The sequence below is a fragment of the Neisseriales bacterium genome (genome assembly GCA_016699915.1).
Taxonomy (GTDB): Bacteria; Pseudomonadota; Gammaproteobacteria; order Burkholderiales; family Q3-R57-64; genus Q3-R57-64.
In genome coordinates, this window is record CP064990.1 from 576,715 (window position 1) to 634,385 (window position 57,671).

The 57,671-nt window shown below is 39.8% G+C and carries 54 protein-coding genes, 2 tRNA genes and 1 pseudogene (2 of these 57 only partly in view); 24 read left to right on the forward strand and 33 right to left on the reverse strand.

Annotated elements, in window-relative coordinates; translation table 11 throughout:
- The 11 genes from IPK86_02730 to fdx form a co-directional block, all read left to right on the forward strand.
- A protein-coding gene (locus IPK86_02730; GenBank protein QQS16362.1) for a 2,3-bisphosphoglycerate-independent phosphoglycerate mutase crosses the window boundary here: on the forward strand, nucleotides 1–999 show its 3' portion. It extends 528 nt beyond the left edge of the window; only the last 999 of its 1,527 coding nucleotides appear in the window; its start codon lies beyond the left edge, outside the window; its stop codon occupies nucleotides 997–999.
- Nucleotides 990–2,201, forward strand: a complete 1,212-nt coding sequence (locus IPK86_02735) for a peptidoglycan DD-metalloendopeptidase family protein (GenBank protein QQS16363.1) — start codon at nucleotides 990–992, stop codon at nucleotides 2,199–2,201. The genes IPK86_02730 and IPK86_02735 overlap by 10 nt, the downstream gene beginning before the upstream one ends.
- 34 nt (nucleotides 2,202–2,235) lie before the next feature.
- Nucleotides 2,236–3,441, forward strand: coding sequence for a S41 family peptidase (locus tag IPK86_02740; protein QQS16364.1), 1,206 nt, complete (start codon nucleotides 2,236–2,238; stop codon nucleotides 3,439–3,441).
- Between the two features lie 202 nt (nucleotides 3,442–3,643).
- On the forward strand, nucleotides 3,644–3,886 hold the full coding sequence (locus IPK86_02745) for an oxidative damage protection protein (protein ID QQS16365.1): 243 nt from the start codon (nucleotides 3,644–3,646) through the stop codon (nucleotides 3,884–3,886).
- 196 nt (nucleotides 3,887–4,082) lie between these two features.
- Entirely contained in the window at nucleotides 4,083–4,541 is a 459-nt protein-coding gene (locus IPK86_02750; GenBank protein ID QQS16366.1) for an Rrf2 family transcriptional regulator, read from the forward strand.
- Nucleotides 4,542–4,599: 58 nt separating this feature from the next.
- On the forward strand, nucleotides 4,600–5,820 hold the full coding sequence (locus tag IPK86_02755) for an IscS subfamily cysteine desulfurase (protein ID QQS16367.1): 1,221 nt from the start codon (nucleotides 4,600–4,602) through the stop codon (nucleotides 5,818–5,820).
- Between the two features lie 19 nt (nucleotides 5,821–5,839).
- Complete coding sequence (iscU, locus tag IPK86_02760) at nucleotides 5,840–6,244, forward strand: Fe-S cluster assembly scaffold IscU (protein ID QQS16368.1); 405 nt, start codon at nucleotides 5,840–5,842, stop codon at nucleotides 6,242–6,244.
- Between the two features lie 37 nt (nucleotides 6,245–6,281).
- Entirely contained in the window at nucleotides 6,282–6,605 is a 324-nt protein-coding gene (gene iscA / locus IPK86_02765) for an iron-sulfur cluster assembly protein IscA (protein QQS16369.1), read from the forward strand.
- Entirely contained in the window at nucleotides 6,598–7,149 is a 552-nt protein-coding gene (gene hscB, locus IPK86_02770) for a Fe-S protein assembly co-chaperone HscB (GenBank protein QQS16370.1), read from the forward strand. Before iscA ends, hscB begins: the two co-directional genes overlap by 8 nt.
- Before the next feature lie 39 nt (nucleotides 7,150–7,188).
- On the forward strand, nucleotides 7,189–9,063 hold the full coding sequence (gene hscA, locus IPK86_02775; protein ID QQS16371.1) for a Fe-S protein assembly chaperone HscA: 1,875 nt from the start codon (nucleotides 7,189–7,191) through the stop codon (nucleotides 9,061–9,063).
- A complete protein-coding gene (gene fdx / locus IPK86_02780; protein QQS16372.1) occupies nucleotides 9,060–9,398 on the forward strand; it encodes an ISC system 2Fe-2S type ferredoxin in 339 nt (112 codons plus the stop codon). The genes hscA and fdx overlap by 4 nt, the downstream gene beginning before the upstream one ends.
- Nucleotides 9,399–9,467: 69 nt before the next feature.
- On the opposite strand, the gene IPK86_02785 is transcribed toward fdx, so the two are convergent.
- The 3 genes from IPK86_02785 to IPK86_02795 form a co-directional block, all read right to left on the reverse strand.
- Nucleotides 9,468–9,557, reverse strand: a tRNA-Ser gene (locus IPK86_02785).
- Between the two features lie 175 nt (nucleotides 9,558–9,732).
- Nucleotides 9,733–10,509, reverse strand: coding sequence for a ferredoxin--NADP reductase (locus IPK86_02790; GenBank protein ID QQS17057.1), 777 nt, complete (start codon nucleotides 10,507–10,509; stop codon nucleotides 9,733–9,735).
- 40 nt (nucleotides 10,510–10,549) lie between these two features.
- Nucleotides 10,550–11,464 carry a mechanosensitive ion channel family protein gene (locus IPK86_02795; GenBank protein ID QQS16373.1) on the reverse strand — a complete coding sequence of 305 codons (915 nt, stop codon included), beginning with the start codon at nucleotides 11,462–11,464 and terminating at the stop codon, nucleotides 10,550–10,552.
- A gap of 179 nt (nucleotides 11,465–11,643) precedes the next feature.
- Between IPK86_02795 and proC the strand changes: the two genes are divergently transcribed.
- From proC to IPK86_02810, 3 genes are all read left to right on the forward strand, one after another.
- Nucleotides 11,644–12,450 carry a pyrroline-5-carboxylate reductase gene (gene proC / locus IPK86_02800; protein QQS16374.1) on the forward strand — a complete coding sequence of 269 codons (807 nt, stop codon included), beginning with the start codon at nucleotides 11,644–11,646 and terminating at the stop codon, nucleotides 12,448–12,450.
- An 81-nt stretch (nucleotides 12,451–12,531) separates the two neighbouring features.
- A complete protein-coding gene (locus IPK86_02805; GenBank protein QQS16375.1) occupies nucleotides 12,532–13,281 on the forward strand; it encodes a class I SAM-dependent methyltransferase in 750 nt (249 codons plus the stop codon).
- Between the two features lie 67 nt (nucleotides 13,282–13,348).
- On the forward strand, nucleotides 13,349–14,863 hold the full coding sequence (locus tag IPK86_02810; GenBank protein QQS16376.1) for an amino acid permease: 1,515 nt from the start codon (nucleotides 13,349–13,351) through the stop codon (nucleotides 14,861–14,863).
- A gap of 3 nt (nucleotides 14,864–14,866) precedes the next feature.
- Here IPK86_02810 and pmbA read toward each other — a convergent pair whose 3' ends face one another.
- Nucleotides 14,867–16,210, reverse strand: coding sequence for a metalloprotease PmbA (pmbA, locus tag IPK86_02815; protein ID QQS16377.1), 1,344 nt, complete (start codon nucleotides 16,208–16,210; stop codon nucleotides 14,867–14,869).
- A 164-nt stretch (nucleotides 16,211–16,374) separates the two neighbouring features.
- On the opposite strand from pmbA, the gene guaA reads away from it, so the two are divergent.
- The 4 genes from guaA to IPK86_02835 all read left to right on the forward strand — a co-directional run bounded on the left by guaA (nucleotide 16,375) and on the right by IPK86_02835 (nucleotide 23,082).
- The gene (gene guaA, locus IPK86_02820; protein ID QQS16378.1) at nucleotides 16,375–17,967 is read left to right on the forward strand and encodes a glutamine-hydrolyzing GMP synthase; all 1,593 of its coding nucleotides are present in this window, start codon (nucleotides 16,375–16,377) and stop codon (nucleotides 17,965–17,967) included.
- Between the two features lie 81 nt (nucleotides 17,968–18,048).
- Nucleotides 18,049–19,029 (forward strand): Fic family protein, encoded by a 981-nt coding sequence (locus IPK86_02825; protein ID QQS16379.1) that lies wholly within the window; start codon nucleotides 18,049–18,051, stop codon nucleotides 19,027–19,029.
- Nucleotides 19,030–19,951: 922 nt separating this feature from the next.
- Entirely contained in the window at nucleotides 19,952–22,840 is a 2,889-nt protein-coding gene (locus IPK86_02830) for a tetratricopeptide repeat protein (GenBank protein ID QQS16380.1), read from the forward strand.
- The gene (locus tag IPK86_02835; GenBank protein ID QQS16381.1) at nucleotides 22,840–23,082 is read left to right on the forward strand and encodes a hypothetical protein; all 243 of its coding nucleotides are present in this window, start codon (nucleotides 22,840–22,842) and stop codon (nucleotides 23,080–23,082) included. The genes IPK86_02830 and IPK86_02835 overlap by 1 nt, the downstream gene beginning before the upstream one ends.
- A gap of 234 nt (nucleotides 23,083–23,316) precedes the next feature.
- Here the strand turns inward: IPK86_02835 and IPK86_02840 are convergent, their stop codons facing one another.
- From IPK86_02840 to IPK86_02855, 4 genes are all read right to left on the reverse strand, one after another.
- On the reverse strand, nucleotides 23,317–23,679 hold the full coding sequence (locus tag IPK86_02840) for a hypothetical protein (protein QQS16382.1): 363 nt from the start codon (nucleotides 23,677–23,679) through the stop codon (nucleotides 23,317–23,319).
- A gap of 65 nt (nucleotides 23,680–23,744) precedes the next feature.
- Nucleotides 23,745–24,302, reverse strand: coding sequence for a hypoxanthine-guanine phosphoribosyltransferase (locus IPK86_02845; GenBank protein QQS16383.1), 558 nt, complete (start codon nucleotides 24,300–24,302; stop codon nucleotides 23,745–23,747).
- A 94-nt stretch (nucleotides 24,303–24,396) separates the two neighbouring features.
- On the reverse strand, nucleotides 24,397–26,514 hold the full coding sequence (ligA, locus tag IPK86_02850) for an NAD-dependent DNA ligase LigA (protein ID QQS16384.1): 2,118 nt from the start codon (nucleotides 26,512–26,514) through the stop codon (nucleotides 24,397–24,399).
- An 18-nt stretch (nucleotides 26,515–26,532) separates the two neighbouring features.
- Entirely contained in the window at nucleotides 26,533–27,798 is a 1,266-nt protein-coding gene (locus IPK86_02855) for a hypothetical protein (GenBank protein QQS16385.1), read from the reverse strand.
- A 180-nt stretch (nucleotides 27,799–27,978) separates the two neighbouring features.
- Between IPK86_02855 and coq7 the strand changes: the two genes are divergently transcribed.
- Nucleotides 27,979–28,599 carry a 2-polyprenyl-3-methyl-6-methoxy-1,4-benzoquinone monooxygenase gene (gene coq7 / locus IPK86_02860; protein ID QQS16386.1) on the forward strand — a complete coding sequence of 207 codons (621 nt, stop codon included), beginning with the start codon at nucleotides 27,979–27,981 and terminating at the stop codon, nucleotides 28,597–28,599.
- Nucleotides 28,600–28,605: 6 nt separating this feature from the next.
- Here the strand turns inward: coq7 and IPK86_02865 are convergent, their stop codons facing one another.
- From IPK86_02865 to pcnB, 11 genes are all read right to left on the reverse strand, one after another.
- Nucleotides 28,606–29,400, reverse strand: coding sequence for a 1-acyl-sn-glycerol-3-phosphate acyltransferase (locus IPK86_02865; protein QQS16387.1), 795 nt, complete (start codon nucleotides 29,398–29,400; stop codon nucleotides 28,606–28,608).
- Nucleotides 29,384–31,456: a glycine--tRNA ligase subunit beta gene (locus tag IPK86_02870; protein QQS16388.1), complete on the reverse strand. Its 2,073-nt coding sequence runs from the start codon at nucleotides 31,454–31,456 to the stop codon at nucleotides 29,384–29,386. Before IPK86_02870 ends, IPK86_02865 begins: the two co-directional genes overlap by 17 nt.
- Nucleotides 31,453–32,367: a glycine--tRNA ligase subunit alpha gene (glyQ, locus tag IPK86_02875; GenBank protein ID QQS16389.1), complete on the reverse strand. Its 915-nt coding sequence runs from the start codon at nucleotides 32,365–32,367 to the stop codon at nucleotides 31,453–31,455. Before glyQ ends, IPK86_02870 begins: the two co-directional genes overlap by 4 nt.
- Before the next feature lie 25 nt (nucleotides 32,368–32,392).
- Nucleotides 32,393–33,697, reverse strand: coding sequence for an AAA-associated domain-containing protein (locus IPK86_02880; protein ID QQS16390.1), 1,305 nt, complete (start codon nucleotides 33,695–33,697; stop codon nucleotides 32,393–32,395).
- A gap of 47 nt (nucleotides 33,698–33,744) precedes the next feature.
- Nucleotides 33,745–35,475 (reverse strand): ABC transporter permease subunit, encoded by a 1,731-nt coding sequence (locus IPK86_02885; protein QQS16391.1) that lies wholly within the window; start codon nucleotides 35,473–35,475, stop codon nucleotides 33,745–33,747.
- A 107-nt stretch (nucleotides 35,476–35,582) separates the two neighbouring features.
- A complete protein-coding gene (gene pnp / locus IPK86_02890) occupies nucleotides 35,583–37,676 on the reverse strand; it encodes a polyribonucleotide nucleotidyltransferase (GenBank protein ID QQS16392.1) in 2,094 nt (697 codons plus the stop codon).
- Between the two features lie 101 nt (nucleotides 37,677–37,777).
- The gene (gene rpsO, locus IPK86_02895; GenBank protein ID QQS16393.1) at nucleotides 37,778–38,047 is read right to left on the reverse strand and encodes a 30S ribosomal protein S15; all 270 of its coding nucleotides are present in this window, start codon (nucleotides 38,045–38,047) and stop codon (nucleotides 37,778–37,780) included.
- Between the two features lie 61 nt (nucleotides 38,048–38,108).
- Nucleotides 38,109–39,017 (reverse strand): tRNA pseudouridine(55) synthase TruB, encoded by a 909-nt coding sequence (truB, locus tag IPK86_02900; protein QQS16394.1) that lies wholly within the window; start codon nucleotides 39,015–39,017, stop codon nucleotides 38,109–38,111.
- Between the two features lie 6 nt (nucleotides 39,018–39,023).
- On the reverse strand, nucleotides 39,024–39,674 hold the full coding sequence (locus IPK86_02905; GenBank protein QQS16395.1) for a deoxynucleoside kinase: 651 nt from the start codon (nucleotides 39,672–39,674) through the stop codon (nucleotides 39,024–39,026).
- 28 nt (nucleotides 39,675–39,702) lie between these two features.
- Entirely contained in the window at nucleotides 39,703–40,218 is a 516-nt protein-coding gene (gene folK / locus IPK86_02910) for a 2-amino-4-hydroxy-6-hydroxymethyldihydropteridine diphosphokinase (GenBank protein QQS16396.1), read from the reverse strand.
- Nucleotides 40,200–41,450, reverse strand: a complete 1,251-nt coding sequence (pcnB, locus tag IPK86_02915; protein ID QQS16397.1) for a polynucleotide adenylyltransferase PcnB — start codon at nucleotides 41,448–41,450, stop codon at nucleotides 40,200–40,202. Before pcnB ends, folK begins: the two co-directional genes overlap by 19 nt.
- 47 nt (nucleotides 41,451–41,497) lie before the next feature.
- Here pcnB and IPK86_02920 point away from each other — a divergent pair, with 47 nt between their 5' ends.
- The gene (locus tag IPK86_02920) at nucleotides 41,498–42,694 is read left to right on the forward strand and encodes a pyridoxal phosphate-dependent aminotransferase (GenBank protein QQS16398.1); all 1,197 of its coding nucleotides are present in this window, start codon (nucleotides 41,498–41,500) and stop codon (nucleotides 42,692–42,694) included.
- On the opposite strand, the gene IPK86_02925 is transcribed toward IPK86_02920, so the two are convergent.
- From IPK86_02925 to rpmF, 3 genes are read right to left on the reverse strand one after another with little or no spacing between them, the layout of a single operon-like run.
- Nucleotides 42,695–43,657: a ketoacyl-ACP synthase III gene (locus IPK86_02925; protein QQS16399.1), complete on the reverse strand. Its 963-nt coding sequence runs from the start codon at nucleotides 43,655–43,657 to the stop codon at nucleotides 42,695–42,697. It lies immediately after the preceding gene.
- A gap of 21 nt (nucleotides 43,658–43,678) precedes the next feature.
- Nucleotides 43,679–44,689, reverse strand: coding sequence for a phosphate acyltransferase PlsX (gene plsX, locus IPK86_02930; protein QQS16400.1), 1,011 nt, complete (start codon nucleotides 44,687–44,689; stop codon nucleotides 43,679–43,681).
- Nucleotides 44,690–44,724: 35 nt separating this feature from the next.
- Complete coding sequence (gene rpmF / locus IPK86_02935; protein QQS16401.1) at nucleotides 44,725–44,916, reverse strand: 50S ribosomal protein L32; 192 nt, start codon at nucleotides 44,914–44,916, stop codon at nucleotides 44,725–44,727.
- A 103-nt stretch (nucleotides 44,917–45,019) separates the two neighbouring features.
- Here rpmF and maf point away from each other — a divergent pair, with 103 nt between their 5' ends.
- Entirely contained in the window at nucleotides 45,020–45,607 is a 588-nt protein-coding gene (gene maf / locus IPK86_02940; protein ID QQS16402.1) for a septum formation protein Maf, read from the forward strand.
- 10 nt (nucleotides 45,608–45,617) lie between these two features.
- The gene (locus tag IPK86_02945) at nucleotides 45,618–46,319 is read left to right on the forward strand and encodes an SAM-dependent methyltransferase (protein ID QQS16403.1); all 702 of its coding nucleotides are present in this window, start codon (nucleotides 45,618–45,620) and stop codon (nucleotides 46,317–46,319) included.
- Here the strand turns inward: IPK86_02945 and mutT are convergent.
- Both mutT and IPK86_02955 read right to left on the reverse strand, forming a co-directional pair.
- Entirely contained in the window at nucleotides 46,300–46,719 is a 420-nt protein-coding gene (gene mutT, locus IPK86_02950) for an 8-oxo-dGTP diphosphatase MutT (GenBank protein ID QQS16404.1), read from the reverse strand. The genes IPK86_02945 and mutT overlap by 20 nt on opposite strands.
- 23 nt (nucleotides 46,720–46,742) lie before the next feature.
- A complete protein-coding gene (locus tag IPK86_02955) occupies nucleotides 46,743–47,609 on the reverse strand; it encodes a YicC family protein (protein QQS16405.1) in 867 nt (288 codons plus the stop codon).
- A gap of 87 nt (nucleotides 47,610–47,696) precedes the next feature.
- On the opposite strand from IPK86_02955, the gene dusA reads away from it, so the two are divergent.
- The gene (dusA, locus tag IPK86_02960) at nucleotides 47,697–48,692 is read left to right on the forward strand and encodes a tRNA dihydrouridine(20/20a) synthase DusA (GenBank protein ID QQS16406.1); all 996 of its coding nucleotides are present in this window, start codon (nucleotides 47,697–47,699) and stop codon (nucleotides 48,690–48,692) included.
- Here the strand turns inward: dusA and IPK86_02965 are convergent.
- Together IPK86_02965 and glmS are read right to left on the reverse strand one after the other, a co-directional pair.
- Nucleotides 48,674–49,699, reverse strand: coding sequence for a D-alanine--D-alanine ligase (locus IPK86_02965; protein ID QQS17058.1), 1,026 nt, complete (start codon nucleotides 49,697–49,699; stop codon nucleotides 48,674–48,676). The two genes, dusA and IPK86_02965, sit on opposite strands and share 19 nt — an antisense overlap.
- Nucleotides 49,700–49,729: 30 nt before the next feature.
- A complete protein-coding gene (glmS, locus tag IPK86_02970; GenBank protein QQS16407.1) occupies nucleotides 49,730–51,556 on the reverse strand; it encodes a glutamine--fructose-6-phosphate transaminase (isomerizing) in 1,827 nt (608 codons plus the stop codon).
- A 264-nt stretch (nucleotides 51,557–51,820) separates the two neighbouring features.
- On the opposite strand from glmS, the pseudogene IPK86_02975 reads away from it, so the two are divergent.
- A pseudogene (locus tag IPK86_02975) lies at nucleotides 51,821–52,752 on the forward strand (HrgA protein).
- Between the two features lie 124 nt (nucleotides 52,753–52,876).
- Here the strand turns inward: IPK86_02975 and IPK86_02980 are convergent.
- The 7 genes from IPK86_02980 to minC all read right to left on the reverse strand — a co-directional run.
- Nucleotides 52,877–53,455 carry a topoisomerase DNA-binding C4 zinc finger domain-containing protein gene (locus IPK86_02980; GenBank protein ID QQS16408.1) on the reverse strand — a complete coding sequence of 193 codons (579 nt, stop codon included), beginning with the start codon at nucleotides 53,453–53,455 and terminating at the stop codon, nucleotides 52,877–52,879.
- Nucleotides 53,456–53,723: 268 nt separating this feature from the next.
- Complete coding sequence (locus IPK86_02985) at nucleotides 53,724–54,338, reverse strand: UvrD-helicase domain-containing protein (GenBank protein ID QQS16409.1); 615 nt, start codon at nucleotides 54,336–54,338, stop codon at nucleotides 53,724–53,726.
- A 281-nt stretch (nucleotides 54,339–54,619) separates the two neighbouring features.
- Nucleotides 54,620–55,807 carry a UvrD-helicase domain-containing protein gene (locus tag IPK86_02990; protein QQS16410.1) on the reverse strand — a complete coding sequence of 396 codons (1,188 nt, stop codon included), beginning with the start codon at nucleotides 55,805–55,807 and terminating at the stop codon, nucleotides 54,620–54,622.
- A gap of 176 nt (nucleotides 55,808–55,983) precedes the next feature.
- A tRNA-Phe gene (locus tag IPK86_02995) sits at nucleotides 55,984–56,059 on the reverse strand.
- 91 nt (nucleotides 56,060–56,150) lie between these two features.
- Nucleotides 56,151–56,447 (reverse strand): cell division topological specificity factor MinE, encoded by a 297-nt coding sequence (gene minE, locus IPK86_03000; GenBank protein QQS16411.1) that lies wholly within the window; start codon nucleotides 56,445–56,447, stop codon nucleotides 56,151–56,153.
- A gap of 3 nt (nucleotides 56,448–56,450) precedes the next feature.
- Nucleotides 56,451–57,263, reverse strand: a complete 813-nt coding sequence (gene minD / locus IPK86_03005; GenBank protein QQS16412.1) for a septum site-determining protein MinD — start codon at nucleotides 57,261–57,263, stop codon at nucleotides 56,451–56,453.
- Nucleotides 57,264–57,291: 28 nt separating this feature from the next.
- A protein-coding gene (gene minC, locus IPK86_03010) for a septum site-determining protein MinC (GenBank protein QQS16413.1) crosses the window boundary here: on the reverse strand, nucleotides 57,292–57,671 show its 3' portion. 310 nt of this gene lie beyond the right edge of the window; the window shows 380 of its 690 coding nt (coding positions 311–690); its start codon lies off the right edge, out of view; it ends in the stop codon at nucleotides 57,292–57,294.

The following is a 57,671-nucleotide window of genomic DNA, read 5'->3' on the forward strand; positions in this document are numbered from 1 at the left end:
AACACACGTATTGCTACGTTATGTGGGCGCTACTGGGCGATGGATCGAGATCAGCGTTGGGATCGGATTGAACGAGCCTACCGACTCATTGTTGAAGCACAAACCTCTTACCATTACGATACAGCAGAAGAGGCCATTCAATCTGCTTATCAAAGAGGAGAAAATGATGAATTTATTGCCCCGAGCTTGATCGGGAAACCTTGCCCAATCAATTCTGGCGACGCGGTACTTTTTATGAATTTTCGTGCCGATCGAGCTCGAGCCATAACCGAAGCTATCAGTCTGCCAATCTTCAACGCTTTTCCAGTTAATCAACCAAAATTAGCTTACTTTGCAACACTGACCACTTACAGCAAACAAATTAATTTGCCTTGTGCTTACCCGGCTCAAGCAATACGATGCAGCTTGGGAGAATATATCGCTTCACTTGGTTTACACCAATTGCGTATTGCTGAAACTGAAAAATTTGCGCATGTCACGTATTTTTTTAATGGAGGGCAAGAAGAAAAATATCCTCACGAGGTACGCATTTTAGTGCCTTCTCCACAAGTAGCAACTTATGATTTACAGCCGCAAATGAGCGCTTTTGCTGTAACTGATCAATTGATTCAAGCAATTGCCAGTCAGCAATTTGCATTCATTGTTTGCAATTTTGCTAACGGTGATATGGTCGGTCATAGTGGTTCGCTTGATGCAGCAGTTATCGCTGTTGAAACACTTGATCAATGTTTGGCGCGTTGTGTTACCACTATGCGATCAGTGGGAGGGGAAGTCATCATTTGTGCTGATCATGGAAATTGCGAACAAATGTATGATGAAGTTTATCAACAGCCGCATACACAGCATACTACCAATCCATCGCCATTTTATTACATAGGACGCTTGGCTACAATCAGGCAAGGCGGTGCATTACAAGACGTTGCGCCATCCGTTCTTGCTATAATGGGGCTACCAGTTCCAAAAGAAATGACAGGAAGGTCTTTAATCGTATGGCCATAAAAAATCATTGGCAGCAAGTTATATGGAGCATAATAGTTGGGTTATGCTTGGTATTAAGTTCGCCATGCTTAACAGACAATACGCAAAAACAATTGCAACATGTCAAACAGCAGATCCATCTTTTACAAAAAGAAATTTCTCAGCAAGAAAAAGCAAAGCAGGCGGCTAAGCACTCAATTAAAGCTTCTCAGAAAGCCCTAAAAAAAACACGTGCACTTGTTAACGCCCTAATCGCTGAACACCATACTTCTCAGAAAAAGCTATCCAGCTTATACCAAAATTTGCACGCTATTCAAAAAAGGATTGATCAAATCAGCGCTACAATTACAGGCATTTTACAAAAACAGTATGTACGCTATCGGCAATTTGCCACAACACAACTTTCAACAGCACATGAGGTAACACAACAAACTAGATTACAAAGTTATTATCAATATATTGCTAAAGCACAACAGCAGCTGATTCTCCAGCTCCAAGCGCAACAGGCGCAATTGGCTAATTTATCAAGTGAAGTAAAACGTGAATTACATCGTCTAGATCAAGCAGCAACCCAAAAAAAAATAGAAAAAAATAAGCTAGAAGCTAAAAAAAACCAGAGCTACTTACAAGAAAAAAAGTTAGCAAAAAATATTCAGTACAAAAAACAGTATTTAGCGAAATTGTTAGCAAGCGAAAAAAAGCTAAGCGCCTTAATTGCAACATTACAACGCCAAACTAGTGCAAAAACTAAAATACCAGCCTCACAAAAATCGGGTACACAAAACGCAGAACAAGTCAAAGCGGTTGCCGATGCGAGTGCGTCAGGCAAAAAATTTCTTGCACTTAAAGGAAAAATGAAACTCCCAATGGCTGGTACCATTACTGGTAAATTTGGAAAAGCAAGGAGCGCTGAAGGGGGTACATGGAAAGGTCTCTTCATCAGTACGAACACCAAGCAAAGCATTCATGCGGTAGCGGATGGTACAATCGCTCATACAGGATATATAACTGGTCTTGGTCAGGTAAGTATTGTTGAGCACGGTAAACAATATTTCACGGTTTATGCTGGACTTTCTTCAGTGAGTTTACCGCAAGGCCAAAAAGTCAAAGCGGGCAGCGTGCTGGGTCAATCCGGCGTTTTAGGTAGCGGTGAAGTCGGTTTATATTTTGAGATTCGCCATATGGGTCAACCTATTAACCCATTAAATTGGATAGTGCATTAGTCCAAGTTTTGTAGGTTTATTATGAAAGTGATGCATGATGATCAAACGGTATTTTTCTAAACTGATTGTAGTTGGTTTGAGTATGCTAGCGGGCGCCTTGTTAGCACTGGGTATCCAATCGGCACGTGGCATGGCAATGGAGAGCACTTTACCGCTCAAAGCACTTCGTACTTATGCTGAAGTATTAGAATTAATTAAGGAAGGTTACGTTGAACCAGTAGAAGACGAAAAGCTTATTGAATCTTCCATACGCGGTATGCTCTCCAACCTTGATCCGCACTCGGATTATTATGATGTGAATGCCTATAAATCCTTAATGGAAGATGCGCAAGGCGCATTTTGTGGCATTGGTATTGAAATTGCTATTGATCCGAAAAATAAGGTTGTGCATATTATTGCCCCCATTGATCATATGCCAGCTCAAAAAGCAGGGATTAAAAGTGGAGACCGTATTATTAAAGTTGGTAATAAAGCAACCACAGACATGACAGCAGATGAAGTGGTTCGATCCATTAGAGGTAAGATAGGCACCAATGTTGCCATAACGGTTATGCGTCAAAATACACCGCATCCACTTACTTTTATTGTTAAGCGTGCATTAATCAGCGAAGAGAGCGTGCGTTTTGAAAGGTTGGAACCAGACTATGGCTATATACGTATTGCAAAATTCCAAGAAAAAACCCATCAACATTTGGTCAATGCCATCAATACATTATTTAAAGAAAATAAACGGCCATTGAAGGGTTTAGTTGTTGATTTACGCAATAACCCAGGTGGTTTACTGGCCTCTGCTATTGGTGTGAGCGCTGTATTTTTGCCCCAAAACAGTCTCATTGTCCACACCAAAGGACGCATGTCAGGTACAATTGAGCGGTATTATGCAACACCAGCTCACTATCTTACCGCTTCCCACCTAACAGACCCGAATCAGTCTTTGCCTGATGGTATCAAAACGATACCAGTTGTCATATTGATTAATAGTGGCTCAGCTTCGGCCTCAGAAATTGTTGCGGGCGCCTTACAAGACTATCAACGTGCCCACATTATGGGTATTCGATCATTTGGCAAAGGATCCGTGCAATCGGTAGTCCCACTTGCAAGCGGTGGTGGTATCAAACTGACAACTGCCTACTATTTTACGCCGAACAACCGATCGATCCAAGCAAAAGGAATCACCCCAGATAGGGTCATTGAAGATCGCTCCAATACTTTTTGGTTGAAATCAGAGAATCAAATCTAAAAGGACATTTAGAAAACCCCGAAACTGGATCAACTAACACGGAAAGTCAAACCTCTCAACCCGATGCTAATGGCACATTGGTAATAACACCTAAAGCAAGTGATACATCACCGAGCACACAGCCAGACCAAAAAGACTACCAATTAGACCAAGCTCTCCTTTACTTAAAACAGCATAACTTATAAATGGGATACCCCTTATCATGACTCGCTATGTTCAATGTATCAAATTAGGTCATCAAGCAGAAGGCTTAACATCAGCACCTTTACCCACTGCATTAGGTCAGTATATCTATGAAAATGTTTCAAAAGAAGCTTGGCAGGGCTGGTTGCGCTATCAAACAATGCTGATTAATGAAAACCGCTTAAATCTTACTGACCCTAAAGCCCGAGAATACTTAACGCAACAACTTACGTTATATTTCAAAACTAAAACCGAAGCTTAAAGTAATTTGCTCCTCTCTTAGTTACGCGAATCTAAGGAGAGGCGCCATGTCTTAATGGAAACCTCCTTCATCCAGTAAGCCTGAATAATCATTGGACAAAATATGAGTAGATATTGAGTATTTATAGTTGACTAAAATACTATGATATAGTATGTTTTGACTATAAATGGGATTTGATGTTGATAAAAGGTTGATTATGCGTTTGACAACAAAGGGACGTTTTGCTGTCACAGCTATGCTGGATCTTGCTTTGCAAGTTGATCGGCACCCTATTGCTTTGAGTGACATTAGCCAGCGACAACATATTTCGTTGTCCTATTTAGAGCAGTTATTTAGCAAATTGAGACAAGCAGGTTTAGTAACCAGCACGCGCGGAGCACATGGTGGTTATATTCTTTCTAAAGAGACAAAAGATATTTCAGTAGCATCGATTATCGAAGCGGTTGATGAATATATGGACAACACAAAGTGTTTGGGTCGTAAAAACTGTCGCGGACCGAATCGTTGTTGTATCACCCATGATCTGTGGGTTTCTGTTAATCAGGTCATCAACCATCATTTTGAGCATATCTACTTAGCAGATTTGGTTGATAATCATCAAAAAAATGGGGTAGAGCTGAATCAAGAATGTACTCAAATATTTGGCTATACTTAATGAAAATTACCAACAGGAGATGGTTTTTTTCAATAATCAATCTAGAAAGTATTGCGTCATGAATAAGTCATTAACTTTACCGATCTATATGGATTATGCCGCTACGACACCAGTAGATCCTCGCGTTGCTGAAGCCATGATGCCATACCTTACTAAGCAATTTGGTAACCCAGCCAGTCGTAGCCATGTTTTTGGCTGGCGTGCTGAAGAAGCAGTAGAAAAAGCGCGTAGCCAAGTAGCTACCCTGCTCAATTGTGATCATAAAGAGATTATTTGGACTTCTGGTGCCACCGAATCTGATAATTTAGCGATAAAGGGTGCTGCATACTTTAATCGATCAAAGGGCAACCATATTATTACCGTTAAAACGGAACATAAAGCTGTTTTAGATACAGTTAGATCGCTTGAAAAATCAGGTTTTTGTGTCACACTTTTATCAGTACTACCAAATGGCTTAATTGATCTAGATAGCCTAGAAGCAGCGATTCAATCCAATACGACTTTGATTTCTGTGATGTTCGTTAATAATGAAATTGGCGTTATTCAGGATATTGAAGCTATTGGCAGTCTTTGTCGCAAACGAGGCATTATTCTACATGTTGATGCTGCGCAAGCTACTGGCAAAATAGCCATTGATTTGTCGACATTACCTGTTGATTTAATGAGCTTAACCGCCCATAAACTTTATGGACCAAAAGGTATCGGTGCTTTATATGTACGACGTAAACCGCGTGTTCGTCTCGAAGCACAAATACATGGTGGTGGTCATGAAAGAGGCTTTCGGTCAGGAACATTACCGACCCACCAAATTGTCGGGATGGGTGCCGCTTACGCTTTAGCGCAAGAAGCTATGGCAACAGAAATATCTAGACTAACAGATTTGCGTGATCGGTTATGGAAGGGGCTGGAAAATATTGAAGCTGTCTCTTTAAACGGCGACTTATCACATATGGCACCTAATATTCTAAATGTGAGCTTCAATTTTGTGGAAGGGGAAAGTTTGATCATGGCTATGAAAGATTTGGCTGTCTCTTCTGGATCAGCTTGTACATCCGCCTCGTTAGAGCCCTCATATGTATTACGTGCATTAGGTAGAGAAGATGAATTAGCGCACAGCTCTATTCGTTTTAGCATTGGTCGCTTTACGACCGAAAACGAAATTGACTATGCCATTGCCCTACTTCATAAACAAGTTGCCCAATTGCGAGAATTGTCTCCCTTGTGGGAAATGTATCAAGAGGGGATGGATTTATCCAATATAAAATGGGCAGCACATTAGTTTTTTAAAGGAGTCAATTATGGCATATAGCAAACAAGTATTGGATCACTACAAAAATCCGCGAAATGTGGGCACGATGGATAAAAACAATAACGCAGTCGGAACGGGAATGGTCGGCTCACCTTCTTGTGGCGATGTAATGAAGTTACAGATTAAGGTTAGAGAGGATGGCGTGATTGAAGATGCTAAATTTAAAACTTACGGCTGTGGATCGGCTATTGCCTCTAGTTCACTTGTTACCGAGTGGGTAAAAGGCAAAACACTCAATCAAGCATTGGCCATTCGTAACACTGCCATTGTGGAAGAATTGGCTTTACCCCCTGTTAAAATACATTGCTCTGTTTTAGCAGAAGACGCTATTAAAGCAGCAATTTCAGACTACAAAAGTAAACAGGCACTAGACCAAACAGAAAATATAGCGTAGGTGAATTTCTTTATTATTCATCTTGGTGAAAAAATAAATGGCTATTTTAGTGACGCAAAGAGCTGCAGAACATATTCGCGCTGCACTACAAAAAAGAGGTAAAGGTTTAGGTGTACGCCTAGGCATTAAAATGTCCGGCTGTTCAGGCATGACTTATAAGCTTGAGTTTATTGATGAAGCACAACCAGATGACGTGCAGTTTGAACATTTTGGTGTAGTCATTTATGCCGACTCAAAAAGTTTGCCGTATCTTGATGGGACGGAACTGGATTACGCAAAAGAAAGGCTAACGGAAGGCTTCAAATTTAACAATCCAAATGCCAAAAATAGTTGTGGCTGTGGAAAAAGTTTCTATGCCTAAACGGGATAAAACACATCTATTGACATGCGATTTCTTCGCCTTATTCGAAGAACCTTATACTTTTATTTTAGATCTTGTAGCACTTAAAAAAAAATACTACCGACTAATTGCTACGATACATCCTGATCGTTTTGTAGAAGCTTCAGATACCCAAAAGCAATTTGCCTTACTATTGTCTTCACGCTTCAATTCGGGGTGGCAAATTCTCTCAAAACCATTAGAGCGCGCTTGTTATCTCCTGTCTTTGCAAAACATTATCATAACAAATCAAATGGAGACAACTTGGCCCAAAGCATGGCTTGAAGAACAAATAGCTTGGCATGAAAGAATCGATCAAGCTCGCTATCATCCTAGTCGGCTAAAAATACTAGCCGATGAACTTGACACACAAATTGATGATTTTTACCAAGCTTTAGCAGCTCTCTTAACAAATGACTGGCAAACTGCAATACCCATTGTTCAAAAATGGCGTTTTTTTGCCAAATTAAAGCAAGAAGTTGATGATGCAATCCAATCTTTGACCTACTCAGGTCACCGCATTTAACTTAATTTAAACCATGATCAATTACCCGAACTCTTAATCGTGCCACTTGTACATCTTACAGAACCCGAAACATCTCGTACAAATCTAAAGCGTTATGCGGTAGGTATTGATTTGGGCACAACCCATTCGCTTGTTGCGATCACTCAAGATGGTCTAGCAACCTGTTTACCCGATGAAAATGGCCAAGTATTATTGCCTTCTGTAGTTCATTATTTAGAAGACGGCTCCTACGAAGTAGGTTACGATGCCCTGCAACAACAAGCAACAGATCCTGGTCATACCATTACCTCTATCAAACGCATGATGGGAAGAGGAATTGGCGACTTAACGGATACAGATTTATTGCCTTACCATTTTACGGATGAGGCAGGTAAGCTTAAAATTTTGATGCATTCATATGCTAAAAGCCCTATCGAAATATCTGCAGCAATATTAAATACATTGCGAAAAAGAGCCGAAAAAGCATTGGGTCATTCGTTATATGGCGCAGTGATTACGGTACCAGCTTATTTTGATGAAACGCAACGGCAAGCTACAAAAGACGCTGCTAAACTTGCTGGCATACCACTTTTACGTCTTTTAAATGAACCCACTGCAGCAGCTATTGCCTATGGATTAGATAACCAAAGTAAGGGAATATTTTTAGTATATGACTTAGGGGGTGGGACATTTGATGTATCCATTTTACGTTTATCAGATAGTATATTTGAAGTGATTGCCACAAGTGGCGACGCATTACTTGGTGGCGATGATTTTGACCAACGTATTTACTGCTGGATATTAGAACAAGCAGGTCTATCCCAACTGCCAACAATAGATACTAGCGCACTCTTAAGTCAGGCTAGAAAAGCTAAAGAAATTTTATCGCAAAGCAATAAAGCCGTTATCCAGACACAATTATCAACTGGCCAACATATTCAACTGACGCTAAACGCTCATATTTTTGCCAAAATTACCCAAACCCTTGTGAATAAAACATTACATATTGTTGACCAAACCTTAGGTGATGCAAAACTTTCAATTCAGGAAGTAGATGGCGTAATTATGGTAGGTGGTGCAACTTATATGCCAACCATTCAAAAAGCGATGCGTAACTATTATCAACGACCTTTATTAACCAATCTGAATCCAGAAAAGATTGTTGCATTAGGAGCCGCGCAACAAGCTCATGTTTTAGCAGGTAATCGCCATAGGGACTGGCTGCTTTTAGATGTTATTCCGCTTTCTTTGGGTATTGAAACTATGGGAGAGCTTGTTGAAAAAATCATCCCACGCAATAGCACTCTTCCCATTGCAAAATCTCAGGAATTTACAACATATCAAGATGGGCAAACCGCCATGATGATTCATGTACTCCAGGGAGAAAGGGAGTTAGTAGCGGATTGTCGATCATTAGCACGTTTTACGCTACGCAATATTCCACCCATGGCAGCCGGAGTAGCACGTATTCGCGTCACCTTCCAAGTCAATATGGATGGTTTGTTATCGGTCAGCGCCGAAGAACTGACGACACATATTATAGCCAGTATTGAAGTGAAACCAACTTATGGTTTATCTGAAGCTGATATTCAACATATGCTAGAAACATCCCTTGATCATTTACATGAAGATATCCATGCTCGAAGATTGCAAGAATCAAAATTAAATGCCCAAATATTGCTCAAAGAGACCAAAAAAGCTCTTGAAGAAGATGCGGATTTATTAACTGATCAAGCACATACTGATATTAGCTTAGCAATCGCCGAACTACAAACTCAACTTCATCACGCAAAAGAGGCTGCCAAAATCAATGAAGCGCAAGCTGAGCTCATTAAAGCAACTGATGATTTTGCGGCTCTACGGATGAACCGTAGTATTCAATCGGCCTTGAAGGGACAACATATCAACACTTTACCAATAAAGGATAATTCATGACACAAATTATGATACTTCCTCACCCTGATATCTGCCCAACTGGTACAACAATTGAAGTAACAAAAGGTGTTTCTATCTGTAAGAATTTACTTAACCACAATATTTTGATTGAACACGCCTGTGAAATGTCCTGTGCTTGTGCAACCTGTCATGTTATTGTCAGGGCAGGTTTTGAATCGCTCAAACCTGCTGAAGAAGAAGAAGAAGATCTATTGGATAAAGCATGGGGGTTGGAAAATCATTCTCGTTTATCTTGCCAAGCAATCGTCAACGAGGAAGACCTTGTCATCGAAATACCGCTTTATAGCATCAACCACGCTAAAGAAAATAATTAATACATGTTTATGCTTACCCAAAATTAGGCAGCCGATCGCTGTTTGTACATTTGCACCAAAAAAAATAGATGGCGGAGACGGTGAGATTCGAACTCACGGAGAGCTTGCGCCCTCGTCAGTTTTCAAGACTGATCCATTCAACCGCTCTGGCACGTCTCCATCTTTCCAAGGTAATTAGCGCTGGATGACTTTATTTCTTTTTAAGATATACAAAAAGAAATAAAACGGAAAATAGCAGCCTGTGTTCCAGTATACACAATATTCTTTCCTAAAAAAAATACTCATTTAATTCAGCGATAGTGCCTGATTGGATGCAATGAAATAATGGTAGCGTTTATTTTTCCACAAAGGCTCGTTCAATTACATAATCACGTTGATCCCCAATCTTCATTGATGCCTCCATACCTAATTGGTCCAATATGGTTGTACAATCTTTTAATACTTCTTGGCTACCACATATCATGGCTCGATCCTGTTTTGGATCAATGGGTGGCAACTGAATATCTTTAAATAATTGACCGCTTGTCATGAGTATCGAAAGTCTACCCTGGTGATGAAAGGACTCACGGGTTACGGTTGGATAATAAATCAGCTGGTTACGAACCATATCACCTAAATATTCATGCTGCGGTAATTCTTCTGTAATCAATTTTTCATAAGCCAATTCACTTTTATAGCGTACGCCATGCGTTAAGATAATTTTATCAAAACGCTCATATGTTTCAGGATCTTTAATGATGCTTAAAAAAGGAGCGAGTCCTGTTCCGGTTGACAATAAATATAAATTTCGCCCTGGTCGCAAATCAGAAATCACTAAAGTTCCTGTTGGTTTTTTGCTCACTATAATCTGATCGTCAACTTTTAAATGTTGAAGACGCGACGTTAGGGGTCCATCTGGTACTTTGATGCTATAAAACTCTAAAAATTCTTCATAGTTAGCACTGACAATACTGTAAGCACGCATAATAGAATGCCCTTCAATGGGCAAACCAATCATAATGAATTGACCATTTTCAAAACGCAAAGCCGGGTCGCGTGTTGTTGTAAAACTGAATAGTGTACTATTCCAGTGATGAATACTTAACACCTTTTCAAGAAACATATTTTGCAAAGTCATGATGAATCACTTTTTTTAAAAAAGTAGGCTGAAATTAGCTCACCTCGTTCGTTGATGGCAAGGTATGGCTCTTCTGATTTTGATCATAAATAGCCGTCATAAAATGACGCAAAATCTCCTGCTCAATAGCATAAAGACGATTAACGGGCACCACAATACGCAAAACACATTTATAGTGCTGCGCATCAACCGGAAAAATCGCAACATTCGGTTTTGCTGAAGGGATACCCAAAAAACGCCTTTTTTCATCATGACTGATATGGCGATAAGCGTCTGTAAAAAAAGGAGCGCAAATATCTTTAGCAAGATTCGTTAAAGTAGTACTGACATGCTCGGCACTAATCGTATTGCTGATGGGAATCGTAATAGAGTGGACAATATATTGCCCCATGGTATACCCTCTTACAAGCGGATACTCAAGCAATATACTATGTGGTAGACTGACGATGCGACCGGAATGCTGATTAACAAAAGAGTCAGGCCCGATCTCCATGATCGTGGTAGACAACATGGTAATATCAATAACAATACCCCGGTAGGGTCCCGTTTCGCGATATGGGCCCACTTCAATTAAATCACCCAGCGAATAACTGTTGACCGCGGCTCTAAAAAATGACCCAAGCAAGCACATAATTAATTCTTTTGTTGCGATCGCAAAGGCTGCTGCAACAGCAACTAAGGAAAGCGCAAAAGCTGCTAAAGCTCTTGACCAAATGACAATTACGCCAATTAAGGTCAATAAGATAATGCAGTTTCGTAAATTCACAGACCAGTAGCGCTTATCATTTATACTCATATTCTTGTTTAAAGAAAGAGCATGTACAACCAAAGCACGAACGAAGAGTAATAGTAAAATCAATAAAATAGACTTAACCACGCGACTTGCCGAGCCGCTAATGGCCATGTGAAACCAATAATCTAACTTGTCCCAATCAAAAAATTGACGCATCGCTCTGATAACTTCAATGATATTAAAATAGTGAGAACATTAACGCTAAAAACAACATTTATGCTGGACATTGTAGCAAAATTGTAAATGCTCGGCACAAATGCATTGCATAATACGCTTTATGCCACAATGTGAAGAACAAAACCATTTCAATTAACAGAAGATATGAAATAAAAAATATGCTTAAAATTGGATTTATTGGCGTTGGAAATATGACCCGCGCAATGATTGCTGGTATTCGCCTTACCCAGCCAACTTGGCAGCTATCGGGTTTTGATCGGCATCCTGAAAAGTTAACATTAATGGAAAAGCAATATGCTTTGATGGCTACTTCAACACTTGAAGCACTTGTTAATACAAGCGATTACTTAGTGGTTGCTGTCAAACCATCAGCATATGCAGCAATACTGAAAACTCTGAAAACTTACCTAAAACCCCAACAAGTTATCATTACTGTTGCAGCTGGCTATCCAATTGATCGCACGCAAAACGATTTAGGTGATCACGCAAAAATTGTTCGAGCAATGCCTAACACACCTGCATCCATAGGTTCTGCTATGAGTGCAATAGCCTTTAATACCCACATCACTGAAGCAGAGGCGGCACAAAGCCGTGCTATTTTTGAGAGCTTTGGCAAAGTAATTCAATTAGATGAAAAATATTTTGATATATTTTCAGCAGTCAGCGGCTCATTGCCAGCTTATATATGCTTGATTCTAGAAGCTTTATCCGATGCAGCAGTATACCATGGTTTACCCAGAGAACAAAGCTACGAAATCATTAGCCAAGCCATCCAAGGTTCAGCCAAATGGATACAAGATAGCCAAGAACATCCAGCTATCCTCAAAGATCAAGTTTGCTCTCCGGGTGGCACCACCATCGCGGCCATCACCGCTCTTGAAAAAGGCTGCTTACGTAACACGTTGATAAATGCAATTGATGCTTGTATGGATCGCACAAGAACATTGCAAAAACCTTCAACTTAAACCAGAGTTCATCATTAAAAAAAACTTAGGTCATTGATTTTAAGGAGTTTTACTATCACGAAATACGCTAAAGAAAATTCAATGAAGACTCAACAAGTACTTGGCAGGCATTCTGCTCCCTTTATATCCGATAATAGATTGCCTGATTGCCGAGCAATGAGCAGGTTTTATCAGTGGATCTATGACAACCCAAAGCAAGCTCGTCGATTGGATCGTATTTGGATTATAAAACTCCTGCTTTTTTTTCAAGACCAGCGTCTAATATGCTGGTACTTAAACCAAATTGAACAAGGATCCAAAGTTTGGCAAGTTGCTAATGTATATGGTGATTTAATTTGCCAAGTTGCCCGTAAAATTGGCCAAAAAGGTATTTTCCATTTAACAGATATCTCAGCAACACAAATCCGCCGTAGCAAAAATAAATTGAACAAATATCCTTGGTCTAGCACAATGCATACCGATGCCACTCAATTCTCAGGTAATCCCCCTTATGATTTAATTTGTAGCTTCTTTCTATTGCACGAAATACCCGATCAAAAAAAACAAGAGCTGATTGATAACATGCTCAATAAATTATCAGCAGACGGCAAAGCTATTTTCATTGATTACCATAAACCAGCATTATGGCATCCGGTTCGTTATATTTTGATGTGTATTAATCGGTTTTTAGAGCCCTTTTCCTATGCGCTGTGGCAACATGAAATTAAAGATTTTGCAAGTTGTGCTGACGCTTTTACCTGGACAAAGCACACGATGTTTGGCGGGGTTTATCAATGCGTCGTCGCTCAACCTATTTACCATCATATAGAAAAATTGGTTTCGAACCATTAACGCTGTTCAATCTACATGAAGCTCAGCGACGAACGGGTAGTTGACTAGCTAACCATATAATGGTAGGATGTCGGTTCTACCCAGTTCATGTAATACTCTTGTCTTTAAAATTGCAGAGGTTCACGATATTTCTCGCGCACCAAAATTAAAACGCCTACTGAAAACTAGGCATTTATCAATGGTTGCAATTGGCGGTGCAATCGGTACGGGGCTATTTGTCGCCTCTGGTGCAACCGTCGCTCAAGCAGGTCCCGGTAGCGCAATCATTGTCTACGCATTAGTAGGCATAATGGTCTATTTTTTAATGACCAGTCTTGGAGAATTGACAACCTATACCCCTCTTTCCGGTTCATTTGCTAGCTTTGGGTCACGTTATGTTGATGAAGGGTTTGGTTTTGCGATCGGCTGGAATTATTGGTACAACTGGGCCATTACTGTTGCAGTTGACTTAGCTGCAGCACAGTTAGTCATGAAATATTGGTTACCCAATACACCGGGTGTCTTATGGAGTGTTTTATTTTTAGTCATTATTTTTTTACTCAACTATATTTCAGTTAGGGGCTTTGGGGAAGGAGAATTCGTTTTTTCTTCCATCAAAATCATTGTCGTCACGCTCTTTTTAATAACTGGCCTAAGTATGGTAGTTGGGGTTTTGTTAGACAGTAATCCATCCACTGGATGGCAAAATTTAACAACTGCTGAAGCACCTTTTGTAGGTGGGATACCTGCCATGTTGAGTATTGCAATGGTTGCCGCGTTCTCATTTCAAGGCACGGAGCTCATTGGAGTGGCAGCTGGTGAATCCGATAACCCATCTAAGAGTATCCCACAAGCTATCCGGAAGATTTTCTGGCGAATTTTGCTATTCTATATCCTCGCTATTTTTATTATCAGTATCCTAATCCCCTATACAGATCCCAATCTACTAAGAAATGAAGCAACAGATATTGCTATTAGCCCTTTTACTCTAGTACTCAAAAGGGCAGGATTAGCTAGTGCAGCAGCCGTGATGAATGCTGTGGTATTAACCTCTGTTTTGTCTGCTGGAAATTCGGGTATGTACGCTGCGACCCGTACGTTATATGCTCTTGCAACAGAAGGTAAAGCACCGCGTATTTTCGCAAAACTTTCTGCTAATGGTATTCCGCAAAACGCCCTTTACGCAACAACGATTGTTGCACTACTTTGCTCGTTAACTATGCTTTTCCCAGAAAAAACAGTATACGTTTGGCTACTTAATCTTTCTGCTATGACGGGTATCATTATGTGGCTAGGTATTGCAATTTGTCACTACCGCTTTCGTAAAGGCTTTTTACTGCAAGGTCACGCTTTGAACACATTGCCTTATCGCGCAAAATGGTTTCCATTCGGCTCCATTTTCGCCTTGTTATGCTGTTTTTTAATCATACTCGGTCAAAGTCTGCAGAGCATTTTATCAGGTCAAATAAACTGGCTATCCTTTCTCGGGGCTTATGTCAGCATTCCCCTATTTTTAATCACTTGGTTGGTTTATCGTGTCGTTCGTAAAGTTCATATCGTCTCTTACCAGGCAATGGATTTTACACGCCCTACCAATCGGTAGACATTAATTTTTGCCAGCAATTGTCATGGATTCAATCAATATAGAGCCTACTCTTTTTGAGCCCCATATCACAGCATCATCCGCAACGGCCACAATATGTCCAAACATTTCTTTTAGATTGCTAGCAATCGTAATTTCTTCAATCGGATAAGCAATCTGACCGTTTTCCACCCAAAACCCAGCTGCGCCTTGTGAATAATCACCTGTGACAATATTCACGCCATCCCCCATCAGTTCTGTAACCAAAATACCCTGTTCCATCACTTTCAATAAGTCGGTTTGTGTAGCATGGCTATGTTGCAAAATCAAATTATGAGCACCTCCCGCATTACCAGTGCTTGTCATATTAAGTCGACGAGCAGAATAACTATCTAATAGATAGCTTACGACACAACCTTTTTCAATCAAAAAACGCCTTTTAACTGCTACACCCTCCGCATCAAACGGACAGCTTCCCAAACCACGCGGGATAAACGGATCCTCAACCAAATTAATCCAAGTTGGCAGCAGTGTTTTACCTAGGCTATCTAACAAAAAACTGGATCGTCGATACAGTTTATCGCCAGTTAAACCCTCTATCAGATGCGCAATGAGGCTCGAAGCAACAGGAGAGTCAAATAAAACAGGATACTGGCCTGTTTTGATTTGCCTGGCACCAAGCCGTTTAATTGTACGATGAGCTGCTGCATGACCCACTTGATCAGCCGCCATTAATTCGTGGGCATCGCATGCAACACTCATCCAATAATCCGATTGCATCACCCCTTTTTGTTCGGCGATGAAAGAGGCAGCAATACGGTGTTGACTCGTCGGGTATCCTGCACAAAACTCTAAACTATTAGCATATATGAATTGCTGCGCCTGCGTTGTAACTGTCACTCCATCTGAATTTACAATAAGATTGCTAACATCACGACCAGATTGCTCACATCGCTTAGCAAGTTTAATGGCTTCATCGTGAGTTATAAACCAAGGATGATACAAATCTAAATCTATAACCGATTGACACAGCATGGTAGGTTCTGCGAGACCAGAAAAATCATCTGATGCAGTCAAACGAGCAATATCTAGTGCTGCTTGTACTGTTCGATCCAATGCTTGGGGAGTAAAATCGGAACTGCTGGCTTGGCCACGTTTTTTATCAAAATAAACATTAATCGTTATACTTTTATCTTGATGATATTCAAGTGTTTCAATGTCACCCAAACGAACACTGACTGTCCAGCCATTACCTTCACTGATTTCTGCTTCACAAGCTGTAGCGCCACCTTTCAAAGCTTTGGCAATCAATTGCTTGACTAGATCAATTAATTCGGCTTGGCTAAAATGAAACGAATGGTTTACCATGTGCACTTGTTAAATAATGTGGCAATCAATATACACTGCTTTTGATATACTCTGTTGATGCATCATACGCAGTTTAGTAAAAACCATAAAGCATGGGGCAATATTCTGCTGACTGGATTTTCGCTAAGTCATGTAATGATGCTAAGTTCATAACTTGTTTATTCATGATATGCAAAGCGAAAAAGGGTTATTGTACCGTGGACAAGATATTGATTCTTGATTTTGGTTCTCAAGTCACGCAGCTTATTGCGCGCCGCGTGCGAGAAGCTCATGTTTACTGTGAAATTTACCCTTTTGACACGCCAATTCAAGTCATTAGCTATTTTAAACCTCGAGGACTTATTTTATCAGGTAGCCCAAGCTCCGTATACGATGAAATAGGATACCAAGCAGATCCAGCTCTGTTAAATATGAAGATACCCGTACTAGGTATCTGTTATGGTATGCAATGGATGGCTAAGATATTAGGTGGATCAGTAGCCTCTAGTGCCATACGAGAATTTGGATCCGCTGATATTGAGGTATGTCAGTCTTCAAAACTACTAGATGGTCTGACAGATCATTCAGCTGATGCTGCTGCTTCTTTATTGACCGTTTGGATGAGCCACGGGGATAAAGTTACCGTTGTACCGCCAAATTTTACTGTTATTGCTAAGAATCCACACTGTCCAATTGCTGCAATAGCTGATGAAAAACGTCAATATTATGGACTCCAATTCCATCCAGAAGTCACCCATACACTCAAAGGTAGGGTAATTTTAGAGCGCTTTGTGCAAGATATTTGCGGCTGCCAACCAACCTGGTATATGCCCAACTACATTGAAGAAGCCATCTTGAATATTCGTCAACAAGTCGGCAAGGAATCCGTACTTTTAGGGTTATCTGGTGGTGTGGATTCTGCCGTTGCAGCTGCATTAATTCATCGAGCAATCGGTCAGCAATTAACCTGCGTCTTGGTTGATCATGGCTTATTAAGAAGGGATGAAGCCGATCAAGTTATGAAAATGTTGCAAACACATTTAGGAGTCAATATTATCCATGTCAAGGCAGAAAAACAATTTTTAGATGACCTAAGTGGTATCACAGATCCGGAGATTAAGCGAGCAATCATTGGGAAAGATTTTGTCAAAATTTTTCAAAATGAAGCTAAGAAAATAACTGGTGTTGCCTGGTTAGCACAAGGTACGATTTATCCTGATATTATTGAATCAGGTGCTGCGAAAACTGGTAAATCAACTGTGATTAAAAGTCATCATAATGTAGGTGGTCTACCCGATATTTTACAGTTGAAGTTACTTGAACCCCTACGAAACTTATTTAAAGATGAAGTTCGAGAGCTCGGCCTTGCATTAGGTTTAACCCATCAGATCGTTTATCGCCATCCTTTTCCAGGCCCTGGACTTGGTGTACGCATTCTTGGAGAAGTTAAAAAAAGATACTGTGAACTCTTGCGTCAGGCCGATGCCATTTTTATGGACGAGCTTCTAAAAGCAGGCTGGTATGATAAAGTTAGCCAAGCTTTTGCGGTATTTTTACCCATTAAATCGGTCGGTGTAATGGGCGATGATCGAACTTATGAATATGTTATTGCGCTGCGCGCAGTTAAAACAACGGATTTTATGACAGCCGACTGGGCAGAACTACCCTACGAGCTATTAAATATAGTATCGCGACGTATCATCAATGAAGTAAGTGGAGTCAATAGAGTCGTATACGATATATCGAGCAAACCGCCAGCTACAATAGAGTGGGAATGATTTACATAAATGTGAGTTACTCGTACCATGTTTGCTTGATTTAACTTGAAAAGTATTACGTAATACTTTATACTTCATCGTATGAATTACGATAAATTGACCCAAAAAAAACAGCAACTTGATCGCTTCAAACCCTTGCCGCATGAGCTTGTCCATAATCTAGACAATTGGTTTAAGATTGAGCTCACCTATACAAGCAACGCTATCGAAGGCAATACACTTACTCGCCTGGAAACAGCGGTCATTCTTGAGAAGAATTTGACTGTTGGCGGAAAAAGTCTAAAAGAACATGTTGAAGCAACCAACCACGCGAAGGCACTTGACTTTGTCCGCTTGCTCGCTCAAAAAAAACCTGCGCAATTGACAAACAATGACATTTTGGCCATTCACCATATCATCCTCAAAGGACTTGATGATGAAAACTCTGGACGTTATCGCAGCGCTGCCGTCCGTATTGCAGGATCGACTGTTGTGTTACCCAATCCACTTAAAGTGCCCTTTCTGATGGATCATTTTCAAATTTGGTTAACCAGTCAACAAGATTTACATCCTGTTGCTTTTGCGGGGGAAGCCCATTATCGTCTGGTGAGAATTCACCCTTTCGTAGATGGTAATGGACGTACCGCGCGCTTACTGATGAATCTATTGCTCATGATGACAGGCTATCCACCTGCTATTATCCGTAAAAGTGACCGATTGCTTTATATCGGTGCACTTGAAAAAGCGCAGCTTGGTGGATCCAAAGCGCCTTACGAACAAATCATCGCTCGTGCCACGATGCGCTCGTTGAATATTTATCTCCAAGCAATACAAGGTAAATCAGCCATGTTAGATAACACTAACACGGATGACCTGCTCAAAATCGGTGAACTGGCAAAATTGGCTGGCGAAGCGGTATCAACCATCCGCTATTGGACACATGAAGGTTTGTTGGACGTTGCAACCATGACGCCATCTGGTTACCAAATGTACGCTATAAATATGGTTGAGCGTTGTCAACAAATTCAAAAACTAAAAAGCGGACGCTTCACGCTTGCTGAAATCAAGCAGCAGTTGCCATAAAGGCAGCTTTGGATCAATTAACCATCCGTTTAGCATGCTACTGATACACCTCACCACACTACAGGTTGATTATCATTTACTAAACTTTACCCAGGACACTTTGCTGGGTAAGATAGTACACTTTTTTCATCAATCCAGGCTTCCACCTACTTTTGATGTAAAAAATTTTTATTAAAAAATAATTTTTTGTAGCTATTCCCTAATTTTGCTTTTACAACTTCATTGCTTTCTGTATTCACATAAAAACCAACAAAACGCTGCATCATGCAATGAAGTTATCGATTATTTAAGCAGCTAAGCCATTTGTGTAAATTCGATTTAAAGGTATATAAAACCTGTAACATCTTGCGATGTCTATCGAGATCTCCGCCAAACGAAATAGCTACTGTCGTATGTGGCTTGATCTCAATTGGTTGGCTATGAAGCCTAGGCTGGTAAAATGATAAGAGGATATAAAAATATGCTCTGGCTGTTTAAACTACATCGATTTTTCAAAATAACCTTAATGATCCATCCATATGATGTTATATGGTATAGGCCAGTGTTTTTGTTTATATGTATATAACCATCTGATTATTATTAAATTTTTTTAACATCTAAATAAAAGTAGTAGTAAAAGATTAATCAAGCGTAGTTTTGCGTAAATGACTAGATTTGAAAGTATCGAATATGTGAATAAGCGAGGTACGCGATCAATCTATAACAAAACTTGGTGCTGGGAATAGCTAAAAAATGAGATGGGTTTACAGAAAAATTTAACAATTAGATGCGCGTAGAAAATTCTGTCGAATATAACTTACAATGACCCCTACGAAAACCAACTTTGAAAGTACCATCGGTTGGTTAAAATATAAACAATAAATTACTAGAAATAAGTGATTTTCTTGCTAACTGTTTTTCACAAAAAATCTAAAGGTTATACATGATTATTAATTCTAATCAAAATATTCTCCTCCCCTCTACTTTCATGAGAAAATTACGACCTGAATACTATTCAGACACAGAAGATCAAGCTGATTATATTTTAGAAGCTACAACTCTGGAATACCAATTAGATTCAATTACATCTCGTAATCAGACGAATGATTTTGAGATATTTTGTCGAAAACTTTGTGAAAAAACCATTTGTCCAAACTTACGAGCACATACTGGTCCTGATGGTGGTGGTGACAGTAAAGTAGACACCGAAACCTACATAGTGGATAAAGAAATCTCTGATCTATTTTATGTGGGCGATCCAACGGTAGCGGAGGAAAAATGGGCTTTTGCGTTTAGTGCTAATAAAGACTGGAAAACAAAAATAAAAATTGACGTAAAAAAAATCTCTGAGACAAATAGAGGCTATAAAAAAATATTCTGCATTACAAACCAATTTGCTAGAGATAAAGCTCGGGTAGAATTAGAAGATACTTTGTCACAACAATACAACATTGTTGTGACAATTCATGATCGATCTTGGATTATAAAAGAAATTATAGAAAATAACCGCAAGGATATTGCCTACAATTATTTAAAAATTGGTGAACTAGAAAAGAATAGGTTCAAAATTGGATCACTAGATTACTCGCGCAAAAAACAGCTCGCAGAAATCGAAAAAAATTTAAATGATCCAGACGCATTTAAAGGCATAGAACGACAACTGGTGACAGAGGCTCTTCTAGCAGCAAAATTATCTAGAGAAATAGAATGTACTCGAGTTGATACAGAAGGTAGATTTACGCGTGCTATACGCCTAGCAGAGAAAGAAGGTACTGATCGTCAAACTTTAGAAGCTAAATACGAATATATATGGACAGCATTCTGGTGGTTTGATGATTTTCAATTTTTGAAAAATTCATATAATGCGTTTGAAACTCTAGCATTGCAATCTGAACAGCACATAAATTTAGAGCTCTTGACCAACCTATTGCAATTATTAGTAAATGCAATAATGCATGGTCACATGTCGCGCGATGAATGCAATCTTGATAAACATATGATGAACTTAGAAAGAGCTCTAAAAAAGATAGCGGAGTATAAAGAGCGACCTAACAGTGCGCTGGAAGCACGAACCTTATTAGTTATGATAGACATGGACAGAGCTCTTTTAGATAACAATCGCGAGAAATTGGTAGATATCTGGAATAATTACTCTACTCTTCTTGAAAAAGCAGAAGGACTTGGTGAATATGGAGCAGAACGATTAGTAAAAATGATAGAAATTGCTGGATGTATAACAAGCAATGATCCAACTTATAATCGTTTGATAGAAAAAGTAGCCAACTTTATCTCAAAAAGAAAAAGTGAGGCAGAAGGTTCCTTAGTACTGTTGCGGCGAGCGCAAAAACTCAACGTTGATAGTAATAATTTTGAAGTCATTCGCCTTCTTGGTAAAGCTGCTTTAGGATTAACGAAGAGAGAATATAGCAATTCCCTCATTCAAACACTTCAACTTTTAGTTCTAGCTTATCATTATTCTGGATTATTTTGGGCAGCTAGAGCAAGCTGCACTTTCTTAGCGGCTTCTTTTATTGTAAAAAGCGAAGAAAATGGTCAGCTGCCAATTGATTTTATATCAACTATAAAAACTCTAGCGTGGATAGCGCTGAGATTATGCCATATTCCTGATTTTTTGTTTGCAGTTCAAACATTGCGAAAAGCTCTCACAACTACTCAGTGGAATATTGATGTAAAACAACAAATAAGAAAAAGCATTCAAGATCTAGATGAGGAACTAGGTGGTCTATTATTGAATTTGAATGAAACAGAGCTTAGTAAATTAGAAAGTTTACCGGACATACTTAATGCATTAGAATTATCCACAGCTCAATCCGCCCTTCTATATATGCTCGGCCATACTAATAATACGTCACTCGCAAACCATTTTGCTGAAAAAAACATTCACATACCTCTTATCCTAAACGTAGATGGACCGCAAATCTTCAGTACGATTATTTTCGGTGTAAATATCGAGATTATTATTGATGGCAATGCTCAATCCATCATAATTGCTGAAAGCGTTTTAAGTTCTTTGGAGGCATTTTTTGCTACCTCTATTGAGCAGCGTATTGCGCCTCATACAGAGAAATTAAAACTTTTTGTAGTGGAGAGCGCAGCAATATCTAAACCTTTTTTTGAAATAAGAAAATTAGATATGTCTGGAACTATTAATTGGCCAATAAATTTTTCGTTGTCAAATCTTGAAAATCAAGAAGAGATCCATAAATTTTGGATAGAAATATCAAATGATGTTCTTGTGACTTGTTTTATTGCTGAAAATTTAGAGTATTTTACAAAACAACTTTATGACGACGACGTGGTACAAAACAGAATGAAGATGGTGGCTTTTAACTCTGTTAGCTACGACAGAATTTCAGCAAAAAGTATCTCCCGTATTTCAGATTGGCAGAATTACATTCAACGAATTTATAAATTGCGTAGCCCATGCCCAACTTTTAAAACTACTCCACCCATAAAAAATGATGATCATAAATCACAAAATGAAAACAAAAAATTATGCATGCAACACCATCATCAGGCATATAAAATCGAGTCAATTATCAATGTTCATTGTTGGGATCAAGCGAAATGGCGTGGAACATCTTACCATTACTACCTAGATTCGTTTCCATATATCTCATTTATTTTTAGCGATGAAAAAAGCGGTAGAAGAATCTTTGTAGATTGGCAAAAGCAATTTGGAAAAATTGATAAAAATGATGCAATTTCTTTATCCATTATTCGCCAACCACCAAAGCGGAATCAACATCATTATTGCGTAAAATATCCCCAAAATTCCTTGAAAATGGAAACATTCAAACCAATAAAATAATGACAGCGACAGGCCGTTATTTGATCATGTTACCAAATAACAGCAATAACTTAAGCGATTTTTTGGAGTTATACAAACATAATACAGCTTTTTATATATCACCAGCCTTTTATGATAACTCAGGAATACCAAAACCAGTTTTGGGTTTAGCTATACTAAAACATCATCTCACTGTCAAATCATTCATAAATTTAAATAAAAATGACCCTGAATATTGGCTTATAAAAAAAAGTCAGAGTTAAGGTTAGTACAAAACAAACTATAGTTCAAACACACCGAAAAATGGGTGATGCAATACTTCCAAAGCAAAACCCATCCACTTGTCGTCCCTTGCTACAAAGAAATAACGGTTAAACCTAATTTAAAATTTGCTATCATTACTATTGAGCTGAGCACAGTTAAAAATTATGTTGCACGCATGATTGAGTTGATTTTGTTACTTTTTTTGATGATTTATTCGCTTTTTTTACTTCGTCTCACACTGCGTAGTAAAGTTTCTTAAAAGCTCTAAAATATGCTTCCTTATATTCTTTTTCATTCACAGCAAATTTATTATAAACTCCCTGCTCTTTCAAATACTCAATCATAATAGAATAGGCACGCCGTGCTCTAAAATCAATCGCCAATTTAATACCATGTTCCGTGAGCCCACCAAAATTTTCTTTCCATCTTAGCTTTATCATATCAGGCATCCCCATTTTTTCAAATTCATTTTGCCATTCTTGTTCCATTATTTTTGCACTAAACATTTCTTCCTCTATGTCTAATGATACTTCTTCATCATAATTATGATGGTTAGAGCATCCAGTTAGTGCCAAAGCAATGGGGATAGCAATCACTATCAGTGTTTTTCACATTGATTTTCCATTCACTACTCAATTAAATCTGATTTAAAATAAAATGACTAACTTATTGATAAGCTTCTAACTGCATAAATCGCTGGTAAATTCCGCCATGCGCCCTTCACATCTATCCCAAAACCAAATACAAATCGATCTGGAATATCTAGTCCCACAAAATCTGCCTTAATAGGTTTAGATTGTTTAATCAATTTGTTGAACAATACAGCACACCGAAAAGATTTGGCACCCAACGACAAAATTTTGTCACGAATGGCTTTCATTGTGTGCCCCTCATCTAAAATATCATCCAATACCAAAACATGTCGACCGTTCACTTCTTCTTGTGGTTCTTGACGCCAAATCAATTGACCGCCACTGGTTTCATTACCATAACGCGAAGCATGAATATAGTTAAAATCAATAGGAAAATGCAGTTTTGGTAAAAGTTGACCCGCAAAAACTAAAGACCCACCCATAACCGTCAATATGAGCGGGTAAGAGGTTTTCATTGTCTCGGTAATATGTTCAGCTAGCTGACTAATAGCCTTATGAATCGTTTTTTCATCAACAATCAAATCAGCATTGTTGAGAATATCTTGTGCTTCTTGTAGGCTGAACATAATACACCTCTTCAAAATAAATAATCATGCTAAGCTAGTCATTATAAACGTGTTACCCTGGTCATTATGAGGTTTTTACCACGAACAGTTGGTATTAAGATGATTGTAAAAGCCTTAAAAGGATCGCTTCGTCAATAATCCTAATACCTAAACGCTCAGCTTCGGTTAATTTACTGCCCGATGCTTCACCAGCTACAACATAATCCGTTTTAGTTGATACACTGCCTCGAATGATACCACCTGCTTTTTTAATGCGTGCTGCTGCTTCATCGCGTGAAAGGGTTGGTAAAGTACCTGTTAATACAAAGATTTTTTGGGCAAGTAAAGTTGTCGTTTGGGTCACACTAACATTACGCCAAGTGATACCAGCTTCTATTAAGGCTTCTATCGCCAATCGATTATGTGGTTCAGCAAAAAAATCAGCGATGGATTGAGCCACTACATCCCCAATATTCGGAACGGTAAGTAGACGATTTTTAAAAGTTTCTGACACATTAGGTGCAGTTAATATAGCATCTGACAACGTAAGCGATTCGTTCATCAAAAAACTAAAATCACCTAGATGATGCATTAAATCATAAGCCGTGCTGATACCAACATGGCGTATACCTAAAGCATATAAAAAACGTTCCGGCGTTGTAAGTTTACTTTTTTCAATAGCATTCATTAAATTGCGTGCACTTTTTTCACCCATACGATCTAAGTTAGCTAATTGTTCAACGTTGAGGTGATATAAGTCAGCTAATGCCTTCACATAACCTTCATCGACTAATTGACTAATTATTTTTCGCCCTAACCCGCCAATATCCATGGCTTGACGTGAAGCAAAGTGCCATATGGCTTCTTTGCGTTGTGCGCTGCAATATAAGCCACCGCTACAACGCACTATGACCTCCTCATCGGAACGAACAATACGAGAAGCACATACAGGACAATTTTGAGGTAATAGATAGGGCATAGCTTTCGCCAACCCATCCTTATCTAAAGGACGTTTTTCTAAAATTACTGATACGACCTCTGGTACAACATCTCCTGCGCGCCTAACAATTACCGTATCCCCAATGCGAATATCCTTTCTTTTGATCTCATCTTCATTATGCAGTGTTGCGTTGGTAACGGTTGCGCCGCCTACCGAAACTGGCTTTAATCGCGCAACAGGCGTAATAGCACCTGTTCGCCCAACCTGTACAGTAATCGCCTCAATTTGTGTTATTGCTTCTTCAGCAGGAAATTTATGTGCAACAGCAAAGCGTGGAGCGCGCGAAACAAAGCCCAGTTGTTGTTGTTGAGCAAAAAGATTAACTTTATAAACAACGCCATCAATATGAAAAGGCAAGCTATCGCGTTTTGACAACATGTTTTCAAAATAATTGACCAATGCTGATGCATCAAAAGCTGTGCAATAAAAAGACGGATCAATTGTTGGCAAACCCAGTTGGCGCAAAAGATTCAATTCATGTGAATGGCTACTTGGCCAATTGATATGCTCTAAACGTACGATAGCATAAGCAAAAAAAGACAAGCGTCTTTTGGCTGTAATGCGTGAGTCTAATGTACGTAAACTCCCTGCTGCGGCATTACGTGGATTGGTAAAAATCTTCTCATGAGAAACCATTGCTTGCTGATTAAGGAACATAAAATCCTTCTTCAGCATCAGTACTTCGCCGCGTACTTCCAATAAAGTAGGTATCTGCTTACCCTGTAAAGTCAAGGGGATTGAACGAATCGTTTTAATATTGTCAGTAATGTCTTCGCCCTGATTACCATCTCCACGTGTTAATGCTTGAATCAATAAACCTGCTTCATAAATTAGACTTACGGCAAGCCCATCAAACTTTGGTTCTGCACAATATTCAATAGAATGGCAAGACAGCATTTTGCACATCCGTTCGCAAAATGCGATCAGTTCTGCGTGGCGCTTCACAAAATCATTTTGTGTGATATCTGAAAAAATATTATTCAAAGAAAGCATCGGTACAGTATGCTTTACTGTTTTAAAAGTTGTAAGTGGTGAGCTACCAATGCGCGCTGTTGGTGAATCTGGTCTTTTTAAATCAGGGTATTTATATTCTAGTTGCTCAAGTTCACGGAAAAGACGGTCATATTCTGCGTCAGGAATAGTTGGTGCATCAAGTGTGTAATATTCAAAAGCGTAACGATTGAGTGCCTCTGTAAGGCTGGTAATATGTGCTTGTATAGTCAAATCTGGCATCGCAAAATAGCTTAGTAATTAGATGAATAAGCGATTGGATAATGCGGAGCCCGGCTCAATACCCTTATTTTCCATTTTTTGATAAAGCTGGATTAATTGCGTACGGATATGCGATAAACCCTGATCAGTCAGAAGATGGTGGTTGTCATCCACCAGATCACCGTCAAATGCTTTAGCAATTTGGCGAGCAACAGCTAACCCCTGATCAAAAACCTGTACCCCCCCTTTAACGCGTGGCACATCAAATAGCCATGTTAGTAAAGTTGACTGAAGTTGTGACAAGCGTTGCTTATCAAAGCTGACTGCTTCATCCGAAACCGTGTAAAGACTATCGCCCGCTTCGGATAAATAATGAAATAGCCCATCTAGTTCCAAGGTAAGTCCCTCATGAGTGAGCATTTTGTGCAATGCAGCACCACTAACAGCTTGGTGAAATTGAACATGTATATTGACCAATACATCAACTTCGGCACAAAATTGATCCAATTCTTCTGAAATAGCTAATTGCTGAGTAATAGATGGCATCGAAATACGACCTTCCTCGCGATCAGAAAACGCCTTAGCTTCTTCACAAAATTTTTCTAATTCTGACTGGGAAATAGCGCCGTTGCGATCGACAGTTTGTAAGCCAATCTTCAGCGCTTGATAAGGTGTGCTAGACAGATTGTGCACCAACTGCCATCCTGCTGCTTCGGTATAACCAATCATGCTATAACGGCGCATAGTTGTAAAACAGGGTAATGTATCTAAATGATGCGGATCAACAAAAACAATATCAACAATGAAATCAACCATCGGATTAAGTAGGGTTTTATCAACTGCTTGAATAGTCAGATCTGCTGCTTGTGAGGATGAAGCACTATCTTGCTCAGTCATATCTGCACTACTAGCAATCACTGCTGCTTCAACCTGCTTTTCATTGTCCGATACCACATCAGAAGATACATTACATGCATCATACGTTGCTTTTGCTTCTGATTCACCAGGTAAAACAAATGCTGAAGGTTTTGTTGATTCTGGAGTCGTCAAGGTAAAAGTGTGCTCTTCATCTTGTACATGGCTTTTCTGGATCTCATGCACCGCTAAAGTAGGCTCCACAAGCATACCCTGTTGCCCATCTCGCACTTGATTTTTGGGTACATCCAACAACACATCTGGAAAATCACGAAAAAAACGCTGCTCAATAATTTGGCGTTCGCGTCTCACCCTAACTCCATTACCTATAAAAATGGCAATCAGGATAGCAATACCTACCAGCAAAAAAAATCCAAAAAATGAATCCATTAGCCCCTCTTAAACTGTGCCATAAGTTTATTGATTTTAGCATGATGTGTTCACGAAATAACTATTTCGCCCCGGTAAAAACAGGTAAAATGGGTTCACTTCTTTAAAATAAGTATTTGCCCGCATGATGTCTACTTACACATACATTCGTTTTTTAATTTACGTTCGCCTAGAAAATCAATGTTAGATCGTTTGATTATTGAATTAGATAAAGCATTACGTACCATTTTTTCGCCAGCGATAAGCGTCCGTCCACATCCTGATGCGAATTTACCTGAAGCAGCTCTTGATAAAATGGATAAACAGCATGCCATCGGACTGATGCGTATCAACCATTGTGGAGAAGTCTGTGCTCAAGCGCTTTATCAAGGGCAAGCACTCACAGCACATCGAAAGAATACTAAAAAAGAGTTACAAAATGCTTCTGATGAAGAAACAGAACATCTTGCTTGGACAGCACAACGCATTCATGAGTTAGGCGGTAAAACCAGTCTATTCAACCCAATATGGTATATAGGATCTTTTGCTATCGGTGTCACGGCAGGATTATTGGGAGATCGACAAAGTTTGGGTTTTTTGGAAGAAACAGAAAATCAAGTCTGCGCACATCTCACCAGCCATTTGACAAAATTACCAAAGCAGGATGTAAAAAGCCGCACAATCATTAAAAAGATGATACAGGACGAAAAACGCCATGCTTTACTTGCCAACCGCTTAGGAGCAGCACCCTTACCGAAAATGGCTAAATTTGCTATGAAAAAAATGGCACAAATCATGACGCGCAGTAGTTACTATTTTTAGCGTATTTTATATTTTCTTCTTATGGCGACTTAGCCAGATCATCCTTTCTTTCGGGTCAGCATAAGGGCCTTCTCCACCAATTTGACGCTGATGATTTTCTATCCAGGTTTCTAGTTGCTTAAGAATAACATTTGATTTATCTATATCCGTTCGAATGGGTGACCCAACTATAACTGTTACGTCACCAGGATATTTGAGGAAAGACTTTTTGGGCCAAAATTCTCCAGCATTATGTGCAACAGGCACAATAGGTACTTGCAGTTGTTTTGCAAGTAATACTGCACCAATCTTATAGGTGCCTTTTTGTCCTGGTTTAATTCGTGTACCTTCTGGAAAAATAACAATCCAAAAACCCTGCCGAATACGTTTTTGACCCTGTCGGATCATCTGTCGAAAAGCTTGGGTAGGATCAGCACGCTCAATACCAATAGCATTCATCAAAGCTAATCCCCAACCAAAAAAAGGTAAAAATAAAAGCTCTTTTTTTGTAACAAATACTTGTGGTGGAAAAATACCTTGTAGTGCGATGGTTTCCCAGCCCGATTGATGTTTGGCACAAATAATAGCAGGCGTCTGTAATACACCTCCTTCGTAAATAACGTGATATTTCAAACCAATAATATGGTGTAAAGCCCAGCGTAAAGCATCAGGCCAAAATATACCAAGGCAGTGTCGCTTATAATCCGGTAGCGGCCAAAGAATAAACAATATGGTGCTTGCTAAAATCGTCGTGATCACGATAAACACCCAATAAACTAGATTGCGTACCAATAAATGAACGCTACTATAAATGGTTTTCATCGGAGAGCAAGGAGAGATCTGCAACAGCATTTAGTAATGTGGATAACTTGGCAAGAAGCGCTAGTCGATTATTTTTAAGGACTGTTTGCTCGGTCATGACCATGACTTGATCGAAAAATTGATCAATACTTTCTTTAAAAAGAACCACAGCCGACAACACTGCTTGATAATCCTTATTGGCAAGCGCTTTGCTGATAATCGGATCAATATGCTGTATCTGTTCAAAAAGCGTGTGTTCAATAGATTCAACAAAATATCGTGGTTCAACCGCTTTGAGCGAAAGAGGAGCTTTGCGCAATATATTTTTTACTCGTTTGTTGGCAAAAAGTAATGGTGCGACATCAGGCAAACATCTAAAATTTTCAATGACTTTAATTTTATTAATTACTTCATCCAATCGACTGGGTTGATGAGCTAATACCGCCTCAATCGTATCTTGTGCATGATCACGCAGTAAATAATATTTTAAACGCTCCAAACAAAAATGATAAACCACATCCACTGTATCTTCAGCAAGCAGTGATTGAGGGAAAGCTTCAAAGGTAATTTGGCAGAGTACCTTAAAATCTATGGATAGCTTTAAAAAGATACGCAATACACCCAATGCTGCACGACGTAGTGCAAAAGGATCTTTATCGCCTGTCGGTAGAATACCTAATCCCATCATGCCAACGAGCATTTCGAGCTTATCGGCAAGCGCTAAGAGTTCACCTAAAGGTTCATCAGGTAGCATATCTTCTGCAAATTTTGGGGAATAATGCATTTGAATAGCATTGGCAATAGTAATAAGTTCGCCATCATGTATCGCATAGTATCGACCCATAATCCCCTGCAGCGCAGGAAATTCCCCGACCATATCGGTTAATAAATCCGCTTTTGCAAGATAAGCAGCGCGAGAAGCATGCTCAGGATTGATCTGCCATAATTTTGCAAAGCGCTCTGCAATCGCCTGTAAACGTTTTGTGCGGTCTAGTTGACTACCTAATTGGTGATGGTAAACAATATTCGCTAATCTTGGAGTGAAACTGTCTAACCGATGCCGTTGGTCTTGATCAAAGAAAAATGCGGCATCAGAAAGTCGTGCGTGAATAACACGCTCATTACCTTGGATGATTGGCGTAGAATCATGCGTTGCGTTATTTGCAACCAACAAGAACTGATGAATTAATTGACCTTGATAATTTAACAGGGGAAAATATTTCTGATGCTGTTGCATGGTAAGCATCAAGCACTCTTTTGGTAAACGTAAAAAACTAGGGTCAAAACTTGCCACAAGCACTTTTGGCCATTCCACAAGTGCTGTTACTTCATCAATAAGCATGTCCTTATCAGCAATAATTGCTTGTAAATTTTTGGCTGCTGCCTCCAAGGCTTCGTCAATATAAGCTCTGCGTTCACTAAAAGAAGCGATTACTTTACCTTCCTCTTTCATAATAGAGGCGTAATGGTGAGCTTCATTGATCGTAATGATCTGGTCACTTAAAAAACGATGTCCACTTGTAGTAGCTGTACTAAATAATCCAAACATAGTGCAAGGAATAATATGTTGGCCATGTAATACAATCAATCCATGCACAGGACGTATAAACTGATCATCTTTATCTGACCAGCGCATAAAAGTATCAGATGACATACTTTTAAAAATAATGTGAAGCATATCAGGGAGTACTGCTTCCAATGTTTTGCCGGGCATTAATCGTAAATAGGCATAAACTTCTTGTTTGCCATCATGATGAATTTTTAATTGATCAATAGATACCTGACAAGCTTTTGCAAAACTCATCAAGGCTCGCGTCGGTTGATTAGCTAGTAAAGCATGATGTAACGCCGGGCCCTTTTTAAATATTTGCTGATCAGGTTGCCGAGAATTAACATGAAATATCGTCACAGCCAAACGGCGTGGTGATGCATAGGCAACCGCTTTTGACGTAGGCTCGGTAAATTGCTGCTTGATCAATGCATCCAGTAGGTTTGCAGCAAACATATCGCCTAATTTTTCAAGGCTACGAGGCGGTAATTCTTCAACTTGCAATTCAATCAGTAACGTTGCATTCATGTTGATGCCTTAACCGTAGGCAACGCTTGGCAAAGCGGAAACCCAAGTGTTTCTCTCATGATGTAATAGGCCTTTGCAACACGGCGCGATAAGGTACGTAGGCGACCAATATAATTAGCGCGTTCCGTCACTGAGATAGCGTGCCGAGCATCTAATAAATTGAATATGTGCCCTGCTTTAAGAATCATTTCATAGGTAGGTAGAACGAGTGGTATAGTTAACAACGCCTTAGCTTCTTGCTCATAGTGATCAAACAGCATAAAAAGCGCTTCGACATTGGCATGCTCAAAATTATAGGCTGATTGTTCAATTTCATTTTGCTGATAAATATCGCCATAGGTAATTAGTCGCTCATTCAACGATGAGCCCCAAACAAGGTCATAAACATTTTCAACACCTTGCAGATACATAGCTAAACGTTCTAGACCATAAGTAATCTCGCTCATGACAGGTTTACAGTCTAATCCACCCACCTGTTGAAAATAGGTAAATTGCGTCACTTCCATCCCATCTAACCATACTTCCCATCCAAGCCCCCAAGCACCCAACGTGGGATTTTCCCAGTTATCCTCAACGAAACGGATATCATGCATTTTTGGGTCAATACCTAATGCATATAATGAACCCAGATAAAGATCTTGAATATCAATCGGAGAAGGTTTTAAAACTACTTGATACTGGTAGTAGTGCTGCAAACGATTAGGATTTTGACCATACCTACCATCTTTTGGGCGTCGCGAAGCTTGGGTATAAGCTGCAAACCATGGCTCAGGACCTATCGCTCGTAAATAAGTAGCCGGATGCGAAGTACCAGCACCAACCTCAATATCTAGGGGCTGGATTAACAAACAACCTTGCTCACTCCAATAGGCAGCCAAAGCACTAATGATTTGCTGTAGACTTGATGTCATGTTCTATCAAATAACCGCCTCTTAGTTAACCTTGCTGTCCAGATAAATTTTGCTCGGGCAGACTAATCACGCCCGTGCGATAGTCATATTCAAAAATTTCACCATACCGACCCCATTCAATAGCAATATTCAGTATGCGCTCAATTTCATCTTCAGATAAAGATCCATATAACACTTTACGAAATTGTCCAAGAGGTAATTCCCCTGTATCTTCATGTGTTAAACATTGTCTGATATAGGCAATAAGAGGAATATTCGCTAATAATTGCCGACCAAAAATTGTTTGTCGGTCACTGTTAGAGGCTTGTACATAACGACGACCGAGTGCTGAAATAACAATATCTCCATGCAAAACATTCGCCAAACCAAGTAGTTGTAAAGCTTCTGTCAAGGGCAGCAATTCATCGTCCGTTAGTTCTGTTTCTTCAGCAACTTTTGGCAAGTCAGCCCGACCATTAAACGGTGACTCAGCCAATAAATCAATAAGACCTTCCATACGATTTGTATCGGCATCAGGCAAACGATAGCCAAGTTGTTTATCAACCATTACACGACCTGAATTAGGCACCTTAGTTGTCATCATGGCATATACTTGATCAATTAAATAGCGAACTTCTGGGCTATCCGCATCACGTGGACGCACTTTGGCAATCAATAATTCATCACGAATTTTGCCAGGATCTGATGCAAAAGTTAATACACGGTCAGCCATTAGTACAGCTTCTTCAATGTTATGCGAAACAACTAGCATGCCCTTCATCGGCGTATCTTTTTTGTCCCATAACTCAAGTACATCATTGCGTAATTGCTCGCCTGTTAAAATATCCAGCGCTGAAAAAGCCTCATCCATCAATAAAACATCTGGCTGAACAACAAGTGCCCTCGCAATCCCAACGCGCTGACGCATGCCACCAGATAGTTCGCGTGGCAAGGCACCTTCAAATCCTGATAAACCAATCATTTCGATAGCCGTTTCAGCACGCTCTAAGCGCTCACGATGAGAAAGACCGATTGCCTCCAAACCTAGCTCAACATTTTGTTGTACAGTTAGCCAAGGAAAAAGCGCAAAAGATTGAAATACCATCCGTACACCACTTACAGGACCATTGATCGGTTTATCCCGATAATAGACTTCTCCCGAATCGGCCTGAATTAATCCTGCCATGATACGCAACATGGTAGATTTACCAGATCCAGACTGACCAAGAAGAGCCACAATTTCACCTTCCCTGAGCGCAAAATTAACATCCTCCAAAACAGAACGCGCAGTCCCATCCACCGATTTGAAGGATTTACCAACCGCTTTTAATTCAATCAATGTTTGCTTCACAGTTCATTACTCATTTAAGATTCAATCTGTTTCTTTTTAACATCTATTCATGAAAGCCTGATACGCTCAACTGATATTCGATAGAGTTTGCGCCATACGAATCCATTCAAGCTCATCACGAATAAACACATCATACCAATACCCAAAGCCAATCGCGGGTAATCACCAACTGCTGTCATGTGTGCAATGTAACTACCTAATCCTTCTGCTTTTAATGTGGTATCTCCCCAGCGTGCATATTCTGCCACGATGCTCGCATTCCATGAACCTCCACTTGCTGTAATCGCACCCGTAATAAAACTTGGAAAAATGGCTGGTAATAAATAACGTTTCCATTTAAGCCAACCTTTTAATCCCGTATTTTTTGCTGCATAACGTAGTTCAGTAGGAATAGCAGATGCACCCGCAATTACATTAAATAATAAATACCACTGTGTACCTAAAATCATTAATGGAGATAACCAAATATTGGGATTTAATTGAAAACGTACAATCATGATCACCATCAATGGAAACATGAGGTTAGCCGGAAAAGCTGCCATAAATTGCGCTAAAGCCTGCAAGCGATTTGACCAATTAGGATTTAACCCAATCCACACACCAATAGGTACCCAAAACAACGTGGCAATCATAATTAATACTAAAACGCGTATCATGGTATAGCAACCCAACGCAAAAACATGACTGATCTCAACCCAATGAACTGTACGCAAAATAAAATGCACCAACTGCCAAGAAATTAAAAGTACAACCATAAGCATAAAAAAATCGAATAAATGCATCCAACGCGGAGATATGGTACGTACATCCATAGATGGCATCGGGCGTAGTTCACGTCGATAAAACCAAGAAAATGTTGTAACAATACTTTTACCAATAATAAACCCTAATTTTTGAAAATGATTTGTTCTGCGTAGCCAAGAAAGTAGCCAAGAAGTTTGCGCATTCCCTCCTCCCGTTTCTTCAAAACGGAACTTATCAGCCCACGCTAATAAGGGACGAAAAATACATTGATCGTAAATTAAAATACCCAGTCCCATTGCTACAATGGCCCATAAAATGGCATGAATATTATGCATGTCAATCGCAAGCGCAATATAAGAACCAATACCCGGTAAGCGAATACTCTGATTGGAAACTGAAATTGCCTCAGAAGCCACTACAAAAAACCAGCCACCTGACATCGACATCATCATATTCCAAAGAAGATTAGGCATAGCAAACGGCAGCTCGAGTCGCCAAAAACGTTGCCAACCTGATAAACGAAAGACACAAGCAGCTTCTGCTAGATCAAATGGAATGGTACGTAAGGATTGATAAAGCGAAAACGCCATATTCCAAGCTTGCGATGTAAAAATAGCAAAAATCGCCGCGCATTCTACACCTAATAGATTGCCTGGAAATAAAGCAATAAATCCAGCAAGGGTAATAAATGAAAAACCTAAAACTGGAATAGATTGTAATATATCCAGCAGCGGTAATAAAACACGCTCTGCGAGCTTTATTTTAGTAGCAAGGATCGCAAATACGCACGCAAACAACAACGAGATTATCATAGCAAAACACATGCGCAACATCGTGCGAAACAAGTAGTAAGGCAACATGATCGGGTCAAGCAAGATAGGCAGAGAAGTCCCCACTTGATAGGGTGCGGACATTTGGCTTGCTCCCCAAGCAAGTAGCGCAAGAAAAGCCAATACAATGGGTAGCAATGCCCAATCCCAGCGATTGCCACCATAACTAATGATTTGTCTTGGCAACGATTGAAAACGAATCATAATCTCCTCAATCACGCAATATCGGGAGCGAAATTCGTTGCCGACCTTGCTCTTACATCAGACTGCCACTGGCTTCATTCATGTTAAATATTCTAGCATCATCTCGTTTAAGTCACTAAAAGTGCTTTCATCGACAATCGAATACGACCCCTATCATCCATTTCAATGACTTTCACTTTAACAGTCTGTCCAATAGATACATAATCATTAATATCTCGAATTCGCTCATTGGCTATTTGACTAATATGTACAAGTCCATCTTTGCCCGGGAAAAGGGAAACAATTGCACCGACATTATTATCTAAGATCTTAATAATTGTTCCTTCATAAATGGCGCCTATCTCCACTTCCACAGTAATATCTTCAATACGTTGTTTAGCGCTCTCTGCCCCTTCTTGTGTAACCGATGCAATAGTAATAGTCCCATCATCCTCAATATTGATTTCTGTGCCAGTTTCCTTGGTAATCGCTCGAATCGTTTCACCGCCCTTACCAATCACCTCCCGTATTTTATCGGGATTAATTTTCATAGTGAATAAACGCGGCGCATAATTTGATAAAGACAGAGGAGTTTTGATCGCTTTTTTCATTAAATCTAATATATGCTCTCGACCTTCTTTTGCTTGATCCAATGCAACACGCATAATTTCTTCAGTTATACCCTGGATTTTGATATCCATTTGTAATGCTGTTATGCCTTCTGTTGTACCCGCTACTTTAAAGTCCATATCGCCTAAATGATCCTCATCGCCCAAAATATCGGTCAAGACCGCAAAGCGATTTCCATCTAAAATAAGCCCCATAGCAATACCTGCGACATGGGCTTTAAGTGGCACACCTGCGGCAAGCAGTGATAAACAGCCGCCACAAACAGATGCCATGGAGGAAGAACCATTAGATTCTGTAATTTCAGACACTACGCGTACGGAATAACCAAATTCTTCAGCAGAAGGTAATACTGCAAGCAAAGCACGCTTTGCTAAACGCCCATGACCAATCTCTCGGCGTTTTGGTGGTCCAAGACGCCCTGTTTCCCCAGTTGCATAGGGTGGGAAGTTATAATGTAACATGAAGCGTTCAATATATTCACCCGACAAAGCATCAATCACTTGACCATCGCGCTGCGTACCCAAAGTCGTCACAACAAGTGCTTGAGTTTCGCCACGCGTAAAAAGTGCTGAACCATGTGCACGGGGCAATATACTGGTGCGAATACTGATGGGACGTACAGCTGAAGTGCTACGTCCATCAATACGCGGTTCGCCACTTAAAATCTGCCCACGTACTACATCTGCTTCAAGTGCCTTAAAATGCTGTTTAATTTTGTTTATTAAAAGCGGATCAGTGTTGATATCTATCAAGGCAGATTTAACTTTTTCCCATGCCTCTGCTAATTTTTTAGTGCGTGCCTGCTTCCCACGAAGCTGGAATGCTACACAAATATCATCTTTAGCAAGATCCCGTACACGCTTTACCAAAGTTTCGTCCTCTGGCAATGGCTGCCAGTCCCACAATATAGGATTAACTTCATCTGCCAATGCATTGATTGCTTCGATAACATCCTGCATAGCTTGATGACCAAACATCACCGCGCCAAGCATTACTTCTTCTGGCAATTCCTTCGCTTCTGATTCCACCATCAGTACCGCAGAAGACGTGCCAGCTACCACTAAATCCAGATCTGAAATTGCTAATTCTGCCTTAGTAGGATTTAATTGATATTCACCATTGATATAACCGACCCGTGCTGCACCAATTGGACCATTAAACGGCATGCCAGAAATTGTCAATGCCGCTGATGCACCAATCATTGCGGGAATATCAGAATCAATTTCCGGATCCAAAGAAAGTACTGTCGCTATAATTTGCACATCATGGTAAAAACCAGCCGGAAAAAGTGGGCGAATGGGTCGGTCAATTAAGCGGCTAGTCAAAATTTCTTTTTCTGATTGCCTAGCTTCTCGTTTAAAAAAACCGCCCGGTATTTTGCCTGCTGCGTAGGTGCGCTCAAAATAGTCAACCGAAAGCGGGAAAAAATCTTGTTCTGATTGAACTTCACTAGAGCCAACAGCTGAAACCAAAACTATTGTATCGCCCATTGATACCAATACTGATCCACTTGCCTGCCGCCCAATCTCTCCCGTTTCAAGGGTAACGGTATGCTGTCCATATTGAAAACTTTTGCTAACCTTATTAAACATTATTATTCTCGACTTTCGTTTTGTTAATTTTTGTCAACATTGCACACCACTTCATCGCTCAATTAATTCTGTAATGAGCGATATTTTTATATAAAAATAACTTATTTCCTCAGGCTCAAACGACCAATTAAACTACGGTACAGCTCTAGATTGGTACGTTGTAAGTAATCCAGCAAGCGTCTGCGTCGACTAACCAACTTAAGCAAACCGCGACGACTATGATTGTCTTTCACATGTGTTTTAAAATGCGTCGTCAAATCGTTAATGCGTGCCGTCAGAATAGCAATTTGTGTCTCCGACGAACCCGTATCACCCTCTTTTCGCTGATATGTCCTAATAATTTCTGCTTTATCCTCAACACTAATCGCCATACTCTTTATGCTCCAAACAATGAATATCTATTCTTAAAGTTTTAACGATAAACTAAATTCTTTATTCCATGGCCATTAATCTAATAGGGGTTAGTACACCCGGTTTTTGCGCTTCCCCGACACCAATAAACAACGGGGGATCCGTTTCGCTATACACACGAAATCTCTTCAGTATATCACTACTTTGCTCAAAGATGGGTACTGTTTGGCCTTGCTGAAAAGAGAATGCTTGTTTTTTTTCTAAACATATCGTTGGCAAACTTGTCACTAAAGAATCAACTGGCATTAATTTAGTTTTGCGATCGTTTAAGGATAGCTGTTCTAATGTTTCAACGGAAAACGCATCTTTCAAACCATAAATGCCGATCTGCGTTCTTTTCAGCGCAAGCAGTGATGCACCACTTCCTAATGTGCGGCCAATATCCTCTGCAAGCGTCCGAATATAAGTACCTTTACTACAGTGAATAAATATGTCCGCTACACCATCTGCATAACGCATCACCTCCATGTGATACACCGTAATTTTTCTTGGAGCGCGCTCAACCGTCAAACCAGACCGCGCATATTGGTAAAGCGGCTTACCATGGTATTTGAGTGCTGAATACATGGGCGGCAATTGCATTTGATCGCCACAAAATTGGGACACAACATGCTCTAAATCCGCTTGGCAAAAAGTAACATCATGCCGTTTAAGGACTGCGCCTTCTTGGTCACCCGTTGTAGTAGTCACACCAAACTGTACTGTTGCACAATACGCTTTATCGGCATCTAATAAATAAGATGCAAACTTTGTTGCTTCACCTAAGCATATTGGCAAAAGCCCAGTAGCTGCAGGATCTAACGAACCAGTATGACCTGCTTTTTTGGCCTGAAATAGACGACGGACTATTTGTGTGGCACGATGGCTACTAAGTCCCAATGGCTTATCCAGCAGCAACACACCAAAAATAGTTTCAGTACATTCAGCCATATCGTATTAATTCTTATTAAAGTAACTACGAACACTGCGATTTTTGGCAATATACTGAAGTAATAGATAAAAATCCTCGTCTCGACTAAAAATTAAATTATCGGTGTTAACAATCAGTAAAGGCGAAGCATTATAGTGATGAAAAAACGTACTGTATGCAACTTGAATACGGCTCAAATACCCTTCTGGAAAAATTTTTTCATATTCATCTCCCCTTGCTGCAATACGTCGCTTAACCATATCTTCAGAAACTTGCAAATAGATCACAAGTTTAGGAACAGGGTAGCGTGGGGCAATTTGATCGACAATGTAGCGATATAAAGACAATTCGTCATCATCAAGAATCATTTTGGCAAAGATCGCATCTTTTTCAAAAAGAAAATCAGATACTATAATTTTAGAAGTGGCCATTTCAGGGGCAAACATGTTCTGTGCCATTGCGATCCGCTGCTGCAAAAAGGCTAGTTGTGTTGCCAATGCAAGATGACCTGTATTGCTGTAAAAACGCAGCAAAAAAGGGTTATCCTCCGGACGCTCTTTGATAAATGTGGCGTGATAATAATCAACTAAACGCTTAGCTAATTCAGATTTACCCGCGCCAATTGTGCCTTCAACAACGATGTAATCAAAAGGTAAGGTAATAGGTTTTATAGTCATCGCTAAAAGTCAATCATCTATTCTAATATTACGATATGTCATGGATCCGCATAACACCTTCGCATTCTACACGAGCTAATAACATTTTTAGGGTTCTATTCGGAAAAACCAATAAATCAGGATCTAATTCCATCAGCGGTAACAGTACAAAAGCTCTTTGGGCTAACCTTGGATGTGGTAGCGTTAGTATTGGATCAGCACAGACTACATCCTGATACCACAATAAATCAATATCTAAAATACGTGGCGCATTGCGAAAAGTTCTTTTTCGACCGAATTGTTCCTCAATACGCAACATTGCTTTTAATAAATCATATGGCATCAAGCTTGTTGTAATAATTGCTACGGCATTAATAAAGTCTGGTTGGTTTAAATAACCAACTGGTTTGGTCAAATAAAATGAAGAGCTAGCCATCAAGCGAATCTTTGGATGATCTGCTAAAGTTGCTAAAGCTGCCTTGACTTGGCGTATCGGATCATTAAGATTACTTCCTAAACCAAGATAAGCCTTTTTAAATATTGGATTTATTGAAGAACGACCCATTTGGCAACTACCTTCTTAGGAATCTGCTCGCTTTTGGCACGTAACAGAAAAAAATCTAATCCTGCTCTAAAATGCGGTTGTTTTAGCAAACGTCCCGCTTTTTCAGGAACTGTTGACTCAAAGCTTTCCTGCATGACCCATAGCGCTTTCATGACTGTCATAAAGCAACGGGGAATAGTATGAGCCGCCCTAAAACGTTGATCAACTATTTCAATCGCATGGAGCATAGCTGATTCCGGTTTTTTATAACGCTTAAGCAACATTTTTTTTAAATTCAGTATACTCGGCCATGCTAAAGTAGCTAATAAGAAACTGGTAGAAACTGTTTGGTAGCATTGGACACGTTTGTCCGTAGCTTGAAGCACAGTCATGATAAAAGGTATATCAAGATAAATATTCAATTGCTTAAAAAATGGGAACGCAGCGGTGAGTTGATAGTGCTGGAGTAACCTCATTGCTTGTACCGCATATCCATTGGTCAAATATTTCAACATTTCATCAAATAAACGTGCAGTGGGTTCTTTATCCAATAAATATTGAGTATCAACGATTGCCTGCCGCGTATTCTTTTCAATGTTAAAATCCAGTTTTGCTGAAAAGCGAATGGCGCGTAATATTCTAATCGGGTCTTCCCGATAGCGTATAGCAGGGTCGCCAATAGTCACAATTTGTTTTTCAACAAGATCGGCTAAACCACCCACATGATCAATAATATTTTCGTCAGTTGGTTCATAAAGTAATGCATTAATAGTAAAGTCACGCCGCCGCATATCTTCTTCACGATGACCAAAAATATTGTCTCGCATAATACGACCACTGCTATTACAAAGTTTTGTGCCCTGCTTTCTAAAGGTAGACACTTCAATTACCCTACGATCAATCACAACATGCACGATACGAAAACGCCGACCAATAATATAAGCACGTCGAAATAAGCGCCGCACTGATTCGGGCGGTGCATCGGTTGCCACATCAAAATCTTTAGGTGTTTGATGGAGCAATATATCTCGCACTGCTCCGCCAACAATGTAGGCCTCAAAACCATTTTGTTGCAGATGCTGGACAACTTGGCAGGCGCCCGCGCTAAATTGCGTGCGCGACAACTGTGTCCTAGTCGCAAGTAAAATGGGAGAATAAGGAGTCGATACAAGTGAACCAGCAGTCTTCATCAAAGCCGATGCGACGATATTTTTAGATGGATGAATTCTACTTGAAGCATTGGGATTTAACAATTAAGATGGCAAGTTCCTATCATTATCACTTGTGGTAACTTAAGACCATGCAAATTGCACAGCGTGTCCAAAATATTAAAGAATCGCCAACACTTGCTATGGCTGCCAAGGCTCAAAAAATGAAAGCAGAAGGCTTGGATATTATTGATCTGTCAACAGGTGAGCCAGATTTTGATACACCGGAACATATTAAACAAGCAGCAATAGGAGCGTTACAATGCGGTTTTACAAAATACACTGCTGTTACGGGTACGAAAACCTTAAAAGAAGCGATTATCAGTAAATTTTACCAAGAAAACAACATGCGGTTCTCGCAGGATGAAGTCATTGTCTCGACAGGCGCTAAGCATGTTTTTTACAATCTATGCATGGCTTACTTAAACCAAAACGATGAAGTCATTATACCAGCACCTTTTTGGGTATCTTATCCTGATATGGTTACACTTGCAGGCGCTGTGCCTATCCTTTTAACCTGCCCAGCCCATCAAGGTTATAAATTAACGCCTTCACAATTATCAGCAGCTATTACACCTAAAACTCGGTTATTGGTTATCAATTCACCAGCTAACCCAACTGGCGCAACCTATTCTTTGGATGAACTCAAAGCGTTGGCAAAAGTGCTAATCCAACATCCAGATATACTTATCGCATCAGATGATATCTATGAGCATATTCTCATGAAAGACAATCGTGCTTATAACATCTTAGATGCAGAGCCCGCTTTAAAACAACAAACGCTGCTTATTAACGGCGTTTCTAAAGCTTTTGCAATGACTGGGTGGCGTATCGGATACGCAGGAGGTCCACGCACGATCATCCGGGCAATGGGAATGATCCAATCTCAATCAACCTCTAACCCTTGTTCGATTGCTCAAGTTGCCGCACAAGCTGCGTTAACTGGTGACAAAACTTGTTTGAAAACGAAGCTGACTACCTTTAGACAACGTCATGATTTATTGATTCGGCGTTTTGATCAAATAGATGGTCTGCAATACTTACCTGCCCAGGGGGCTTTTTATGCCTTTATTGATGCAAGTGATGCTATCACACGACTTGCCAAGCAAGGTAAAATTACTGCATGCGATGATTTAGCCTTAACAGATTACTTACTAGATCAATACCACATCGCCGTTGTGCCCGGTTCAGCATTTGGCATGGCCAAGCACTTTAGAATATCTTTTGCAACAAGAACTGATCAATTAGAAAAAGCCTTAGATCGCATGGACATTGCCTTTAGCGCATAACTAGAATGTAAGCACTGCAGCACCCCAAGTAAATCCACCGCCAATTCCTTCTAATAGAATATTGTCTCCTCGCCGGATACGCCCGTCGCGCACCGCCGTATCCAAAGCCAGCGGCACCGAAGCTGAGGAAGTATTGCCTTGTTCTGGAAGTGTTAAAACCACGCGCGACATGGGTAATCCAAGATGTTTTGCTGTTGACTCGATAATACGGATATTGGCTTGGTGCGGAATGAACCAGTTTATCGCCTCTTTACACATTTGCGCCTCAGATAAAATATCGGTTGCCATTTGCGATAATACTTTCACGGCAAATTTGAAAACAGCTTGGCCATCCATTTGCAGATAGGGCGATCCACAGATCTGACCAGAACGAAGCTGGCCTGGTACAGACAACATGTTCTTGCGTGTACCATCAGCCGCCAATTTACAACAATGGATACCGGGCTTATCCGATGCCTCCAGTAACACAGCGCCCGCTCCATCGCCAAACAATACACAAGTACTTCGATCCTGCCAATTTAAAAGCTTGGTCATCGTTTCCGCACCAATAACTAAAACTTTACGTGCCATGCCAGAACGAATATAAGCATCAGCTGTTGCTAAAGCGTAGATAAAGCCTGCGCAAACTGCTTGGATATCAAAAGCTGGGGTAGAACCTTCAAGGCCCAATTTTTGTTGCACAATGCACGCGGTACTAGGAAAAATAATATCTGGCGTTGTGGTCGCCACAATCAATAAATTAATTTGTTGGCGCTGCTCAGGCATATCAGTAAAAATTGCTTCAGCAGCACGGCAAGCCAAGTCGCTAGTTAATTCATCTGGCGCTGCAATGTGGCGTGCCTGAATACCTGTACGGCTGACAATCCAGTTATCGCTTGTTTCCACCTGTAAAGCTAGTGCATCGTTAGAGACACGATGGCTCGGTAAATAACCGCCCGTAGCAATCACTTTCGAATAAATCATATAGACTATTTTATGTCATCATTACGTACCCGCCATGCTCTCAGCATGCTGGGCAATATGTTTAACAATATGCTGATGTACGGCAAGGTAAGCATGTACCAGCGCGTAATAAAATCCCTGTTCATCAGCACTGCCGTGGCTTTTTACAACCAATCCACGTAATCCAAGTAAGCTTGCACCATTATAGCGACGTGGATCCAACCGAGCTCGCACATGTTTTAAAGTCGGTAACGCAGCCAATGCACAACAGCGACGCCACCATGTTTTATTAAATTCTTCATGAAGAATTCCCGAAATCAAATGGGCTAAACCTTCCGAAGTTTTTAAAGCAATATTTCCCGTGAAACCATCTGTGACAACAACATGAACAACACCAGAAAATAAATCATTGCCTTCTACATAGCCTTGGTAGTTTAGATCAGAATTTAGCATCAATTCACGCGCACGCCGCAAAGTATCGCTACCTTTGGTTTCCTCTGTACCTATATTTAATAACCCAATTTTTGGGGATGCTATCTTTTCAGTAGCACGCATTAATTCAGCGCCCATCAATCCAAATTGTAAAAGTTGATCAGGTGTTGCATCAAGATTTGCCCCCAAATCTAATACACAAGTAACCCCATCTAACCGAGGGATGAATTTGGCGATCGCTGGACGATGAATATTTGGTAACATCTTGAGCACAAAATAGGCCATTGCCATCAAGGCACCAGTATTCCCTGCTGAAATGGCAGCTTGTGCCCTGTTTTCTTTGACCTGCTCAATCGTTATTCGCATTGAGGAATCTTTTTTACTGCGCAGTGCCACTTGAGGCGACTCATCCATCTTCACAATCGTGCTAGCATGCTGTATCGTTAAACGACCCTCTAAAAAAGGCATTTGACTCGCTAAAACTTGGTGCAATAGTTTTTTGTCGCCTACAAGGATTAATTTTGCGTCAGGATAGTCTTTTAAAAAACGTATAGCAGCCGGAACAGTAGCAGCCACTCCTTTATCCCCGCTCATCGCATCTACCGCAAGCATCACTGTCATCAGTTTAGCCAGTCAAAGAGTATTGGTTTTGTATCTTATGCTTTATCTGCTACTTTTTTATCAGCAATAACCTTGCGACCTCTATAAAATCCGCTTGGGCTGATATGATGTCGCAAATGTGCCTCGCCTGTATTTTGCTCACTAGCCAACTGTGGCGCAGTAAGAAAATCATGCGCTCGACGCATATTACGCCTAGAAGGTGATTTTTTATTCTGTTGAACGGCCATAGATATATCCCTTGATCTATCAAGTCTTGATAAAATGAACGGTAAAAACAATTCTCCATGCTACAATTTATCGTCTATCTTGTCAAAGTAAAGCATGCGCCTTATGCAGATTGTTTTAGCCTCAACCTCCCCCGCGCGGCAACGCCTATTAACCCAATGCCATGTGCTATGTAATGTTGCATCACCCAAAGCTGAAGAAGTTTTTTTGCCTACCGACCCACCCAAAAAAACGGTTCTACGTTTAGCGCGTCTTAAAGCACAATCCGTTGCTGTGGATTACCCTAATACCTTGATTATTGGCGCTGATCAATTGGCTTATTGTGATCAGCAATTATGGGGTAAACCACATTCACTTCATCATGCTATCGCAATGCTGCAAAAACTATCAGGTCATCGCTTACGCTTTTACACCGCTTTTGCGCTTTTGAATACAAAAACGGGGCAAATTCATCAATACTGCGAAACAACCGATGTTGTTCTACGAAACCTCACTTTATCTCGTATCAACTATTACCTTAAGCAAGAGCCTAGCGCTTTAAATTGTGCGGGCGCGATTAAAGCAGAAGGTTTGGGTGCTTTATTGATTCGATCCATTCATCCCAAAAAAGATCCCAATGCGCTTATTGGGTTACCGATTTTGACGCTCTTCGATTATTTGGAAAAGGCTGGTTGGTCAATACTTGACACCTGATATTTGATCTATGGCAGCAACCCTTTACATCATTCCAACACCTATTGGATCAAGCAATACACCTTGGTTACTTGAGACCCAACGCGACCAAATTTTACACCTTCGCTATTTTGCGGTTGAAGTACCTAAAACGGCAAGGCAGCACTTAAGGGCGCTTAATTGGCCAGTACCTTTATCATCGCTGACCTTATTAACCGTCAATAAAAATAGCACCGCAGTAACTTTGGCGCCTTTATTGGATTTGTTAGCCTCAGGGGAAGACATAGGCCTGTTATGCGAAGCAGGATGCCCTGCTATTGCTGACCCGGGCGCCTTACTCATTGCCCAGGCACATGATCAGGGTCAACGTATCCTTCCGCTTATTGGACCTTCTGCTATCTTAATGGCTTTGATGGCTTCAGGCATGCCAGCTCAACGCTTTACCTTTCATGGTTACTTACCTAAATTTGCCACTCAACGCATCATTGCGCTTCGCGCTTTAGAAAAAGAATCGCTAGAACGTGATGCCACACAAATCTTTATCGAAACCCCCTATCGCAATGATGCTTTATTAAATAGCTGTATCAATACCCTGCGACCAACAACAAGGCTAGCCATTGCGTGCGAATTAACCTTACCAAACCAAACGATCATCAGTTGCTTGGTAAAAAATTGGCCACCCTTGCCAGCTCTTCATAAAAAACCTTGTGTATTTATGCTCTATGCAGCTTAAAAAGCCCTGGCGTTAAATCTTTCATTAAAGCTATATTAGCCTCAAGGATAGGTGAAACCGTTAAATTTTGCGGGTTCTGCCAACTTAATAGCTGCTTTTCTTGGGCAACAGGGGTGCCTTGCCAATTGTTGATCAGAAAAAAATATAGTTGTACCGTTGTGTGGCGAGGATAGCAAAACGTCTCCATTTTCCATAATTGGGCATTTTGAATCACTATCCCAATTTCTTCCATTAATTCGCGCTTTAAAGCAGCTACAGGGGTTTCATGTGACTGAATTTTACCACCCGGAAATTCCCAATAACCCGCAAAGCTTTTACCCCTAGGGCGCGTATTTAAGAGCACATGGCCTGCTTCATTCATCAAAATACCCACTGCAACTGGTATTACCTTATTATGCATATTGATAAGGATCCCATAAAAACTTACTCAATATTTTGAATCTGCTCGCGCATCTGCTCAATTAAAACTTTCAAATCAACCGATTGATGAATAATAGTGTTAGAAACCGATTTGGCTGCTAACGTATTCGCTTCACGATTTAATTCTTGCATGAGAAAATCTAACCGCTTACCTATCACACCGCCATGCTTCACAACTTCTATTAAGGCACTCAAATGCATATGAAGTCGCTCAATTTCTTCGGTAACATCTATTTTTTGGGCAAATAAGGTAAATTCTTGTTGAATACGCTCTTCATTAACATGCCCCAAAGCTTCTTTTAAACGTAATTGCAGCTTTTGCAAATAACCATCCAAAACTTGAGGCAAAGCTTTTTGGATGGCCTCAATAATCTTGAGCATATCTTGGCTATGTTGCTGTAAAAAATGTTGGATTTTTTGACCTTCATGGTGGCGACTTGCTAGCAACTGATCTAGAGCCTCTTTCATCCCTTCAGTAAGATGTGTATGCAACGCCTGCACATTAATTTGTGGATGACGCAATACACCTGGCCAATGTAGTAAAGTGCCAACGCTAAGTGGCTGCAAAGTTTTGTCCTGTGCTTGAATCTGTCGACTTAACGCTAAAACATGGGCTAAATAGGCTTCATCAATATCCACGACACGCTCTTCTTCTGACATCGGATCCCATGCAATACGACACTCCACTTTACCACGCAAAATTTTGTCTGCAATTAGATCGCGTAATACGGGCTCTAGCGTACGACAATTCTCTGGTAAGCGTATTTGGATATCTAAATAGCGATAGTTCACCGAGCGTAAAACAATATTGATGCGATAATACGCCCATGCTTTGTCAACTGAAGCAAAACCCGTCATGCTTGATAACATCCTAAATCCCCTTATTTTCATCGTGATTTATTATATGCTCTTGCTCCACTATACTGATGCTTTTTTAAAGATGGGCTAATTTAACCTATGCTAAGCCCCAACTCGCCTTGGCGCATTTGTATTGCACCAATGCTCAATTGGACAGATCGGCATTATCGCTATTTGATGCGACAGATCACACGTCACACACGTCTTTATACTGAAATGGTCACAGCAAACGCCTTATATTTTGGTCAAGCCGATAAACACCTTACTTTTGATCCCATTGAAATGCCACTAGCATTACAAATTGCTGGAGATGAGCCTAAAAAATTAGCTTACTGCGCGCAATTGGCGCAAAAATGGGGTTACGCTGAAGTGAATTTAAACGTTGGTTGCCCAGCATTACGTGCACAACAAGGCAATTTTGGTGCCTGCTTAATGCATCAAGTCAATCGTGTTAAAGAAGGTATTGACGCCATGCGACAAGCAAGCGACATTGAATTATCCATAAAGCATCGTATTGGTTTAGATAATGCGACAGACTACGATTTTTTGACACATTTTGTTGGTACATTATATGAAGCAGGCTGTCAAACTTTTATTGTGCATGCAAGAGTAGCGCTACTGAATGCTTCGCCCAAAAAAAATCGGCAAGTGCCTCCCTTACAGTACGATTGGGTGTATCGGCTCAAACAAGATTATCCCAGCGCCACGATTGTAATCAATGGAGGCATTCAAACCATCGAAGCGATGTATCAGCATTTAAATCATGTAGACGGTGTCATGATTGGACGCAAAGCCTATCGCGAACCTTACTTTTTTGCTTTAATTGATCAAGCTTTCTTTGGCAAAGAAGCAACACCGCCCGATCGATTAAGTCTTGTTCAAATCATGTCGAACTATATTCGCCGAGAAATTCCTAATCCAAGTATCGCTCTAATTCGTACCATCACAAGACATATGCTACATCTTTATCAAGGAGAACCGGGCGCAAAATATTGGCGCTGGCAACTATCTAATCTAGATAAAAGCATTTGCCAAGACCCGAATTGGTTAGACCAAATCGCCCAAGGAATCGATCATCACAAAGCTTCATCATGATGCCCTATAAAGCGCTTTTGAGCTAATTGGCAAATTGTTAGACATAGCTTAGCAAAAGAAATACCTGAAGCTGTAGCTGCTTGGGGTAGTAAACTTTGTTGCGTCATCCCTGGCAGCGAATTAATTTCTAAACACCATAATTGACCCGATTCATCTAAACGAAAATCGGTTCGACTATAGCCGTATAAACCTAATGCTTCATGTAATACTTCAGCGTAGCGTTTAGCTTGTTGCGCAATTTTGGGTGTGACGTCTGCTGGAAATATTTCACGCACTACACCTGGTTGATATTTGGCTTGGTAGTCAAATTCACTATCTTTGGGTAAAACAATTTCACCCACTGCAAGGGCTTGGTGATCTAAAACCCCTGCCGTTATTTCTCGCCCCGCGATAAACTTTTCAATGATGACCGCTTCATCAAATTGTTTAGCGCGATGAATAGCTGCACTCAAGGCCGCTTGATTGCGAACCACCGATAGACCAACCGTAGAGCCTTGCTGATTGGGCTTAACGATAAGCGGTAAACCTAATAATGAAATGATATCTTCTTTATGGTTTGGGTCAGCTAATATCCAATCGGGCGTTGGAATTTGATGACATGCCATGATTTTTTTGGATAAAGCTTTATCAAAGGCACAAGCGCTGGCTAAATGACCACTACCAGTGTAAGGTTTTTTGATCAAATCGAAAAAAGCTTGCAATGTACCATTTTCGCCAGAACCACCGTGAAGCGCTAAAAAATAAACATCCACATCCTTTAATTTAGGCGATGTCATCACATTATCGATAAAGGTTAGCCAAGAAAATACTTGCGTTGGAGGGGGGGTATCCCCAATGCCAGTTTTTGCTAGTCTTACTTCGTCCTTGGCACTTAATAAACCCGAAGCCGTATCAATCATGAGCGTTTCAACAGCAATACTGCGCAAGGCTTTGGCAATTTGGAAGCCACTTGCAATTGAAATATCGCGCTCTTCGCTATCTCCTCCCACTACCACAGCTACTTTCATCATCCATACCCTATTTAAAAAAAATTCGCCCTATTCCACCGTAACACTTTTGGCTAAATTTCGAGGTTTATCGACATCGGTGCCACGGGTAAGCGCCGTATGGTAGGCTAATAACTGTACCGGAATCAGATGGATAATGGGTGACAAAATATCAACATGGCGCAGCAGGCGAATCATTCGTACGCCAGGCGATTCTACAAAACGACTGTCTTGATCAGCAAAAACAAATAATTCTCCACCTCTAGCCTGTACTTCTTGCATATTGGCTTTCACTTTTTCAAGAAGCTTATCATTTGGTGCAATCACTACAACGGGCATCGCTTCATCAATAAGCGCTAAGGGGCCATGCTTTAATTCTCCAGCAGGATAAGCTTCTGCATGAATATAGGAGACTTCTTTGAGCTTTAAAGCGCCTTCAAGCGCTACAGGATAATGAATGCCACGCCCCAAAAAAAGGGCATGGGCTTTACTAGCCAATATTTGTGCCCAACTTGCAATTTGTGGCGCAAGATTTAAGACATGTTGGACGGAACCGGGGAGTTTTTCTAAGGTTTGCAAGTATGGTTTAAATGCTTCAGATCCCAAGCTTTGTCGTTGTTGAGTCAAAGTAATAGCCAAAGCAAATAATGCAACAAGTTGTGTTGTGAGGGCTTTAGTCGAGGCTACCCCAATTTCTAGGCCAGCTCTTGTATAAAAAACAAAATCGCTGGCACGTGGAATAGCGCTTTCTTTGACATTACAGATGGCAAGGCAAGCACGATGACCTCGTAAGCGTGCAACTTTTTGTGCTTCTAAGGTATCCAATGTTTCACCAGACTGGGAAATAGTTACAATTAAATGCTTAGGGTTCACATAAGCATCGCGATAACGATATTCGCTTGATATTTCAACCGCACAAGGCAATTTAGCAATGGACTCAATCCAATATTTTGCTATCAGACCCGCATAATAACTGGTTCCACAAGCTAGGATTTGAACGCCTTCAATAGTTCTAAAATCTTGATCGGTTGCGCCGAATAAAGCTGGCGTAAATCCGTGATCTTCAATCGCTTCGATAGTATCAGCCAAAACCATGGGCTGCTCATAGATTTCTTTTTGCATGAAATGTTGGTATTGACCCAATTCCATGGTAGTTAAGAGCAGTTCGCTTTGTCGAACGAGTCGTTCGACAGGATCACCCTGAACATCAACAATATGGATAGTTTTAAGGGTTATGCGTGCCATGTCACCTTCTTCTAAGAAAATAATGCGACGCGTCACGGATAAAATAGCGGATAGATCGGAGGCAACAAAATGCTCGCCCTCTCCTATCCCAATTAATAAAGGGCAACCATGTTGTACAGCAATCATTTCTTCGGGTTTATCGGCTGCTATCACACAAATCGCAAAAGCGCCTTGTAGTTGACTTACCGTTTGGCGTACGGCACCCAATAAATCACCTGATGATTGGTAAAAGTCATCAATAAGGTGAGCAATAACTTCGGTGTCGGTTTGGGAAATAAATTGATAACCGCGTCGCATCAGTGATTCACGATGCATTTCATAGTTTTCAATAATACCGTTATGGACTAGCGCAATGCGATTATTAGAAATATGCGGGTGAGCGTTACTCTCGGTAACCCCACCATGCGTTGCCCAACGGGTGTGACCAATACCCAAGCAACCCGTGATGTTAGTTTCTTGAATGAGCGATTCTAGTTGCGCGACTCGGCCAACTTGGCGTGCACAGTATAATTTGCCATGATCTAGAGTTGCAATACCTGAAGAATCATAACCGCGATATTCCAAGCGCTTGAGTCCATCAATAAGTAACGCAACTATATCTCGGCTGGCAACAGCACCTATTACACCACACATAATCTCATGATCTCGAATTACAACAATATACTGATAATTTGCATTGAATAGACTGTATTATACTGATAATGAGTAAAACTATCGGTCGAAATTATTGCAATCAACTCAGCTTAATTTTGCTTATTTATTATTTAAAAAAACTTGTGCTAAGCGCTAGATAAGAACGATAATTGGTGCTTTGTGGTAAAAAAAGGGAAGATTTAATCTTCAAATCGTTTTTTTATTTAAGAAATCATACAGCCAAAAGGTCGTAGGGAGAGTTCTGTGGCATTGCATTTAAAAAAAACCGTTTTGGATTACTTAAAGGAACGCGCCGATGAAAGATTTACTGCCCGAGAAATTGCAGAGTGGATATTTGCTACGTATCCCGAAGAATGTCGAGCCAAAAAAGATAGAAGTCAGGTATTAAAAACCGACATGGATCTAGTCCAACAAATCGTTAGTGAAATTGGTGCATATATACCACCTTGCCAAAAAAACGAACCACAGTTGAAAATAACTGATGATAAACCACGAAAATTTTACTACTCAATATTATCATTGGACGCTAACGAAGCATTAATGGCAGAAAATCCAAGAGAGCAGATCATTGTGATAAGTGATAAAAAAATAATAATGAACATGCAATGTACCCATTAATTTCCCAATATTTAAATAAAGAATTGGGTGTGTTTTCGAAACGCATCAACGAAAAACGCTCATCAAACAGATTGCATGAGAGAAAAAGCAACCATTGGCTGCACCCCGATATTGTCGGAATAGAAGATTTAGGCGTTGAATGGCACCGTGAAGTTCGTGACTGCGTGCAAAAATATTCAGATAAATGCTCTAAATTATGGTCGTTTGAGGCTAAAATGGAAATTAATCGATCAAATGTACGTGAATGTTTTTTTCGGGCAGTTTCCAATTCATCGTGGGCTAATTATGGCTACCTAATTGCCAAAAAGATCACTGGCCAGGGCACACTTAAGGAATTAAGGCTGCTATTTGCGGCACATGGTATTGGTTTAATTCAATTGGATACAGATAATCTAATCAAAAGCCAGATTTTAATTCCTGCACGTGAACGCGATGCTATTGATTGGGATATGGTCAACCGACTATCAAAAGAAAACTCAGATTTTTCTGAATACGTAAGATTGATAAAAGAATTTTGTTTAACGGGCAGATTAAAATCAACTGACTGGGATCTCTAAAATAGCAAGTCAAGGAATCCTATTTTGGAATAATTGTTAGTTATTAAATGATAATTTTTATTTTTATAAAACCATTTTTTTGAACCATTGAAATTCAGAGCGTCTCACTAAGACAGAATATAGGTTATATATTTTTTCTAATTAATTTTCCAACATTACGACTATAAGAACACTCATCCATAGTAAAATAATTAGTGCAACCCAAGAATAAACCATGTTTCCCTTTTCGCTCGACAAGTGCACCACTTTTACAACGCGGGCAAATTTCATAAATTTTTTGACAATCAGCGTTATCGCACTTCATTTGATCTTCATTGTTTATCAAAAAACCAATTCTACAAGAGAAACATGGTTTCGTGGAAAAATGGCATATAGGATAGTTTGAGCAACCAAAAAAAGGTCCGAAATCACCTTTTTTCTCCATCATCATGGCTTGGCATTTTGGACAACGACGGTTGATAGCATGGCCAAGATGGCTCGTATCAACATCAGGATCCTCCATCAATTCTTTAAAAAAAGTTGATTCAGCCATTGAGTCTCCAACTACAAAAATAGTATTTTTTGTTCGTGTTAATGCAACATAAAATAATCTTCTTTCTTCTGCGTGATCAAAATGTTCTTTAGTAGACAGAACAAGCTCAAGGAGTGGATCATCAGCAATTTCGCAAGGAAAAGCATGCTTTCCACTTTTTATGCCAATCAAAATAACGTAATCAGCCTCAGCTCCTTTTGCTTTGTGAATAGTGCTAAATCTCCAAACTAGGTCAGCTCTGAGATGATTTATTTTTTTAAGTTTAATAGGTTGCCATAATATTTATATCTAGCTAAAATCAAAACACTTTGTTTAATTTTTGATTTTGCAACTGGAATATTTTCTAAAATTGAGGTAAGCAGTGTTTAATTTTTGATTTTGCAACTGGAATATTTTCTAAAATTGAGGTAAGCAGTGATTCGTCCATTTTTTCTGAGTGCTATAAAACAACTGATTTTGTGCAATCACTTTTTCTAGCAATAATATCCTTCGTAATCTGTGCGCTATTTCTAAGCAAGAAACGCGACGAAACAGACACGATTTTATCGTTAAATCGAAAAGTTTCCGGCAGGAAATTTAATTCATGACGTCCAAAATACTCATCAAATTTGGTCATGACACTAATATCGCTTCCTGAAAACCTATAAATTGACTGCCAATCATCACCAACAACTACTAATTTTGTGTCATTTGAGTTGCGCAGTAATGCTTTAATAAGGTTAGCGCGCACGATTGAAATATCTTGAAATTCATCAATCAATATATACTTGAAATTTCTAGTAACGGTTCCTTCGTTTAAAGTATTGGCAGCGCAACCAATCATATCGTTGAAATCTATAGCGTGTTCAGCAGCAAGATAGCTTTCGTACCGATCCAAAACATCAATAAAAATATCAAGAAATTTATAAGCACGTGCAGCATTAATATCATTAGATGTTATGCAATGTTTTAAATCTTCAATAGTTCGCGAAGAACCCTTAAAAAGATTTAAGAAAGTTTCCAGCAATTTAGCAAACCCAGAAATGTATCCCGATTCATTAAGTTTATGAAGCAAAGAATCTTTATCTAATGGAGAAAAAATTACGCCACTTTTCTTTAGTTTTTTCTCAAGATTGATAGTTAACTTGCCACTGCGTTTTTCGTAACTAAAAGTTTCAATTAGGTTTGTTTGATGTTCCTTATGAGTTTTAAGTTTTCATTCTCTTGAATCCAAGTATTTTCTTTCATTAATAAAATAAGGCGTTTTACCATTTTCATCAATTGCAAAATGCTCAATGTATATTTGATAATCTGGCAGGTAAAAATCTGGCTTGTATTGTCGATATTCTTTACTATCTACTTTATGTTCGTATTTTTTTCATACAAATAATCAATTCCATTAATATAAAAAAAATTAGCTATATCAAGCTCCTCAAGGCTTCTCACATACTCACCCTTTAATGTCACCGGCTCAACAGATTTAACATAAGAGATGTATTCGCCCATATTCTTAAAATCAAACTGATCTCGATATGGTTTTGCATAGCTTACAAAGAATTCAGTCAACTCAAGATATTTATCTTGATAAATTTCATTGATAGATTGCTCAAGATATTTTAGTAAACTTATTGGGTCCTCGGATAGCTTCGAAAGACTTGGTTTATGATTGTCTATTTCAGCCAGTATTTCTAACCCAAAAGCATGGAATGTCTTAATCGTAATTCCGCTATAAGTTTTGGTAAGTGATCGCTCCAGTTCTTCTTGTATGTCTTTATTGAAAGCGATAATTAAAAGTTCGTGTGGTCTCACCAAACCTTTATCTATAAGATACGCTACTTTAGATTTGATGGTTGTAGTTTTACCAGAACCAGCTGCCGCAACAATTAGTTGCAAATCTTCGTTAACAATAACTGCCTTTCTTTGATTCAACGTCAATCGCGCTGGAAGGTTATCAAAAAATGTTTTATATCGAATAAGTTCTTGCTTTTCAAATTGCGCATTACATTTGATTCGAAATGCATCTTTATCAGTCCTTATTTCGTTCATATTATTAATATGATTGATCAAATCCATCTTATCGGTAAGCAAATCCGATGTTTCTGTGTCCCACAAATACTGTAACTCTTTTTTGGATTCTACGAATTTTTCAACTTCACGATAACTAATCCATCTTTCCCCTCTTGTAGCACCTAGATACCAATCCGTACAGGCTTTTATAAGTTCCGCATTCTTATTATTATTGTTAATAAATTCAAGTGTCGCTTTACGATGCATGTATATAATATCTTTTAATTTTTTGTAGATATTATCTTTTATCCAATCAAAGCTTAATTCTTTTTTATCGGTTAACTTGAACCTAATTTTCTTCCAAATCAGAAAATTAATAGTTTCAATATCTTTAATTTGTTCGTACGGAATTTGATATGTTTTTTTGAATAATTTAACCGTCAAAAAATATCTTCCAGTCGCTAGAAAAATATTGCGAGAAACTTTATTGAATAAACGTAAGAGTAATGTAGGTCGAAATTGGTCAAGCCTAGTCATTTTTTGAGACTACCCGGTTTTCACTTAAATTATTGAGAGTAAAAAGATCAACAACTAACGCGATGGCAATGATGCCATGAAAGTCATTGGATAAACTTGAAATATATTATTTAAAACCACACCCTCCTCATCATAGAGAAAAGAAGTCAATAATATTTGATTAAGCAACACTAAGATGGTGGCCAGGGACAGAATCGAACTGCCGACACGAGGATCTTCAGTCCACTGCTCTACCAACTGAGCTACCTGGCCAACGCACAACTTTATAAGAACTTTAAGCAGATTCTACAAGATTTCATTAATTATGACCATAACTAGTTTTTCAGGGGTCACTTAAAAAATCTCAATGATTCAATTTAGACTCAGCTTCCCCCAAGACAATATTCACCGCTAAAACATCGGTATTGTCATGACTTTGCACTTCTACTTTAATATTATCTTGATCCACAGCTACATATTTTGCAATCACTTTCACCAAATCGCGCTGTAATGCAGGCAAGTAGTCAGGTACTGCAGAGCGTCCGCCTCGTTCATGCGCTAAGATAATTTGCAATCGCTCTCGTGCAATATTAGCACTAGATTGGCGTCGACCAAAAATCAAATGGCGTTTACTTAAAATCAGATCAATTAAAGCATTCATAATCTACTTTCCAAAAATACGTTTTAGGAGGCTTTGCTTAGGCGTATCAATAAAACGCATTGGTTTTTGTTCGCCCAAAAAGCGTGCCACCATATCTTGATAAGCCTCTGAAACATCGCTACCTGCCAAATGAATGACAGGGGAACCCGCATTAGAGGACTGCAAAACTGACTGGGATTCGGGGATTACACCAAGAAGTGGTATACGTAGAATTTCCTGGATATCTTCTACTGATAACATCTCACCCTTCTGGACACGATGCGGTGAATAGCGCGTAACCAATAAATGCTCGATGACTGGTTTTTCATTTTTCTCAGCGTGCAGTGATTTAGAAGCCAAAATACCTAAGATCCGATCTGAATCCCGTACCGATGAAATTTCTGGGTTTGTTGCAACAATTGCTTCATCGGCAAAATAAAGGGCGAGCAATGCTCCTTTCTCAATTCCGGCAGGCGAATCACACACAATATACTCAAACGCCATATCGGCTAGCTCTTTGAGCGTACGCTCTACTCCCTCCTTGGTTAATGCATCTTTATCGCGCGTTTGAGAGGCAGGTAATATATAGAGCTGATCTGCATTTTTATCTTTAATTAATGCCTGATTAAGCGTGGCTTCTTGATTAATAACGTTGACAAAATCATAAACAACGCGACGCTCACAGCCCATAATCAAATCTAAATTACGTAACCCCACATCAAAATCAATCACGACAGTTTTATGACCACGTAATGCTAGCCCCGACGCAAAACTTGCGCTAGTTGTCGTTTTTCCTACGCCACCCTTGCCCGATGTTACAACAATAATTTTTGCCACCGATTTTCACCTCATGATACAAAGATAATTAAATGGTTATGACAGACATTACTAATCGATCTTTTTCAAGATGCACTTGCACCGTCTTATGATGCATACTACTAGGTAATTCTTGATCCAATGTCCTATAAATACCCGCTATAGAAATTAATTCCCCCTCCATCGATTGGACAAAAATTCTTGCGTTTTTATCTCCCTTTGCCCCAGCAAGCGCCCTTCCTCTTAAGGGGGCATAGATATGAATATGTCCGTCCGCCGCAACCTCTGCACCCGCATTCACAATATTCAGGACAATTAAATCCTGATTTTGTGCATAAATTTGTTGACCTGTTCGAACAGGATGCCGCACAACCATTGCCGATCCTGCTCGTGATTTAACCTGTAAACTATGTAAGCGAGGCTGGCAAA

Excerpts from the sequence above, each read along its gene's own strand:
- IPK86_02735 (QQS16363.1), top strand. The coding sequence starts at position 990 with ATGGCCATAAAAAATCATTGGCAGCAAGTTATATGGAGCATAATAGTT.
- IPK86_02740 (QQS16364.1), top strand. The coding sequence starts at position 2,236 with ATGATGATCAAACGGTATTTTTCTAAACTGATTGTAGTTGGTTTGAGT.
- IPK86_02745 (QQS16365.1), top strand. The coding sequence starts at position 3,644 with ATGACTCGCTATGTTCAATGTATCAAATTAGGTCATCAAGCAGAAGGC.
- IPK86_02750 (QQS16366.1), top strand. The coding sequence starts at position 4,083 with ATGCGTTTGACAACAAAGGGACGTTTTGCTGTCACAGCTATGCTGGAT.
- IPK86_02755 (QQS16367.1), top strand. The coding sequence starts at position 4,600 with ATGAATAAGTCATTAACTTTACCGATCTATATGGATTATGCCGCTACG.
- iscU (QQS16368.1), top strand. The coding sequence starts at position 5,840 with ATGGCATATAGCAAACAAGTATTGGATCACTACAAAAATCCGCGAAAT.
- iscA (QQS16369.1), top strand. The coding sequence starts at position 6,282 with ATGGCTATTTTAGTGACGCAAAGAGCTGCAGAACATATTCGCGCTGCA.
- hscB (QQS16370.1), top strand. The coding sequence starts at position 6,598 with ATGCCTAAACGGGATAAAACACATCTATTGACATGCGATTTCTTCGCC.
- fdx (QQS16372.1), top strand. The coding sequence starts at position 9,060 with ATGACACAAATTATGATACTTCCTCACCCTGATATCTGCCCAACTGGT.
- IPK86_02795 (QQS16373.1), bottom strand. The coding sequence starts at position 11,464 with ATGCGTCAATTTTTTGATTGGGACAAGTTAGATTATTGGTTTCACATG.
- proC (QQS16374.1), top strand. The coding sequence starts at position 11,644 with ATGCTTAAAATTGGATTTATTGGCGTTGGAAATATGACCCGCGCAATG.
- IPK86_02805 (QQS16375.1), top strand. The coding sequence starts at position 12,532 with ATGAAGACTCAACAAGTACTTGGCAGGCATTCTGCTCCCTTTATATCC.
- IPK86_02810 (QQS16376.1), top strand. The coding sequence starts at position 13,349 with ATGTCGGTTCTACCCAGTTCATGTAATACTCTTGTCTTTAAAATTGCA.
- pmbA (QQS16377.1), bottom strand. The coding sequence starts at position 16,210 with ATGGTAAACCATTCGTTTCATTTTAGCCAAGCCGAATTAATTGATCTA.
- guaA (QQS16378.1), top strand. The coding sequence starts at position 16,375 with ATGATATGCAAAGCGAAAAAGGGTTATTGTACCGTGGACAAGATATTG.
- IPK86_02825 (QQS16379.1), top strand. The coding sequence starts at position 18,049 with ATGAATTACGATAAATTGACCCAAAAAAAACAGCAACTTGATCGCTTC.
- IPK86_02830 (QQS16380.1), top strand. The coding sequence starts at position 19,952 with ATGATTATTAATTCTAATCAAAATATTCTCCTCCCCTCTACTTTCATG.
- IPK86_02835 (QQS16381.1), top strand. The coding sequence starts at position 22,840 with ATGACAGCGACAGGCCGTTATTTGATCATGTTACCAAATAACAGCAAT.
- IPK86_02845 (QQS16383.1), bottom strand. The coding sequence starts at position 24,302 with ATGTTCAGCCTACAAGAAGCACAAGATATTCTCAACAATGCTGATTTG.
- ligA (QQS16384.1), bottom strand. The coding sequence starts at position 26,514 with ATGCCAGATTTGACTATACAAGCACATATTACCAGCCTTACAGAGGCA.
- IPK86_02855 (QQS16385.1), bottom strand. The coding sequence starts at position 27,798 with ATGGATTCATTTTTTGGATTTTTTTTGCTGGTAGGTATTGCTATCCTG.
- coq7 (QQS16386.1), top strand. The coding sequence starts at position 27,979 with ATGTTAGATCGTTTGATTATTGAATTAGATAAAGCATTACGTACCATT.
- IPK86_02865 (QQS16387.1), bottom strand. The coding sequence starts at position 29,400 with ATGAAAACCATTTATAGTAGCGTTCATTTATTGGTACGCAATCTAGTT.
- IPK86_02870 (QQS16388.1), bottom strand. The coding sequence starts at position 31,456 with ATGAATGCAACGTTACTGATTGAATTGCAAGTTGAAGAATTACCGCCT.
- glyQ (QQS16389.1), bottom strand. The coding sequence starts at position 32,367 with ATGACATCAAGTCTACAGCAAATCATTAGTGCTTTGGCTGCCTATTGG.
- IPK86_02885 (QQS16391.1), bottom strand. The coding sequence starts at position 35,475 with ATGATTCGTTTTCAATCGTTGCCAAGACAAATCATTAGTTATGGTGGC.
- pnp (QQS16392.1), bottom strand. The coding sequence starts at position 37,676 with ATGTTTAATAAGGTTAGCAAAAGTTTTCAATATGGACAGCATACCGTT.
- rpsO (QQS16393.1), bottom strand. The coding sequence starts at position 38,047 with ATGGCGATTAGTGTTGAGGATAAAGCAGAAATTATTAGGACATATCAG.
- truB (QQS16394.1), bottom strand. The coding sequence starts at position 39,017 with ATGGCTGAATGTACTGAAACTATTTTTGGTGTGTTGCTGCTGGATAAG.
- IPK86_02905 (QQS16395.1), bottom strand. The coding sequence starts at position 39,674 with ATGACTATAAAACCTATTACCTTACCTTTTGATTACATCGTTGTTGAA.
- folK (QQS16396.1), bottom strand. The coding sequence starts at position 40,218 with ATGGGTCGTTCTTCAATAAATCCAATATTTAAAAAGGCTTATCTTGGT.
- IPK86_02920 (QQS16398.1), top strand. The coding sequence starts at position 41,498 with ATGCAAATTGCACAGCGTGTCCAAAATATTAAAGAATCGCCAACACTT.
- IPK86_02925 (QQS16399.1), bottom strand. The coding sequence starts at position 43,657 with ATGATTTATTCGAAAGTGATTGCTACGGGCGGTTATTTACCGAGCCAT.
- plsX (QQS16400.1), bottom strand. The coding sequence starts at position 44,689 with ATGACAGTGATGCTTGCGGTAGATGCGATGAGCGGGGATAAAGGAGTG.
- rpmF (QQS16401.1), bottom strand. The coding sequence starts at position 44,916 with ATGGCCGTTCAACAGAATAAAAAATCACCTTCTAGGCGTAATATGCGT.
- maf (QQS16402.1), top strand. The coding sequence starts at position 45,020 with ATGCAGATTGTTTTAGCCTCAACCTCCCCCGCGCGGCAACGCCTATTA.
- IPK86_02945 (QQS16403.1), top strand. The coding sequence starts at position 45,618 with ATGGCAGCAACCCTTTACATCATTCCAACACCTATTGGATCAAGCAAT.
- mutT (QQS16404.1), bottom strand. The coding sequence starts at position 46,719 with ATGCATAATAAGGTAATACCAGTTGCAGTGGGTATTTTGATGAATGAA.
- IPK86_02955 (QQS16405.1), bottom strand. The coding sequence starts at position 47,609 with ATGTTATCAAGCATGACGGGTTTTGCTTCAGTTGACAAAGCATGGGCG.
- dusA (QQS16406.1), top strand. The coding sequence starts at position 47,697 with ATGCTAAGCCCCAACTCGCCTTGGCGCATTTGTATTGCACCAATGCTC.
- IPK86_02965 (QQS17058.1), bottom strand. The coding sequence starts at position 49,699 with ATGAAAGTAGCTGTGGTAGTGGGAGGAGATAGCGAAGAGCGCGATATT.
- glmS (QQS16407.1), bottom strand. The coding sequence starts at position 51,556 with ATGTGTGGTGTAATAGGTGCTGTTGCCAGCCGAGATATAGTTGCGTTA.
- IPK86_02990 (QQS16410.1), bottom strand. The coding sequence starts at position 55,807 with ATGACTAGGCTTGACCAATTTCGACCTACATTACTCTTACGTTTATTC.
- minE (QQS16411.1), bottom strand. The coding sequence starts at position 56,447 with ATGAATGCTTTAATTGATCTGATTTTAAGTAAACGCCATTTGATTTTT.